This window comes from Streptomyces sp. VNUA24 (assembly GCF_029167005.1).
Classification (GTDB): Bacteria; Actinomycetota; Actinomycetes; order Streptomycetales; family Streptomycetaceae; genus Streptomyces; species Streptomyces scabiei.
The window spans coordinates 1,036,774-1,093,539 of record NZ_CP119143.1 but is presented as its reverse complement, the minus strand read 5'-3'; the positions used below and the strand labels follow the sequence as shown (position 1 = coordinate 1,093,539).

Here is a 56,766-nt window from a genome sequence, read left to right as displayed (position 1 = left end):
CGGGCGGGCGGGTGGTGCCGTCGCCTCAGGACGCGCCGCCGTGCGCGCGGATGGCCTGACCAGTGACCCATCGGCCCGCGTCGGAGGTGAGGAAGGCGACGACGTCGGCGATGTCCTCGGGCTCGGCGATCCGGCCCAGCGGGCTCAGCGCGGCAAGCCGGTCCACCGCCCCGGCGGGCAGGTGTTCGAGCAGCCCGTCGGTCCGGGTGGCGCCGGGAAGGACGCTGTTGGCCGTGATCCGGCGGGGCCCGAGTTCCTGGGCGACAGTGCGGACCATGCGGTCGGTGGCCGCCTTGCCGGCGCCGTAGATTCCGCCGTTCGGTATGTGGTCGACGGAACTTCCGCTGGAGATGACGACGATCCTGCCGCCGTCGCGCAGTTGGTTCGCCGCCTCGCGGAGCGCGACGAAGGCGGCTCGTGCGCTCCGGACGAAGGCGATCTCGAAATCCTCGTCCGTGGCGTCGGCGATCGTGGTGAAACGCGGTGAGCCCGCGTTGTGAACCAGGATGTCCACTCCGCCGAAGTGCTGCTCCGCCGCGGCGAACAGTGCGCGGATCTGTTCGGGAACGGCGACGTCGGCCTGGACGGCCACGGCCCGTCCCCCCGCGGCCTCGATCTCGGCGACGACCTTGTCCGCGGCCTCACGCCGGCTGCGGCAGTTGACGATCACATCGATCCCGTCGGCCGCCAGCCGCACGGCGATCGCTCTGCCGATGCCCCGGGAGCTTCCGGTCACGATGGCGGCCTTCCGTTCGGTCATGCGCTGGCTCCTCGGACGTTGCGGTGTGCTGCGGCGACTGGGCGTGCGGTCCATCGCGGTGACCGGCTGCCCGCCCACCGGGTCCTGCTGATCACCTCATCGCAGTCTCACACCCCGCACGCGCACCTGCGTACGAGCGTCCCGACGAACGGAACGACCCGTTGCGTCATGGGCGTTGAGGCGCATCGGCGGACCGGCACCGGATTTGGCCCCCGAGCCGGGCCCGGTGTTCCGGCGGCCGGAACAAGAACCTCAAGGGGTTCGCAGTTTGCTGGAACATATGAGGGCCATCCGCCAGTGAGCCCGGTTCCGGGACGTGTCCGTTGCGTGTACGCGGCCATCGCGGAACCGACGACGGCGACAAGGGCCACCGCGGACGCGCTCGCTCCTTTCCGTCCACCGTCCCGACCGAGGAGATCGAAGATGACGTACCTCGACCTCGACCACGACCGTTGCGAAGGCCACGGGCTGTGCGAGCAGGTGGCTCCCGAGGTCTACCGGCTCGATGACGAGGGCGCGCTGGAGCTGTTGGTCACCGAGGTGCCGCCGGAGCTGCTCGCCAAGGCCGAGGCGGGCGCACGCACCTGTCCGGTCGCCGCCCTGCGCGTGCACGGCTGACGACCGCGGACACGGCGGCCGAACCGCCCCTTCGCACCTCCGCCTTCCCCTTCTCCTCCGCCCCATTTCCGTGGTTCGCGCGCCTGCCCCTCGACTCACCCCACCTCATGGAGAGCCGCCATGACGACTTCCGCACCCACCGGATCCACCACCCCCTCCGCCCCCTTCGACCCGCTGAACCCCCAGCACCAGCAGGAGGCGGCCGAACGTCTCGCCGAGGCCCGTCGCAGCTGCCCGGTGTCGCATCCCCGGGCCGGAATCAGCGTCGTCGCGGCGGAGAAGGACGTACGCGAAGCGCTCAACTGCCCGGCGTACTTCTCCAACCACGGCAACTTCACCCTGGACGACTCGGTTGCCCCACCCTCCGCGGCGATCACCCGCATGGACCCGCCGGACCACACCGCGCTGCGGGCCCGGCTGCGCAAGTGGTTCGCCCCCGTCAAACTGCGCAAGCAGGAACCGCGGATCCGGGAGATCACGGAACGGATCGCCGACGGCCTGCCCGACAGCGGAACCGTGGACCTGTACGCCCTGTTCTTCAACCGGATCCCGGCACAGGTCGTCTTCGCGCTGCTGGGCCTTCCGGAGGATTCGTGGTACGAGGTCCAGGGCTGGACGGACCGGGTCTCCGCGGAACTGGTGCCGAACGGATTCCGGGGCCCCGACTTCGAGGCCCTCTTCCGGTTCCTGACCAGCGAGGTGGAACGCCGTCGGGCGGCCGGCCCGACCGGGAACGACGTCATCGACGGACTCGTCCACGCCGAACCGGGCGAGCAGGACTTCACCGCGCGCGAGGCGGCCGGCCACATGCTGCAACTCGTCTTCGCGGGCACCGACACCACCCGGAGCCTGGCGACCAACCTCACCTACGAACTGCTGCGTGAGCCCGGCCGCTGGGAGCGCGTGCGCCAGGACCGGGCACTGCTGCCCATGGCGATGGAGGAGTCGCTCCGCCACGATCCCCCGCTCCGGTTCGTCATCCGCACCGCGAAGGACGGCGCGGAACTCTCCGGAAACCCCATCCCGAGCGGCAGCAAGGTCCTGCTCAGCCTTCAGTCGGCCGGAGCCGACGAAAACGTATGGGGACCGGAGGCGCAGGAGTTCAGCCTCGACCGGGAGACCCTCCCCGCGCACCTGTCCCTCGGCTACGGCATCCACACCTGCCTGGGCGCCCCGCTGGCCCGGCTGGAGGTGCGGATCATGCTGGAAACACTGCTCGACCGCTACCCCGGCATGAGGCTGACCGACGACTACGTCTGGGAGAAGACCCCGGGCGACATCCTGCACCGCCCCCTCCGGCTGGACGTCGTCATGCGCTGACCGGAACCGGTGTCGGGTCCGTCGCCCGAAGGAACCGCTCCGGATCTGTGGAGACGCCATCGGATCCGGAGCGGCTCTCGCCGGAACCGGCCGGCGGGACCAGGGCCGGGCCTGTTGGAGGAACGGAACGGATCACCCGCCCGGCGGTGAGCCGGTGGCGCGGTCCATGATCGACGCCAGGATGAGCCGGTGCAGGTGGCGGCTGATGCCCGTCACGACATCCAGCCCCGCGTCGCCGCCCGTGGTCACCAGACCGGTGGTGAACACGATGTTGAGCGTCGCGAGTTCTCTCGCGCACTCGGCTGAGTCGCGGACACCGCAGTTCCCGGCGACTGCCTCGATGAAGTCCAGGACCCGCGTGAAGCCACACTGCACGCTGGCATCGACAATCGTCCGCACCTCTTCGTTCTCGGCCTGGTGCAACTGAAGCGAGGCGAACAGCCGGAACAACGCGAGCCGTTTCGCGATGAGGTCGCCCGCGATCGCGTAGTGCTCGGCGAGGCGCTCGACAGGGGAGCCCTCCAGGTCGTCGAACGTGGGCAACGCGTCGAAGAACGAACCCATGCCGCGCTTGAGCACCGCTCTGAGCACGCCCGCCTTGCTGCCGAAGTGGTGGTAGACCGAGCCGACCGGCAGACCGGACTCCGCGCACACCTGATGGATACTCACATTCGCGTACCCGTGGGTGCCGAACAGGTGCTCCGCGGCGTCCAGGATCTGGTCCCGTGAGCTGTCCATCCCGCCTACTCGATGGCTGTCAGCAGGTCGGTGGAGACCGCCGCCGTCGATCTGGAGATCGCGACGGCAGCCTGGCGCAGCGCGGTGACGAGCACCTGACCGCTGCCCGCGGACGCCGGGAAGGCCACCGAGACCGCGGCGACGGCACGATCACCCCTCATCACGGGTACGGCCATGCATGCCAGACCGTCGGCGGCCTCCTCGCGGTCGGCTGCGTAACCGCGCGCTCTGATCGTCTCCATCTGGCTGCGGATCTGGTCCGAGGAGGCCAGCGACTTCGCGGTCCTGCGCTGCAACGGCCCGGCGAGCGCGGTCGCGGCGACACTGTCGCCGGAGAAGGCCAGAAGTACCTTGCCCACCGCTGTGCAGTGGGCCGGGAGCCGATCACCGACGGTCGCCGGTGTGGGGAGGCTCTTGCGGCTTGGCAGTTTCTCCAGGTACACGACGTCGGAGCCGCGAAGTACCGCCAGGTGCAGGGTCTGGCCCGTATAGCGGTGGAGTTCTTCCAGGTGCATCAGTGCCGTCTCACGCAACGCCGCCTCGGGCGGCAGCGCTCCGAGAGTGAACATGCGCAAACCGATGCGGTATCCGCCCTCGTGGGGCTCGACTGCGCCGATGTCCGAGAGCATGGCGAGCACACGGTGCACGGTCGACTTGGGCAGACCGCTCTGACGTGCGATCTGGGCGAGGGTGAGAACGCGTTCCTTGTGGTTGAACGCGCTCAGAACGTCAAAGGCCTTCCACAGCACGGACGGTGCGATGGCTCCGGAAGGGATCCGGCTGCCCGCTGGGGACTGGTCCATCATGGGGTCTGACCTCCGCGTTGAGGCTAGAACCATCGTTCTAGAGGATGTTATGGCCCCATTTCCGGCTTGCGCAATGAGCAGTGCCGTTCCGATGTCCGGAACCATTCACGGCCCCTGCCCAAGCGTCACCGCAGCCTCGTACGGCGCATGTCGAGACCGTGCGACCAACCGCGTGGAGTCACCGATGATCGGATCCCGGCTGGAGCCTGGTTCGGCGTCAGACCGGTGCTCTTGCTCGCCGACCTCTAGTAACCGGGGAAGACCCGGCGAAGCAGGTCGAGGTCGGCGGCGCCCGTGGCGGTCACGTCGGCCGGGGTGTGCCGGTCGGTCAGCCTGCCCGCTACCAGCCGCAGCCAGGCCTCGGCGGGGAGCCTGAGCGTGCCCTCGGACTGCTCGGGCAGATCGAACTCCACGCTGATGGGCGCCTGCAGCCGCAGTGCGAACACGGAGTCGGGGTCGGAGGTGGTGACGTGGACGACCGCGGTGCGGCCTTCCAGAGCGTCGGCCCTGCCCACCCAGGCGAGCATGTCGGGCTTGGCGTGCAGCAGGGCCGCGGCGGCGTCCGGGGCGAGCGTGGCGTGCTCGTCGAAGGCGACCGTGACATCCCACGAGTGCAGGGCGAACTCACTCAGCCGCAGCCGCGCCGAGGTCGCCACGTCGACCGGTTCGGGCAGGAAGCCCATGTCGATGCGGAGCTTGTCGCGCGTGGCGGTGTCCAGGGATTCGTACAGCGCCACCAGGGCTTCGTCGGCCTTGAGGAAGCCGTCGGCGCGTTCCCGACGGCTCATGGCGTTCCACCTGTCCCAGATGTCCTGGTTGAGATCGGGCCCGGGGTACTCGGTGGCGTCGACGGCGGCGCGCAGACGGGCGCCGAAGATCTCGGCGCCGCTGCCCAGGTGACTGAGCACTTGGGAGACGTCCCACTCGGCCGCGCCCGAGGGACGGGCCAGGTCGTCGTCGCCGAACCGCGACACCGACTCGGCCAGGGAGTTGTGTCCGGTGCGTAGTACGGCGATGACCGCGTCGGCGTTGCTCATGGTTACTCCCGTGGATGCTCGGTCGGTCGGACAGGGCTGACAGGGTCGGGGGGCGGGGCCGGCACTGCCGCGGGCTCCGCCCACCGGATCAGAACATGGTGTTGCTGTTCTGAGAAGTGGCGGGCACGTCCTGGAAGTCGTCCCAGTGTTCGATGATCTTTCCGTCGCGAACCCGGAAGACCTCCGCCACGGCCTGGCCGAGCGCCCCCGGCGTGTCGATGAGGTGCGCGTGCACTGCCACCAGGTCCCCCTCGGCGACGACCCGCTTCAGGTCGAACGTGAGGTTGGGGAACTGCTTGAAGTGTTCGGCGTAGACGGCCTTGGTGGCCTTCGCGCCGTCCGGCAGGTTCGGGTTGTGCTGGATGACACGGGGAGCCAGCAGGTCGTCCAGGACGGACAGGTCCTGGCGTGCCAGCCGGTTGACGTACTCCAGGACGACCCGCTTGCTGTGGGCTGTGAGCCGCTCCGGTCCCGGCTGGTCGGTGCGTGGGGCGCTGAGCGTGGCGAACATGTCGTGGCCGTTGACCGACGGGATCGAGGGCACGTCCTGGATGACGTCCCAGTGTTCGGCGATCCTCCCGTGCTCGAAGCGCACGATGTCGATGACGTTCCGGCCGGGGGTGCCGGGTACGAAGACCTGGTGGGTGTGCATGACCACGAGATCGCCCTCGGCCAGTACCCGGACGATGTCGAACGTTTCCTCGGGGAACTGCTGGTGCACGGCGGCGGCGATGGCCTTGAGGACCTCGGGGCCGTCCGCGGCAAGCGGGTTGTGCTGGATGTAGGTGGGGCTGACGAACCTGTCCACCAGTGAGGTGTCGCCGTCCTGCCACAGTGCTTTCTGCAGACGTACCGAGACTCGCTTCTGGTACTCCAGGTGGGCGCGGTCCCCCTGTCCCCTACGGGAACGCGGGAAGGTGTCGGGCCGCGCGGAGGCGGGCAGGGCGCCGACGCCCGTGAAAGCAGCTGCCGCGAGGGCGGTGGTGACGGCTCTGCGGCGGGTGATCGGGGTTCTGGGCAAGGGTGCGCCTTCCTGAGGTGTCATGGGTGGGAGCCGTGCGCCGTCAGTGGGTGTGCTCGGCGCACAGGCAGCCGACGCCCTTCTCGATCCACTCCTGGCCGATCCACTCGGGATGCCGTTCGAGCATCAGCGCGGTGACCTCCTCGACGATCGTCTCCTCGCTCACCGCCGAGTCCCGGCGCCGCCAGGTCTCGTCGCGCAGCAGCCGGAGGTAGTCCCGGACGTCGGCGAGCAACTGGGGGCCGCCGACGGCGCCGTGCCCGGGTACGACTACCTCGGGCTGTGCGGCGAGGAGCTTCTCCATCACCGTGATCCAGCGGGTGCCGGACACATCGGTGTCGTAAGGGGGGAACCAGGGGAAGATCGAGAACTGGCCGGCCTCGACCAGGTCGCCGGTGAACATGACCCCCGTGTCAGGGACCGTGATCACCTGGTCGCCGAGGGTGTGGGCCCGGCCGGTGGCGCGCAGATGCACCACGCGGCTGCCGAGGTCGAGGACGTGGTTGCCGTCGTAGACGAGGTCGGGGGCGACCAGTTCGACGCCCTCCAACTGCTCGGAGATCGGCCCGCCGAACCCGCGGAACATGTCCAGGTAGCCGGCCCCCTTCGTGGACAGGTCCTTGGCCTGTGCCCGGTTCACCAGATACTCCGCCTCCCCGGCGAAGGCCTGGGCGCCGAAGGCGTGCTCGGGGTGGAAGTGAGTGGTCGTCAGGAAGAGCTTGCGGCCACGGGCGTACTCGGTCGCGAACCGGAGCAGGGCCTCGCCGTTGCGCGGACCCATGCCGGTCTCGACGACCAGCACGGAGTGCGTCCCCCCGATGACGCCCATGTTGGCGGCCAGCTCGCCCGGCAGCTGAGGGATCACCAACAGGTCCCGCGCGAGTTCCCGCGGCCTTATGACGTGCAGAGCGGGCTCGGGCGCCGGGTGTTCGGCCATGAAACGGCTCCTTCGTCGTTCTTGGCTGCTGGGCGGGGACATCGCCGGGCCATGGCCCGGCGAATTGTCCGTGCTCCACCTCACCGCGCCCTGACCGAGCTGTCCAACACCCATTGCGCAACCCCCATGCCTTGCCGGTATCGTTGCTGGTGATGGACCTACGCTCTCTGCGCTACTTCGTCGCCGTCGCTGAGGAACGGCACTTCGGGCGAGCCGCGCTGCGTCTGCACATGACCCAGCCGCCGCTGAGCCGGGCGATCAAGCAGCTGGAGTCGGACCTCGGTGCGGTCCTGCTGCACCGCTCCGCCACGGGGGTCTCCCTCACCGCCGCGGGCAGCGTTCTCTACGACGAGGCGCGGACCCTGCTGGACCAGGCCGAGCACGTACGCGCCCGGGTCACCGCGGCGTCCGGCACCGCCACCCTCACCATCGGCACCCTCGCCGGCAGCGCGGACGAGGCCGGCTCCGGCCTCGTCGAGGCGTTCAGGAAGCTGCACCCCGATGTCGACGTGCGGGTCCGCGAGGCGGACCTCACCGACCCTGCGACGGGGCTGCACGGCGGCCTGGTCGACGTGGCCCTCACCCGGTGGCCGTTCGACGACACCGGAATCAGAGTCCATGTGCTGCGCTCCGACGCCGTCGGCGCGGTACTGCGCACCGACGACCCGCTGGCAGGGCGGGACAGCCTGGGCATCGCCGACCTCGCAGACCGCCGCTGGTTCCGGCTTCCCGACGACAGTGACCCCGTCTGGCGCGCGTACTGGAGCGCGGCCAGCGGAGAACTGCGGGAGGGACCTGTGGTGCGCACGGTCCACGAGTGCGTCCAGGCGGTCCTGTGGAACGGCACGGTCGGGCTGATGCCGCTCGGGCACGCACTGCCCGCCGGACTCGTCTGCGTTCCTGTCACCGACATGCCCGAGAGCCGTCTGGTCGTGGCGTGGAGCAGTGCGAACGGCGATCCGCTGATCCGTTCGTTCACCGACATCGCCGCCAGGTTCTACGGCTCGGCGACGGCCGCCGACTGAGGCCGGACACGGAAGCACCCCCTCACCGTGCGCACACGGGAGGGGGCGGGCCGGAGTCCGGGCGTGTGTCGACCTCTACGGGGTGACGGCCACCGCGTCAGCTGTCTCTGTCTCTGTCTCGGCGCGAGTGTTGGACAGGGGCTTCTCCGGCAGCAGGAAGGCCAGCACCACACCTACGGCGAACAGTGGCACCAGATACCCGAAGACCGGGGTCAGCGCGTGCTGATAGGAGCTGACCACGGCGTCCTGGACCTTGTCGGGCAGCGAGTGCACCAGGGCCGGTGTGAGGGAGTTGGTGTCACCGGTGGCCTTGAGAGCTCCGCCGGGCAGGCGGTCGGCCAGCTGGTCGGCGAGCCGGTGCGTGAAGATGGCGCCGACGGCCGCCGTGCCCAGCGTGGCCCCGATCTCGCGGAAGAAGTTGTTCGCGGAGGTGGCGGTTCCGACGTCCCTGGCCGGGAAGGCGTTCTGCACGGCCAGAACGAGGTTCTGCATCAGCAGACCGCAGCCGGCGCCGAGCAGGAACACGTACACCAGGATCAGGGCTATCGGGGTGTCGATGTCGAGGGTGAGGGACATCAGCAGGGCGGTGACGCCGATCAGGACGGCGCCGATGATCGGGTAGACCTTGTAGCGCCCCGTCTTGCTGATCAGCTGTCCGGACGGGACGGCCGTCGCCATGATGCCCACGACCATGGGAAGCAGCAGCAGTCCGGACTCGGTCGCGCTCACCCCGTACACCATCTGCAGATAGGTCGGCAGGTAACCGATCACCGCGAACATACCGATGCCCACCATGATCATGCTGATCAGCGTGGCGATGTTGAAGATCGGGCTGCGGAACAGCCACAGCGGGATGATCGGCTCCGCCGAGCGGCGCTGCGAGAGGAAGAACAGCGTCCAGACGGCGACCGTACCCGCGCCCAGAGCGAGGATCACCGGGTCCGTCCAGGAGTAGTCCGTGCCTCCCCAGTCCGCGACGAGCACGGTGCCGGTGACGGCGGCGGCCATCAGGGCGATGCCCGCGTAGTCGATGGTGACCTTGCCCGAGCGGCGCGGCAGACGCAGCGTGTAGGCGCACACTCCGAGGGCGACGGCGCCGATCGGGAGGTTGATCCAGAAGCACCAGCGCCAGTCCGCGTGGTCGGTGAAGAAGCCGCCGAGCAGTGGTCCGACCACCGCGGACAGACCGAAGACGGCCCCGATGGGAGCCATGTACTTGGCGCGCTGCCGGGGCGGCACGAGGTCGGCGATGATCGCCTGGGAGGTGATCATCAGACCACCTCCGCCCAGGCCCTGGACCGCCCGTCCGATGATCAGCGTGGTCATGTTGGGCGCGGCACCGGCGATCGCGGAGCCCGCCATGAAGATGCCGATGCCACTGAGGAAGAGGGCCTTCCGGCCGACCAGGTCGCCGAAGCGGCCGTAAACGGGCATGCCGATCGTGGCGGCGAGGATGTACGCGGTCGTCACCCACGCCATGTGGCTGACGCCCTGCAACTCGCCGACGATCGTCGGCAGCGCGGTGGCCACGATCGTCTGGTCGAGGGAGGACAGGAGCATCGCGGTCATCAGGCCGGCGAAAATCAGGGCGAAGTGCGGAGGCAGGGCGGAGGAGTCGTTCTCCTCCGCCTCCTCGGCAGGGATGATGTCGGTCACGGGTCACTCCGAAGACAGGGGGCGGTACGCGGCCTGCCGCGTCCGGGGGTTGGGCGGGTCGGAAGGAGGGGAGGGCAGAGAGTGGTCAGGGGGCGAGAAGGCCGCGGAGTACGGCGAGCACGCGCTCGATGTACGGGATCGGGCTGTCGTGTTCGTCGGTGGGGTCGGCCGATGCCCAGCTCTCCATGCCGGTCTTGACGGCGGTCATGGCCAGGGCGGCCATCAGACGGGGCAACTCGTCCCCCGGGTTCTGCTGTGTGCGGGTCGCCACCATCGCCGCCAGGGTCCGCTCGAACGCCTGGAAGCGGGCGAGCAGCGCCGCGAGGACGGGTGGGTGCTCGGCGGCCGCCCCGAACGTGGCCTGGAACTCGTCGCGCTGCGGCGGGTGTTCGACCATACCCTGCAGGAGGAACCGGGTGAGGTCCGCGAGCACCTCGCGGGGTGCCGCCGTCCCGGCTTCGAGGAAGGCGTCGACGTACTCCTGCGACGGTTGCGGCGGCTCTTGGATGACCGCCGCTTCCTTGCTCGCGAAGTAGTTGAAGAAGGTGCGTGGGGAGACGCCGGCCTCTTCGCTGATCATCTCGGTGGTGACCTTGTCGAAGCCGTGTTCCCTGGCCAGCCGCAGGGTGGCTGCGTGAATCTCTCGTCGTGTCTCACGGCGCCTGCGCTCACGCAGGCTTTCGGTGGGGCGAGCCATGGCCAAGATTCTTGCACATTCTGCAAAGTTTTCTAAATCTGCATTCAGTGCGTCCGGTGCACCTTGGTGGCGTGGGTAAGTGACGGCGGCCCCGGTGACCGTGAGTCGTCCAGCCCGCTGTCGGAAATCCACGTCACCCCTGGGTCGAACATCGACTTTCCGCGTTCCGTCCCTTGTGGCTGGCCTGTTGACGCAGGGGAGACGGAGGCTGTCGCCGGTTGCAGTCAATCTGGCGCACGACGTCATGGAGGGATTCACGTGAACGGCACGACAAGGGCGGGAGCGCCTGGCGAGGGACGGACGGTGACGCTCGTCATGGCCTGCCTCGGCGTGTTCATCGCCTACCTGCCGGTGACCACCGTCTCGGTGAGCCTGCCGGCCATCCAGGGGGCGCTGCACGCGTCCACGTCCCAACTGGCCTGGGTGACGGATGCGTTCGTCCTGTCCATGGCCGCACTGATTCTGACCGCCGGGGTCTTCGGAGACGTCCACGGCCGTAAGAAGGTCTATCTCGCGGGTCTGGCGATGGCCGGGGGAGGGGCCGCCATCGCGCTGAGCGCGCAGTCCGTCGAGGTCCTGTGGGTGGGGCAGGCGGTTGCCGGGCTCGGAGCGGCGGCACTCCTGCCGACCACGCTGGCTCTGATCAGCCACGCCGTCCCCGACCACCGGGAGCGCGGCAAGTTCATCGGCCTGTGGGCGACCGCGCTGATGGCGGCCCTCAACCTGGGCCCGCTCCTGTCCGGAGTGATCCTCGAACACTTCGCCTGGCGCTGGATCTACCTGCTGCCCGTCCCGGTCTCGTTGATCGCCATCGTGGTCGCCGCGCGGCTGGTGCCCGACTCCCGTGCCCCCGGCTCGCGACGCCTGGACTGGCCGGGCCAGCTCACCGGCATGGTGGCCGTCACCGCGCTGGTCTACGGCGTCATCGAGGGCGGCGCCGAATCGTTCACCGACGTCAAGGTCCTGGTTGCGCTGTCGTTGGCGGTGATCGCCGGTGCCGCCTTCGTCCTCGTGGAGCGACGCAGCAGCAGCCCGATGCTGGACCTCACTCTGTTCCGCAGTCCGGCGTTCACCGCGACCACCCTGGTCGCCATGATCACCTTCCTGGGGATGATCGGTTTCTTCTTCGTCCTGAGCCTGTTCTTCGGCATGGTGCAGCAACTCGACACCCTGGAAGCGGGGTACCGGCTCTTCATGATCACCTTCGGGGCGATCCTGGCGGGCATGCCGGCGGGCAAGTTGATGCACCGGTTCACGCCGCGCGCGCTGATCACCGCCGGTCTGCTCCTGGTCTCGGCCTCGCTGCTGGCCTTGATCGGTATCGACGCCGATGTCTCGTTCATCTCCCTCGCCTGGCGGTTGTTCCTGCTGGGAGTGGGCCTCGGCACCGTCATCACGCCCATGACGGCCACCGCGGTCGCCGCCGTGCCCCACCACCAGGCGGGCATGGCTTCAGCGGGCAACAACGCCTTCCGGCAGGTCGGCGGCGCACTCGGACCGGCGGTGCTGGGCACCCTGCTGACCACCAGGGCCACCGACTCCCTGCCCGGCCACCTCACCGAGGCCGGACTCCCCGGTGCGACGGTGCACCAGGTCACCGCGGCCGTGGACGCCGGCGGTCTGGGCGCCGTCGCCCGCATGGACCTGGGCGCCAACGCAGGGCGAGCACTCGGCGCGCTCTCGGACGCCTTCCTCGACGGACTGAGGCTGTGCATCGGTGTGTCCGCCGGTCTGGTGCTGTTCGCCGCCCTGGTCGGCGTCGTACTGCTGCGTCCGAAGCCGGCCACGGCGTCTCCCGGTGGCTCGGACGCTCCGCACCGGCTCGCCGGGGGAGCGGAGACCGGACAGCTGCCCGATCCGGTCCGGTAGGGCAGGGACGGGTCGGCATGCCGGAAGGGTCCGTCAGGAGGGGTCGCCCCCTGGCGGACCGCGGACCACCTCCCGGTGCGCCTCTGGGAGCATGTCTCATGTCACGGGTCGGAACATCGCGGGCGTTCAGGGCGGTGTCTTGCGTGTGGGCTCGGCCCCCTCGTCCGGGGCCGAGCCCACACGCAAGACATCAGGCTGAACAGAGACGACTTGGAGTACGGCGTGCTCGACTCGATCGACCTGAAGGTGCTGCATGCTCTGCAACTGGACGGCAGGGCGCCCTTCAACCGCATCGCGGAGGTACTGGGGGTGTCCGACCACACCGTCGCGCGCCGATTCCGGCGGCTGCGTGACACCGTGCGCCTCCGGGTGCTCGGTATCACGGACGGCAGCCGGCTCGGCCGGGACACATGGATCGTCCGACTGCGCTGCACCCCCGACATCGCACCCCAGCTGGCGGACGCGCTCGCCCGGCGTCCGGACACCGCCTACCTCGGCCTGATCTCCGGCGGTACCGAGGTGATGTGCGGAATGAAGCCGCGCAGCCGGCAGGAGCGCGACGAGCTGCTCTTCGGGCGGCTCCCGCGCTCACCGAGCGTCATCTCGGTGAGCGCCCACTGCGTGCTGCGTCACTTCTACGGCGGTCCGCTCAGCCTGCCGAGCAAGATCGACGCTCTCGGGCCCGAAGAGGTGGCGGCGCTGCGGCTGCCCTCCGTGGACACCGCCGGAACACCCGTCCCCCTTGACCAGGTCGACGAGACACTGCTGGCCGTGCTCCGAGGCGACGGGCGCGCTCCGCTCACCGAGCTCCAGGCGGCCACGGGCCTGTCGGAGGGAGTGGTGAGGCGCCGCCTCGACCGCCTTCGCTCCACCGGTGTCCTTTACTTGGATGTCCAGTTCGATCACGAACCGCTCGGTCGAACGGTGGAGGCGATGCTCTGGCTCACGGTGGCGCCCGCAGCGCTCGCCGCGGTCGGCCGCGCTCTCGCGGCACATCCGGAGGTGCGCTTCGCCGCGGCCACCACCGGTCAGGCCAACGTCGTGGCGGCGACCCTGCACCGCGACACGGCCGAGCTGTACACCTACCTCAGCGACAGGATCGGGGCGCTCGACGGCGTCCAGTCCGTCGAGACCGCGCTCATCCTGCGGCAGGTCAAGGAGTACACGTACGAACCAAAACGCTGACGAGTCATCGATTGATCTGCCGGACAGTGGATGATTTGTGCTAGTACATGCCTCTTTTCGTGTGAAGATGGATCGGCAGTCTGCTGTACAGTCAGTCTTATGAGTGACGGTGTCGCGGATCGCGGTTCGCTGGTGAACGACGAGGGCGTCGTGCTGTTCGGCGACATCCTGCGGCTGGTGAACACCATCGGTGACCGGGCGTCGCGTGTCATGCGCGAGGCCACCGGGCTCACCGGTACGGAGTTCGAGGTCCTGCTGCGGCTGGCCCGCCATCCGGAGAACGGCACCACGAACGCCCGCCTGGCCCAGGAGCTGTCCGTCGACTCCGGTGGGCTGACCCGACTGGTCGCCCGAATGGAGACCGCGGGCCTGCTGACGCGCCATCCGCACCCTGACGACAGACGGGCGATGCTGCTGGAACCGACCGACCACGGCCGGGAACAGTTGACACGCGCGCTTGAGGCCCACGTGCCGCAGGTCACCGCGGATCTGCTGGAGCCGCTCACCAGGATCGAGCGGCTCATCCTGCGCGAGCTGGTCAGCAAGGTGCTGGCGAGCGATGCCCTGGGCCCGCGGCAGACGGCGCCGGGGTCATGCACGGCCCAGGCGGCGCACCCGGACTCACCCCATGTGAAAGAGACGAACGGAGACACCCTGTGAAGATCCTTCTGATCGGCGCCACCGGCATGGTCGGCTCGCGCATCGCCGCGGAAGCGCTGGCCCGTGGACACGAGGTGACCGCGGCGACCCGATCGGGTCGTTCCGGCGACCTGCCGGAGAACCCCGCGCTGACCACGGCGACCCTCGACGCCTCGGACTCCGCCGAGGTGGCCAAGGGTGCCGTCGGCCACGACGCGGTGGTCTCGGCGATCTCCCCGGCCCGTGACGGCTCCGTCGACCCGGCGGTGTCGCTCCTGGCGACCTACCGCTCCCTGATCGAGGGACTGCGCACGGCGGACGTACGGCGCTTCCTGGTCGTCGGCGGGGCGGGCAGCCTCCAGACTCCCTCGGGTGTGGACCGGGTGGACACCCCGGACTTCCTCGACATCTACAAGCCCGAGTCGCGTGCCCTTCGCGAGGTCCTGCGGTTGTTCCGGGGCGAGGTGACCGACCTCGACTGGACGTACCTGTCCCCGGCGGACGAGATCGGCCCCGGCGAGCGTACGGGTGTGTTCCGGCTCGGCGGTGACCAGATGCTCTACGCGCCCGACGGCAGCAGCGCCATCAGCGCCGAGGACTTCGCGGTCGCGCTGGTCGACGAGTTGGAGAAGGGCGACGCGATCCGTCGCCGTATCACCGTGGCTTACTGACGGCTGCTCAAGGCGCGGACGGGAGAACGGGGCGCCGCCGCACGGGCTTCAGGCGTGCGACGTGGGGCTCCGCCCAGGCTCTCGTCGTAGTGTGCCACCATCAGGGCACGGCCTTCCCGGTGCGGCCCTGCGCGCGACCGCCCGGGCCCGGGGTGCCCCGCACATCGGCGCAACCGACAGGTCCCCCGGGGTCCGGAGTGGCACAGCACTCCGGACCCCGGGGGACCTGCGTATGCGGCCGACGGTCCTCCTGGGATGCGGACCGCTCTCGTCGTACGTGAGTGGGCCTTCGGTGAGCTGATCGTGCCGATCTCGGGGTCGCCCATCTGACACCCGGCACCGGCGAACTGGACCGTCCCGGGTACCGGGCCAACGGCCGGGACCGCTGCTGCTTCTGCGAGTCCGAGGTCCTGGACACCATCGACGCTGTCGCCCGCGAGCGCGGATTCGAGCAGGTGGCCGGCACCAACGCCGACGATGCCCGGGACCTTCGTAGCCCGGGCATCAACGCCGGGGTGAACGCGGGATCCACACGCCCCTCCTCACGTCGGGCTGACCAAGCAGGAGGTGCGCCTGCTCAGCCGCGAGTGGGCCCTGTCGACCTGGGACAAGCCGGCGGCGCCCTGTCTCGCGAGTCGTATCCGCCATGGTGTCGAGGTCACTCCATGCCGGTCGGCCCGCGTCGACCGTGCCGAGACGGCCGTAGGGGCGGTCCTGGACCGTGCCGGACTCGTCATGGCGGATCTGCGGGGCCGTGACTTCGAAGGGTCAGTGCGCCTGGAGGTGGCTCCCGGCCTCGTCGCCCGGGTCGCCGCACGCCCGGCGATCGCCGAAGTGCCGACGGACGCCGGCTTCACCGAACCGCCCCGTAGCGTCGAGCCGTTCCGCTCCGGGCGGCTCAACGCCGGGATCTGAGACGGCGTACAGAGAGAAGCGGGTGTGTTTCACTGGTCTCATGGCTACCGGAGCGACGCGGATCCGGCCGGTCGGGGGCGGCGGCCGCACACGAGAACAGGACGTGCTGTCAGCCGTCCATGTCCCGTGGCGGCTGGAGCCCCGGGAGTCCGGCGATTCCCGGCCGGGTGGTGGCGAGATCGGGTGGATGCGCGCCCACGAACTGACGCGGTCCCGGATAGTGGAGTCCTCGGCGGCTCCCGTGGGCGGGCGGCGCGGGCCGGAGGAGATCGCGCGTACCGAGGACGAATGGGTCGTCGCCCTGATCCAGCTCCGGGGACGCATGGTCATCGGTGGTGGCGAAGAGCCGCTGGAACTCAGGCCGGGTGGCGTCGTGGTGTGGGACAGCACGGCACCGGTCTGGTTCGACATCAGGAAGAAGGACCACAAGCGCAGTGTCTTCTTCCCGCGTGAGTTCCTCTCCACGCTGTGCCCGACACTCGACGCCCGCCCCGTGCTCGAGCTGCCGTCCGCGGACCCGGCTGTCGGCCTGTTCCGGGCGGTGACGGCCGATGTGGCCCGCTACGCGCCGGATCTGGACGACACGGGTCGGCACGCCTCGTCCCGGGCCCTCGCCGAACTGCTGGTGGCATGTCTGCGGCCGCGGGTGCTGCACGGGCGAGCGGCGCTTCAGGCCGCGCTGTTCAAGCGTGCCTGCGCCCATGTCGAGGGACGGATGGAGGACCCGGATCTGAGCCCCAGGGGCCTGGCCGTCGAACTGAAGGTGCCGCTGCGCACTCTCCAGGACGTGTTCGCCCAGCGAGGCCACACGGTGCGGGGATACGTCAAGGCCCTCCGCCTCGGCCGCGCCCATGTGGAGCTGAGCCGAGCCGACGGCCGCAGTGTCACCGAGATCGCCTTCGCCGTCGGGTTCGCCAACGCCGGACACTTCAGTCGCTCGTTCCACGAACGCTACGGTGCGAGTCCGCGCGAGGTGCGCGCGACGGCCCTCAGCCGGCAGCGCCGAGGTGCTCCGTGAAGAAGGCGACGGCCGCCTCCGCCGCCCGGTCGAAGGCAGGGGCGTCACGGTAGACGTCGAAGTGGCCGCCGCGGATGCTGACGTACTTCTTGGGCTCGTGGGCGCGGGAGTACGCGGCGAACTGGAGCTCCGGCGGGCAGACGAGGTCGTCGTCCGCGACGATCATCAACATGGGGGTGGGGCTGACGCGCTCGATGAGCAGGCCCGGTTCGTAGCCGGTCAGCAGCTCCATACTGCGGAGAGTCACTTCGTTGCGATAGGTGGGGAGGTCGTTGTGCGTCTGGACGAACTCCCAGGAGTCCGGGGTCGGTAGGGCGGCCGGGGCGGTGGGGTCGGGGGAGGCCACGGGGATCATCGCGGGAGTCTCGCCCACCATGCGCGCCCTGCGGTCGGCCCGCTGGAAGGCTGCCGCGGCGGCGAGCGCCGGCGCGGGCACCAGCCGCTGGCCGCATTCGCGGCCGCTGACCATGGGCACCTGGGCGACGATGGCGCGCACGCGGCGATCCTGGCCGGCGAGGACGATCACATGTCCGCCGGAGAGGCTGGAGCCCCAGGCCCCGATGCGCTCCGGGTCGGTCTGCGGCAAGGTCTCCGCGAAGGTCACGGCGTCGCTGTAGTCGCGCATCTGCAGGAGCGGGTCGATCTCCTGGCGCGGGGTGCCCTGGCTGGTGCCGAGGTTGCGGTGGTCGTAGACGACGGCGGCCAGACCGGCCGCCGCGAACCGTTCGGCCAGGTCGGGCAGGCGTCCGCCCTCCTTGACTCCGGAGAGGCCGGTGGCCATGACCACGGTGGGGAAAGGACCGGGGCCCTCGGGTACGTAGTGCCAGCCGCGCAGCAGAGTCCCGTCGGTGGTCCGGAATTCGATGTCGTTTCGCATGGTTCCCAGCATGGACGGGGGCGGGCGGCGGTGCTGCTCCGGACGCGCAACCGCATGTGCGCTCGCGCGCAACACCTGCCACCGCGGGAGTGCGGTGTTCCTGGCCGGGCATCGCGGCGAGCTGTTCCCGACTGAGATGTTCACGGACATGTACCCGTCGGTGAACGGGCGGCCGAGCATGCCGCCGCGTCTCCTGGCCGCCGCGACCACCTCGCCTGCCCTTGACAGGCTGTCGGACTTCGCAACGGTCCAGGGACTGCGATGCGACCTGCGCTGGAAGGCCGCATGCGGGCCGGGCTTTCACGACATGGCCTTCGACCTGTGGCTGCCGGCCTGCTTCCGCCGCCGACGGGCCCGCTTCACCCGCCCCACCGCGTCTTCGAGGCCGTGTGCGAGGTCGTGTGCGAGGTCGTGAAGGCGACCGGCGTGCTCAAGGGAAAAGTACCGCCGGGCACGGGACTCCACCGTGCTGGACGAGGCGGTCGCCACCCAGGACACCGTCACCCGGATCACCGCAGCCGTCCGCGCGGTGATCCGCGAGGTCCCCGGCGCCGCCGCGGTAGCCGCTGCCCAGTGCACCGCTCACGACGACACCGACCCGGGTCGCCCGGCGAGGCAGGCCGAAGATCGCCTGGAACGACGAACAGGCCCCCAGCCGGATGGTCTCCACCGTCGATCCTCAGTCCCGCCACGGCCACAAGACCCGCAGCAATCAGCAGGACGGCTTCAAGGCCCAGCCGGCGATGGAACCCGAGACCGGCCTTTACACGCCTTTGCACCGCCGTCGCCCTGCGGCCCCGGAACCTCCACCGCGGGCCGCGGCCCTACCGCGGCGGCGGTGCTGTCGAGCCGCGCGGGGTGAGCGAGGGGGTGGCGACCTGGTGGGACCCGGGTTCCTCGTCGGCGATGACCGCGAACAGGGTCCGGGCCACGTCGGCGCCGAATCCGTGCACGTCGTGGCTCATCGCGGACAACGGAGGGTGGGTCAGCCGGCACAGCTGGGAGTCGTCCCAGGCGAGCAGGGAGAGGTCACGCGGCACCGAGACACCCAGTTCCGCGGCGACGGCGGCTCCCGCCACGGCCATGATGTCGTTGTCGTAGAGGATGGCCGTCGGACGGTCGGTCATGAGCAGCAGCGAACGGGTGGCGCGCGCTCCTTCCTCGCCCTCGTAGCCCGTGGCGATCTGGAGGTCGTCGGCGAGGCCCAGGTCCCGCGCGGCCTCGGCGAACGCCTTCGCACGGATGGCGCTGTGGCCGAGCCCGGTGGGTCCCCCGACGCGGGCGATGCGGCGATGACCGAGCGCCGCCAGATACCGTACGGCCTCGGTGGCGGCGGTGGCGTCGTCCGTCCACACCGAGGTGAATCCGCCTGTCAGCGAAGGGTGGCCGACCGCCACCGCGGGCAGCCCGGCGGCGCGCAGTGCCGGGACGCGAGGGTCGTTCTCGCGGAAGTCGACCAGGATTGATCCGCCGATCTGCCTGCCCCGCCACCATCTCTGCTGCAGCGCGATCTCCTCGTCCACATCACGCACCAGGTGCAGCAGGAGTGAGCAGGACCGCTCGACCAGCACGCTTTCGACCCCGGAGATGAACTCCATGTAGAAGGGTTCGAGGCCGAGCAGGCGGGCCGGTCGGCAGATCGCCAGCCCGATGGTGTCCACCTCGGCGCCGGAGGACAGGCTGCGGGCTCGTACGTCGGGTGTCCATCCCAGTTCCCGGGCCGCATCGAAGATGCGGTCCCGGGTGGTGACGGACAGCCCGGGCCTGCCGTTGAACGCGAGCGACACCGCGCCCTTCGACACGCCGGCCAGGGCCGCGACGTCCTTGATGGTGACGCGTTGCGGGGGCGCGCTCACGACGGTTCCACACAGAAGATCGCCGCACGGGCCTGTCCGGCGTCGGGCTCGGCCCAGCCGCCGACGCGGATTCTGCTCTCCTCGCCGGGCAGCAGGGTGACGAGGCCGGTGTCGGACACGGCGTCGGGGGCGAGCCGGTCGGGTTGCAGAAGGAGATCCCTGACGAGGGTGCATGCGCTGACCACGACGTCGACTGTATCGGCAGCACCGGGGACTGGTTCCACCCGTACGTCGAAGGCCGGGCGCACATAGGGGAACTCACGGTCCGGTACGGGGAAGTGCACCGCGCGCAGCCCGTCCACGTCCGCGACCAGGAACTCACCGTCGAGCCCGACCAGATCCGCGGGCAGCGGCGTCCGTACCGCGTCACGAGCGCCCACCTCCACGGTGAGCGGCACCCGGGCGGTCACCGTCCCGTCGGCGGCCGTCCTGCGTACGGTGACCTCGGCCCGCCAGGGGAGAGCCGCCTGGTTGACCAGGCAGAGCGCGACGCCGTCCGCGGTGGGCTGGAGGGTGAGTAGCCGGTCGGCGTACAGACGGCGCAGCTCGTGGTGGAGTGGCTTGAGCCGTCCGTCGCCGTCGACGGCCGACCAGGAGCTCACCGGCCAGCAGTCGTTCAGCTGCCATACGACGGTTCCCGCGCAGCGCGGCCAGTGGGAGCGCCAGTGCTCGATGCCTGCGGCGACGGCCCGGGCCTGCACCAGCTGGGTCAGGTAGTGCCAGCGGTCGAAACCGGCCCCGGTGCCCTTCGGGAGAGCGAAGTGGCGGGCGACCCCGCGGTCGAGTTTGCCGTTGCCGTCCTCGGCCTTCTGGTGGTGGAGCATGCCGGGCGAGTCGGGGGCGAGGTCCTCGCCGGGCAGGGCACGCCGCAGGGTGGCCAGGGCGGGCGGCGCCTGCCAGCCGAACTCGGCGACGAAGCGCGGCACGCTGTCGCGGTACTCCGCGTAGTCCCTCCGGTTCCACACCTCCCACGAGTGGTGGGTGCCGTGCGCCGGGTCGTTGGGGTGGTGGTCCCAGGAACCGGACCAGGGGCTGCCGGCCGTGTACGGCCGGGTCGGGTCCAACTCGGCGACGACACGCGGCAGCAGCTCCAGGTAGTACCCCCCGCCCCAGGAGTCACCGGCCAGTTCGGCCTCCCAGCCCCAGTCCCGGAAGCCCCACAGGTTCTCGTTGTTGCCGTTCCACAGCACCAGCGAGGGGTGCGGCATCAGCCGTACGACGTTCTCCCGGGCCTCGGCCTCCACCTCGCCGCGCAGGGGCTGCTCCTCGGGGTAGGTGGAGCAGGCGAACAGGAAGTCCTGCCAGACCATGAGCCCGAGTTCGTCGCACACGTCGTAGAAGGCGTCGTCCTCGTAGATGCCGCCGCCCCAGACGCGCACGAGGTCGACGTTGGCGTCCGCGGCCTGGGTGAGACGGTGCCGGTAGCGCTCCGGGGTGACGCGGGAGGGCAGGATGTCGTCGGGGATCCAGTTCACGCCGCGCGCGAAGAGGCGTACCCCGTTGACGACCAGGGTGAAGCCGGTGCCGTACTCGTCGGGGGTGCGGTCCAGTTCGATGGTGCGGAAGCCGATCCGCCGTTGCCAGGTGTCCAGTGCGTCGTCGCCGTCGGCGAGGGTGACCGTCAGGTCGTACAGCGGCTGCTCACCGTACCCTCGCGGCCACCACAGCTCCGGCTCGGGAACGTCCAGCACGAGCACGGCGTGCCCGTCCGCGAAGGTGACCTCGGTGTCCGTCCCGGCCACCGACGCCCGCGCGGTCAGGAGGCGGCCGGTGCCACCGACGGTGCGTTCCACCGTGAGGTGGATCTCGACACGGCCGTGTGTCCCGGTGACCGTGACCATGGGCCGGGCCCGGGCGATCCGGGCGGTCGACCAGTGCTCCAGACGCGCGGGCCGCCAGATTCCGGCGGTGACGACGGTGGGGCCCCAGTCCCAGCCGAAGCTGCATGCCATCTTACGGATGTACTGGGAGGGCTCGGGATAGACGTTCGGCCGGTCGCCGACCGTCTTGCGTACGGCCTCGGCCTCCTCGCGGGCCGGAGCGAAGCGCACCTGGAGTTCTCCGGCGCGGCCGGTGACGTCGAAGCGGTGGGTCCGGTGCATGTTGCGGGTCCGGCCGAGCACCTTGCCGTCGAGGGTGATCTCGGCCGCGGTGTCCAGGCCGTCGAAGACCAGGTCCGTGCGCTCGTGCGCGGTGTCGGCCGTGAGGTGGGTGGTGTAGGCCCAGGCCTGGTCGCCGACCCAGGCGATGTCGTGCTCGTTGGTGCCGAGGAAAGGGTCGGAGATGATCCCCGCGGCCAGCAGGTCGGTGTGCACGCAGCCCGGCACCCGGGCGGGCAGCACCGTGTCCCCGTGGCGCAGTCCCCACCCGTCGCTGAGCAGGGTGACGTCCTTCATGTGCGGCTCCCCTCACGTGAGGCAAGGTCGGTTCCGGTGACGGCCCAGTCAACCTAGCTGTCCGTTGCAGGGATGTCCATAAACCGGTTTAGGTATCGGCGATCTGGTGCTGTTTGGTTGATGTGTTCCCTTTTTCCCGATAGGTCGGCCACGCTGTGAAGTGATCAGGTAACGATTGCGTATCGCGACCGAACCGACAGCTTTACCGGTTCAATCCAGCGGTGCCATAGTGCCGACAGCCCAAAGGCGGGTCTGAGCCGCAAATCTGGAAGGAGCTGCACATATGGGGAGGAAGACGCTCGCCGTCGCCACGCTGATCGCCGTCACGGCGCTCACCGCGACGGCATGCACGGGGGCGGCGGCGACGAAGGAGGGGTCCGCCAACGCGGCGAAGGACCCGGCCGACGTGTCCGGCACCATCACGGTCCTGACGCACCGCACGGACCTCGTGCAGAACGGCACGATGAAGAAGTACGCGACCGCGTTCAACAAGACCTATCCCAAGGTGACGGTGAAGTTCGAGGGCATCACCGACTACGAGGGCGAGGTCAAGATCCGCATGAACACCGAGAACTACGGTGACGTGCTGATGATCCCGAACGCGATCGCCAAGAAGGACTACCCCTCGTTCTTCGCCTCGCTGGGCAGCACCGCCGAACTGAGCCAGAAGTACCGTTTCACGGGCAACACGACCGTCGGCGGCAAGGTGTACGGCCTCGCCACGGTGGGCAACGCCAACGGGTTCGTCTACAACAAGGCGGTCTGGAAGAAGGCCGGCGTCACTGACTGGCCCACCACCCCGCAGGAGTTCCTGACCGACCTCAAGACCGTCAAGGCCAGGACGAGCGCGGTGCCGTACTACACGAACTTCAAGGACATGTGGCCGCTGACGGCCGGTACCGCGAGCATCGGCTCGGTCAGCTGCGACGCGCGGGCCAACGACAAGCTGGCGACCTCCACCGCCCCCTGGGCCGAGGGCAGCGACCTCAACGTCATCGACACCCTGCTCTACGACGTCGTCCACGACAAGCTCGTCGAGAAGGACCCCACCACCACCAACTGGGAGAACTCCAAGGGCATGATCGCCCGCGGGGAGATCGCCACCATGCAGCTCGGCTCGTGGGCCATCAGCCAGATGCAGAAGGCTGCCGAGACCGCCGGGACGAACCCCGACGACATCGGGTTCATGCCGTTCCCGGCGCAGAAGAACGGCAAGTTCTGCGCGATCACCTCCTCCGACTACCAGCAGGCGGTGAGCGTCCACTCGACGCACAAGGCCGCCGCGCGGGCATGGGTCGACTGGTTCACCGAGAAGTCCGGCTTCGCCCAGAACGAGGGCTCGATCCCGACGCTCAAGTCGGGCGCCCTGCCGGACACCCTGAAGCCCTTCGAGGACAACGGTGTCACCCTCCTCGAACAGTCCCAGGCCAAGAGCGCCCAGGTGAACGCCATCGACAACGCCGCCGAGATCGGCCTGGCCAAGCCCGACTACCGGCAGAAGCTGGTCGACATGGCCCGAGGCGTCCAGAGCGGAAGCCTGAAGGACTACTTCGCCGAACTCGACAAGAAGTGGAACGAGGCGGAGAAGACCGCGGGCTCCTGACGGCGCGCGGCGCGCGGGCCCGGCCAGAGCCTCCCCGCTTCCGGGTCCAGCCCGCCGACCGCATCCAGCGGACGACCGAAAGGCCGACATGACCCCCACCACACAGACGCCCACTACTACACGTGTGGCCAAGGAGAGCGCCGCCCCGCGCACGACACCCCGGAAGGCCACGAAGAGCCCCCGTCCCGGCCGCGGAGTCCTGCGCAGGGCCACCCCCTGGCTGTTCCTGCTGGTCCCGCTGGCCCTGCTGATCACGTTCACCTACGTGCCCGTGGCGAACATGATCTATTACAGCTTCACCGACTGGGACGGTGTCAGCCCCGAGATCCACGTCGTCGGCACCGACAACTACACCGAACTGTTCACCCGGCCCGAGCTGTTCCGGGTGTTCCTGGTCAGCTTCTACTACCTGGCCGCGTCAGTCGTACAGATCGTCGTCGCCCTGTACTTCGCGACCGTTCTCAGCTTCAACCTGCGGCTGCGCAACCTCTTCAAGGGCATCCTGTTCTTCCCCTATCTCATCAACGGCGTCGCCATCGGCTTCGTGTTCCTGTACTTCTTCCAGGACGGCGGCACCCTCGACTCGGTGCTGTCCTGGTTCGGCGCGGGCACCGACCACGCCTGGCTCGGCGACCCCACGTCCGCGAACGTCTCCCTGGCAGGCGTCTCCGTCTGGCGCTTCACCGGCCTGAACTTCGTGCTGTTCCTGGGGGCGATCCAGTCGATCCCCGGCGAGCTGTACGAGGCGGCCGAACTCGACGGCGCCACGCGGTGGCACCAGTTCCGGTATCTGATCGTGCCGAGCATCCGGCCGGTGATCAGCCTGAGCGTGATCCTCGCCGTGTCCGGGTCGCTGTCGGTGTTCGAGATCCCCTACATCATGACCGGCGGCGCCACCGGCACCACGACCTTCGTCATCCAGACGGTGAAGCTCGCGTTCCAGTTCAACAAGACGGGCCTGGCCTCGGCCGCGGCCGTCGTCCTGCTCCTGATCATCCTGCTGATCACCTGGATCCAGCGCCGCCTGGTGCCCGACGAGAAGGTGGATCTCGTATGACCACCAACACCGTGGACAGCCGTCGCCCCCGCGGCCTCGGCACGGTCCTGATCTATCTGTCGCTGGTCGCCGCCTCGTCGGTGGTGCTGGTCCCCCTGGTCGTCGTGTTCCTCACCTCGCTGAAGACGACGAGGGAGGTGACGGAGGGGGGAGGAGCGTTCCGGCTCCCCGACGACTGGCTCAACTGGTCCAACTACACCACCGCGTTCCGCGACGGCCACATGCTGACCGCGTTCGGGAACACCGCCTTCATCCTGCTGTTCTCGATCACCGGCACCGTGCTGATCGGCTCGATGACCGCGTACGCCATCGACCGGTTCGGCTTCCGCGGCAAGAAGCTCGTCATGGGGCTGTTCCTCGTCGCCACCCTGGTGCCCGGCGTGACCACGCAGGTCGCCACCTTCCAAGTGGTCAACAGCTTCGGTCTGTTCGACACCCGGTGGGCGCCGATCCTGCTGTACATGGGCACCGACATCGTGTCCATCTACATCTTCCTGCAGTTCATCCGCTCCATCCCCGTCTCCCTCGACGAGGCCGCGCGGCTCGACGGCGCGAACGCCCTCAGCATCTACTGGCGGATCATCTTCCCGCTGCTCAAACCGGCGATCGCCACCGTCGTCATCATCAAGGGCATCACCGTCTACAACGACTTCTACATCCCCTTCCTCTACATGCCCTCCGAGGACCTGGGCACCATCTCCACCGCCCTGTTCCGTTTCAAGGGCCCCTTCGGCGCCCACTGGGAGGCCATCTCGGCCGGCGCGATCCTCGTCATCGTGCCCACCCTCGTCGTCTTCCTCTTCCTCCAGCGCTACATCTACAACGGGTTTGCACGCGGCGCCACGAAGTGAACGGGCGCAGCCCCACGACCGGACACGTGGCCGTGCCCGCCCGACCGGTTCACGGTGCCACTTCCACGACGCCGCGCCCCGCAGCCCACGGCCGACCCGTTGCCCGGTCCACGGGGGCCGGGGCAGTGAGGGCCGGCACAGTGAGGGCCGTTCCCCCACCCCCACTCCACCGCAGTGAGTCATTTCCATGAGCAGGGCTACCCACGTCAAAGGAGACGTCCATGCCCAACCCACCCCTGAACCGCCGCGCGTTCGTCCTCCTCGGCGCCTCGGTCGCCGTTGCAGCGGGCTCCCAGCTGTCGACGGCCGTCGCCTCACCGTCGTCCCGGACATCCGCCGGTGTGCCGACGCCGGTCCGACTCGTCGACGACAGGGCGAACCCCGCCACCCGTTCCCTGTTCGCCTTCCTCAAGCGCCAACAGGGCAAGGGCATCCTCTTCGGCCACCAGCACGACCTCACCTACGGTTTCACCTTCGGCACTCCGAACGGCAGAGCGTCCGACACCGAGCGGGCGGTGGGCGACCATCCCGCGGTCTTCGGCTGGGACACCCTCATCCTCGACGGCGGTGAGCGGCCCGGCGTCGAGGGCGGAACCCACGCCGAGAACATCGCCGCGCTCAGCCGAGTCATCAGGCAGGGCGACGCCCGTGGCGGCATCAACACCCTCAGCGCACACATGCCGAACTTCGTCACCGGCGGGAACTTCAACGACACGGCGGGCCGAGTGGTCGGCCGGATCCTTCCCGGAGGTGCGCAGCACGCGCGGTTCACCTCCTTCCTCGACCGCATAGCCAGGGCGGTCAAGGGCGCGCGTCGCCCCGACGGCACCGAGATCCCGGTGATCTTCCGTCCCTTCCACGAGAACAACGGCGGCTGGTTCTGGTGGGGCGCGGGCCACACCACCTCGGCGGAGTACATCGAGCTGTACCGCTACACCGTCGAGTACCTGCGCGACACCAAAGGCGTCCACAACCTGCTCTACGCCTACTCGCCCAACCAGAGTTTCGGAGGCGACCCGACCGGCTATCTCAGGACCTACCCCGGCGACCGGTTCGTCGACATCCTCGGCTACGACGCCTACGACGATTCGGCCGGCTCGGCCGGCTGGCTGAACGGCCTGGTGAAGGACCTGGCCATGGTGGTTCGGCTGGCGAACGAGCGGGGCAAGGCACCGGCCCTCAGCGAGTTTGGGGAGAGCGGCACCGAGGGACGCGACGTGAAGTGGTTCACCCGGCTACTGGCCGCCGTCAAGGCGGACCCGCTGGCCCGTCAGGCGACGTACATGCTGACCTGGGCCAACTTCGGAGGCACCAACCGCGCCTATGTGCCCTACCCGGGCCATCCGCTGTGGGCGGACTTCGTGTCGTACTACGAAGACCCGTACACCGTCTTCGCCGACGATCTGCGGGGGGTGTTCTCCGCACGCACCACCGCCGTCAGGAACGAGCCGTTCCTGCACCTGGTGACGCCCACGGACCGGCAGCGCGTGACGACATCCAGGACCACCGTGCGGCTGCGGGTCACACCGGCGCGGGCGAGCGGAGTCACCTGGGCCGTGAACGGCGGACGCCCCAGACCGCTGCGCCTCGACGCCGACGGCTTCTACTCGGGTGTCTGGTCGGTCGACCCGGCCTGGCTGGACAACCGCAAGGCCGACGTCACGGTGAGCGCACGGGTGGACGGCAGGACGCTCACCGACTCGGCCGTGGTGCTCCTCGGCGAGGTCGTGCCCCTGCCCAACGGGTGGGTGGACGACTTCGAGGGCTACGCCGGGGACGACGTCAGCCTCAGCGAGGCCTACAGCCACGTCAACTCCAACGTCACCACCCTGTCCAGCGAGCACAAGGCCGCGGGTTCCTACGGGCTGGCCTACGCCTACGACTTCAGCAGCGCCGAGTACACCGGCATCGGCAGGTCCGTCGACGCCGACTGGTCCGCCTTCACCACCATGGCGCTGTGGCTCCAGGGCGACGGATCGGGAAACGGCGCGACGCTCCAGATTGTCGCGGACGGAGCCTATTTCGAGTACGGGGTTCCGCTGTCCGACACCACCGGGCAGCGGATCCAGGCACTCTTCACCGACTTCAGACCCGCCCCCTGGGACACCGCACACGCCGATGCTCTGCTCGACGCGGCTCATCTCGCCAAGGTGACGGCGTTCAACCTGTACCTCGGGCACGGCACCAGCGGGGCTCTCAAGGGGGTCGTGTACGTGGACGACATCAGGGCCCTGTGACCCTGAGGGGCCCGACGAACCCGCACAAGCGGGGCCGGTTGCCCCTGGCCCGGCGACCTCGGTCCGTGTGGGGACCGACGTCCCCCTCTCCGTATGGCAGGGGCGACTGCACGGAGAGGGGCCGGACTTGAGGGAAGGCGTCCGTCGGCGCGACCTGTGCGGGCGCTTTCGGGAGAGGTCCGGCACGTCGGGCCGGGAGAACCTAGGCAGGGGTGCGGGTGGCCGTCCCGGCTTCGCTGCCGGCCGGCACGTCCGCCGGCAGATCGGTCGTGACGCTCTCGAGGGCCGTCCCGTTCGTGTTGCGGGTCATCGCGAGCGGGATCAGCAACACGAGAAGGAAACCACCGAAGGCGAACCACGCTCCCGAGAACCCGACGGCGGTGAACGCCGCCACGGCGATGTAGGGGCCCGCCACTCCGCCCAGGTCGCCGAGCGCGGAGGACACGGAGGCGCCCCGGTTGCGGATCCTGGTGGGGAAGTGCTCGGCGGTGATCAGGTTCAGGATGGGAGTACTGAAGCCGATCACCATTCCCATGGCCACCCAGGCCACGACGATCAACGCGGTGGTCGGGAAGATCCCCATGAGGATGATCAGCACCGCGCTGGCGGCCGTCATGGCCGCCAGCGAGTGCTTGCGGGGGAACATGTCGGTGACGGCGAACGCCAGCAGCGCACCGATGACGACACCCACGCTCAGGCCGATCGAGAGCGCGATGCTCTGTGCGATGTCGAAGCCGCGTCTGGTCAGCAACTCGACGCCGAGTCCGAGTACGGACTTCACCGGAACCTGGAAGCCGAACCAGATCAGGGCGAAGAGGACGGTCCAGCGCAGGTTGGGGGGCTGGAACAGTTTCCAGGTCTGACCGGTCTCCTTTGCGTCCAGGACGGTGCCGGGCCGCGCGGTCTGTCGAGTGTCGACCGGCGGCAGTTCGCCGGATATCCGGCTGCGTACGTGGTCCTCCGCCTTGCGGAGGACCTTCTCCGCCTCGTCCGCACGGCCGTGGGTGACGAGCCAGCGTGGCGACTCCGGCATCATGCGGTACCCGGCCAGGTAGATCACCGCTGCCAGGGCCGGGATCGCCAGCATGACCCGCCAGCCGGCGTCGAACGCGGGCACCACCGCGAGGCCGATGAACGGCACGCTGGCCAGTCCGGCCATTCCGGGGATGACGGCCGTGGCCACGTGGCGGCCACGTCGGGCGGCGGGGGAGAGCTCGCTGAGGTAGGAGCCGATGGTGATCGAGGCCGCCGCGGCGCCCATGTTGGCCAGGAAACGCGCGCCGGTGAACACCGTCAGGGACGGGGCGAACGCGCTGACCAGTGAGCCCGCTCCGCAGAGCAGGACGCCGGAGAACAGGGCGGCGCGACGGCCCTTGCGGTCGGACAGGTAGCCACTGCTGAGCGTACCGAGCAGGGTGCCCCAGAGGCCCAGGCTGACCACCCTGGCGCCGTCGCCGAGCGAGGCATTGAACTGGTCCAGGGCGCCCGGGAGCGCGATCCCGATGTTCACGCCCTCGAAGTAGGCGAAGAAGAACCCGGCGCCCAGCATGAACAGCAGGGACTTCGGGTGAGGCCAGATGGGCAGGCGGTCAAGTCTCGCCCCGACCTCGGACTCTGTGATGGCCATTGTTCGATCTCCTATGTCCTCGCCGTTTCCCAGATTTTTCGCTTGGCGAAACTTCTTCGGAGATTAGTGACGGTGATATCCCCCGTCAAGATGTGTGAAAGCGGAAAACGAGTCCTCGGCTTCCGGTCGCGAGCAGCTTCCGTCGCCCGGCGATGTCGCGTCCCGGCCTGAGTGGTCCGGGGCGAGCGGCCCGGCCGTACGGTCTCAGTGGCCCCGGTTCTCGTAGTCCTCGCGGGTGACCGGCTCTCCCGGCAGTGCGACGAACGTGCCGTCGACACGCAGGCCGGACATGACCATGGCCAGCAGTCGGCGGTGAGCGCCCTCCGGGAGGGTCGACGGGCGGACGCCCGCGAGCATGGCGACCGCCATGGCCACATCGCCCACCCCGACGTCCGCACGCAGAGTGCCCTCGGTCCGGGCCTCGCACACGATCTCCCCGAAGAGGTCCAGCAGGCGCCGGCGTCCGGCCAGGACTTCGGGCGTCCGCAACTCGGCGCGGGATCCGGCGCCGTGCAGCGTCGCGTCGATCGCGAGCTGCAGCGCGGCGGCCTCGGCCATCACCCGCTCCAGCGCACTCCACGCATCCGCTTCCGTGGCCCGCGCCTCGCGTATCCGGTCCATCGCCAGCTCCAGGCTGTCGAGCACGACCGCGCTCACCAGCGCCTCCCGGCTCGGGAACCTTCGATACAGCGTCCCGACGCCCACCCGGGCCGCGCGGGCCACATCCTGCATGGCCACGTCGAACCCGTACCGGCTGAACTGCTGGCGGGCGGCCTGGAGGATCTGGTCGCGGTTCTGCCGCGCGTCGCCACGCAGCCTCGTCGGCGTGGCTCCTGGCGGGTGCGTCCCCACGGGCTCCTCCTGGGTGGCCGGCCGTCCCTCGACATTCGGGTCCAGCCTAGCTACCGTCAAGTGGACAGAATTCGTCCACTTAGAGATGGGGTCGCCCATGCAACGGACTTCTGACAGGACCTGCCCCGTAGTCCATCTGCCGGTACGCCGGGAGGACGGGCTGGCACCTCCGGCGGACTACGCCGGGATGCTGGCACTCGAACCTGCGTTCCCTGCCACGCTGCACGACGGGCGCGAGGTCTGGGCCGTCGCACGGCACTCGGTCGTCCGTGAGGTGCTGAACGACGTCCGGTTCAGCACCGATCGCAGGCGGGAGGGCTACCCGCTGCTCAGCGCCAGCCAGCCCACCCGGCGGCGGGACGTGCCGCGCAACATCATCACGATGGACCCTCCCGAACACCCCCTGGCCAGGCGTGCGGTGACCCAGGAGTTCACCTCACGCCGGATCAACCGGCTGCGACCGAGGATCCAGGAGGTGGTCGACCAGCGGATCGACCGACTCCTGCACGCAACACAGCCGGTCGACCTGTTCGAGGTCCTGGCCCTGCCGGTCCCCTCGCTGGTCATCTGTGAACTCATCGGCGTGCCCTACGGCGATCACGCGTTCTTCGAAGAGCGGTCGAGCCGCTTCCTCTCCGCGGCGGCGAGTCGGGAAGAACGCGCGGCGGCGCTTGAGGAGTTGCGTGACTACATGCACTCCCTGGTCGCTGACAAGGAACGGCGCCCCACCGACGACCTGCTCGGTCGTCAGGCGCGGGACGGCGCCGACCACGACTACCTCGTGGAGCTGGGTGTGCTGCTGCTGGTCGCGGGACACGAGACCACGGCGAGCATGATCGGGCTCGGCACCCTCGCACTCCTGCAGCGCCCTCCGCTCTGGAAGGTCGTACGCACCGAGCCCCACCGTGTCCCCGATGTCGTGGAGGAATTGTTGCGCTGGTTCACGATCGCCGAGAGGGTCACCGTCCGGGTGGCCGTCGAGGACGTCGAACTGCACGGCCGACAGATCCGGGCCGGGGACGGCGTCCTGCTGCTGACGAACGCGGCCAATCACGACCCCGAGGCGGTCGCGCATCCTGGCGTGATCGACCCGGACCAGGCGAGCCGGCAGCACCTCGCGTTCGGGTTCGGTCCCCATCTGTGCCTCGGTGCGAACCTGGCGCGCGCGGAGCTGGAGATCGCCCTGGGAACCCTTGCCAGGCGAGTCCCTGATCTGCGACTGGCCGTGCCGGTCTCCGAACTGCGGTTCCGGCACGAGTCCAGCATCTTCGGACCCCTGGAGATACCCGTGCACACCGGAGCCGCTCACTGAGCCCGCCCCGCCGGCCACCTGGCCCCGTCCTGCCCCACGGCGACTTCGCAGCGGGGCAGGACGGGGCCAGGACGCGGGCGACACCGAAGTCAGGCGTTGGTTGCGGGTCCTCAGCCGTGCGTTTGAGGGCCCTCACACGTACGAGGCGGGGCACGCGACTCTGTTTGAGCCGGGCGCCCCGCCTCGTGCAGACACCGGACGGCGGCGGGAACCGAGCCGTGCCGGAGGAGATCTCGCCGCACATCGGCCGACGCGGAAGTCGAGCACGGCGATCAGCCGAAGGCGCATCCCCGCTGTCCGACCACTGGTGAAGGCCTCGACGTTCAGGCCTTCGCCGCTTCCCGGAAGGCGTAGTGCATGGCGCTCGCGCCCTGGGCGATCCAGGCTTCGAAGCCCTTCTGGTCCATGGTGCTGTAGTCGGGCGCGTCGAGGACCTGCTGGGAGCCGAAGGCCTTGCCCACCTTCACCAGGGCCGCGCCCGCCGCAGGCCGCTCGACGTCGTAGGCGGCGAGTGCCTCCTCGACGGTGTCGGAGTCACCGACGAGGCGGGCCAGCGCCAACGCGTCCGTGATCCCCTTCACGCCTCCACTGGCCGTGTGGGGGCGGGCGATGCTGCCGGCGTCGCCCGCCAGACAGGCCGTGCCGTTGACGTAGTGGGCCAGCTCCAGGTCCCAGATCCCCTGCATGGCGGGATCAGGGGTGTTTACCACGATGTCGCGGTGCCACGGTGGGAGGTACCTGGCCGCTGCGGTGTGCAGGTACTCCAGCATGGCGTCCGGCATCTTCTCGCCCGCACTGACGGCCTGCAGCTGTGCGACCTTGCCCTGGTCGTCGTACTCGGCCCCGAGCACGTCCAGCGGGGCGTTGCCGTCGTACCACGCCCAGTTGAGCCGGCGCCGTCCCTTCCCGTGCTCGCCCTTGTGCCCGGGGACCAGGTAGATCGCCGTGCCGCCGTTCTTGGTGCCGATGCTCTGGAAGCTGTCCTCCACGGGAGTGATGTCGGCGATCCGGTCCTCGTCCACGACCCCGCGCCAGACCGGGTACCCGCTGTACTCCGGCCGTGCGTCCGGGAACAGATCGGTCCGGACGCGGGAGCGGTACCCGTCCGCGCCGACGACGAGATCGAACTCCTCGACGGCTCCCGAGGGGAGATGGACCGCGGAACTCCGCTCGCCCGGGACCACCTTCGACACCGTCGTGCCCCGACGGATGTCCACGTCCTGGGCCCGAGAGGAGATCTGCTGGTAGACCAGGCCCCAGTGCTGCATCTCGACGATCATGGGCTGGGTCCCGACGACCCTGCCCAGCGGCAGATCCCCGGAGTTGACGGAGAACACCCGACGTGTCGAGCTGCGCAGACCGCGTGCCTCCGGGTCGAACAGTCCGAGTTCCGTGAGCTGGTCGAGGAAGGTGTGCGGAAGGCCGAGGCCCGCACCCCGCTCGTCCAACGTTCCCTTGGAGCGTTCGAACACGGTCACGGCGTGCCCTTGGCGCCGGAGTAGGACCGCTGCGGTCATGCCGACGAGAGAGCCGCCTACTATTCCCACACGAAGCTGGTTCTTCACGAGAAACTTCCTTGTCCCTGAGTGAATGCCGGCGCGGTCCTGCGTGCCGGGTCCCACGAGAGGTCCCGGCGGTACCGCGCCGCCGGCGTCGGCGCGGTCCGTTCCTGGTGCTCCGGCCGTGAGCGACGGCCGGACGTCAGTCGATCGGAGGCCGGGCGTACTCCTCCGAGAACTCGGTGAAGTAACGCCTCGCCACTTCCTGGACCGGACCCAGCTGGGTGGGGTCCTTACGCATGATCTCGGCCATCTCCCGGAACAGGCCGACGTACAGGCTCGGCGAGAAGGTGCAGAACATCACGGCCTCCTCGTCGAAGGGGTTGTGGAAGCCGTGCGGTGCCCCGGGCGGGACCATGATGAAGGTGCCCGGGCCGACGACCCGCGTCTCCTTCTCGACGCTGAACTCCACCCGGCCGGACAGGACGTAGAAGCCCTCGTCGTGCTGCTGGTGCCGGTGCTGAAGACCCGAGTTGCGGCCCTTCTGCACGGTCGCGATCCCCACGGCCAGCCTTCCGGCGGTGGTGTCACCCGCCTCCAGCAGCTTCATCTGCAGCGTGCCGTCCAGAGTGATCTCGCCGTCTCCGGCCTCGACGAGCGAGACCCGCTTCTGGATTTCCTCCGGGTCCCACACCAGTGGCCGTACTGTGGTCGGCTCTTCCTCGGAGGACTGGGGTGTGGTGGTCATGTGTGATTACCTCCATGGTGTGCGTATGAGACGGGCTCGGCGCGGACACGATCCACCCCGGGTCCGATCGGCTCCGTCCCGCAGCGCGGACGCACCGTGGCCCGTCTCCCTGCATCAGGTGGCCGGACCGGCCTGGTCATCTGCCGGGTCGGCGCCGGTCCGGCCGGCGCCGACCGCGTGCTCGCGGTGGCCAGGGGTGTGGGGGGAAACGATCTCGACCTCAGGTCTGCTTCAGCTGCCGGACGGGTGCGGCACGCGGGCCCCTGTTGCCCGGGAGAGCAGGCCCCGACGACGAGTCGTCCGGAAGCCGGTAGGTCGTAGGACCAGCCAACCCTGCGAGGGCCGCCCTGTCCAAGTCCCATTCGGTGGGGGCCGATACCGTCCCGGTATGAGCCGGTCGCCCGGTCCGCGGCACGTTCCGGTGAGGCACAGCGCGCCCGGACCGGTCGGTCAGTCCAGGACCGTCAGGGCCTTGGCCGGGCACCTGCGGGCACCCTTGCGGGCAGCCGCCTCCAGCTCCGGTGGGGGCTCGGGCAGGATCACCTCGACCACCTGGTCCGGGAGGTCGTAGACATCGGGGGAGACGGCCACGCAGTTGCCGTAGGCCATACAGGCGGACTGGTCGGCTTCGATCTTCATGAGGTCACCTCTGCCTCTTGCTCTTGACGTCCTGGTGGACCCGCGTCAGGTCGGAGCGGGTCGGGGCGGCCCGGCGCAGCGCCAGGATCTCCTTGGGCACATCTATGCCGACGTACGCGACGGTCTCGTCGCGCCGGTGGTAGCGGTAGAGGCGGGGTTCGCCGCTCCCGCCCCCCGCGGCCGTGCCGTCGGACAGCGGAACGTCGACCACCTCGTCCGCCCCGGCCGGGTCGCCGAGGACCTCGATCCGCAGCCCGAACTGGTCCGACCACACGTAGGGCAGTGCCGTGTAGGGCTCGGCGTTCTCGCTGCCCGCCAGCAGGTTGGCGGCTGCGAGCTCGCCCTGCTGGGACGCGTCGGTCCAGTGCTCCACGCGGCGCCCGACCGAGCCGTCGACGTCCACCAGGCGCACGACGTCCCCGGCGGCGACGACATCATCACCGGCGAACAGGGTGGGCTCGCACAGCAGTCCGCGGTCGACCCGGAGCGAGGAGCCTTCCAGCCACTCGACGCGGGGCATGGAACCAATGCTGACCAGGACCTCGTCGAAGGCGAGGACGTTCCCGTCGGCGGTGTGCACCTCGACCCGCGTGCCGGAGTCGTCGCGCGGCACCAGCCGGGTCACCTCGACCCCGGTCCGCAGGTCGATCCCGTAGGCGGCCTGCAGCTTCGCCAGGCCCTCGGCCACGTCCGGGCCGAGCACCTCGGCCATCGGACCTGCCCCCCGTTCGAGCACCGTGACCTCCAGGCCCAGGCCGCTTGCTCCGTAGGCGACCTCGGAGCCGATGAAGCCTCCGCCGATCACGCCCAGGCTCCGGGACCCGCGCAGCGCCGTCCGCAGCCGGAGGGCGTCGTCGCGAGAGCGCAGCGTGTGCACGCCAGGGGCCGATACGGGCGTTCCCGGAAGTGTCCGCGCGCTGGCCCCGGTGGCGATGACCAGCCCGTCGTAGGCGACGACCTCGCCGTGGGCGAGACGCACCTCGTGGGCGGACACGTCCAGTCCCACGGCTCTGCTCCCGAGCCGGATGTCGACCTCGAGCTCGTCCCACTCGTCCTGATCGAGCAGGGCGATGTGCTCGACGGGCCAGTTCTTGGTGAGTATCCGCTTCGACAACGGCGGCCGGTCGTAGGGGAGATGCGGCTCCTCACCCAACAGTACGATCCGGCCGGTGTGACCCTCTTCGCGCAGGGCCTGTACGGCGCGGACGCCGGCCAGCGAGGCGCCGACCACCACCACCTGTTCGGGCACCTTCACCACACCCATGGCAGCAGGCCGATCGGGACGACGGCCCCGGTGACCGCGGGCAGACCGATGACACCTTCGACCGCCGCTGCCACCGTGTCCGGGTCCAGCACCACGCCGCCCAGGTTGCGCGAGGCCCGAGCGCTGTCCGTGCCGGTCCCGGTGGCTCTCGCCTCGACCAGCATCCCCGTCTCGGTGGCGCCGGGCACCACCACGTTGACCCGGATGCCGCGCGGCGCCAGCTCAGTGGCGAGGGTGCGTGACCAGCTCACGAGCGCGGCCTTGGTCGCTCCGTAGGCGCCGAGGCTCGGCTTTCCGAACGCCGCTCCGGAGGCGACATTGACGATGGAGGCGTGGTCGTCGCGCAACCGCGGCGCGGCGGCTTTCACCAACGACGCCGACCCCACGACGTTCACCTCGAAGGTGCGCCGCCAGTCGTCGTCGGAGACCTGGGTGGCCGGACCGGTCGGACGGATGGCCGCCGCGTTGACGATCACGTCCACCGGGCCGCTCAGCCGGTCGAGGGCCGCCCGCGCGGTGTCCGGATCGGCGATGTCACCCGTCACGCGGTGCTGGGCCTTTCCGGAGGTGGCTTCCGGGAAGGACCTGTCGAGTGCGACCACCTCGTAGCCGGAGGCGGTCAGGCGGGTCGCCACGGCGGCTCCGATGCCGGAGCCGGCACCCGTGACGATCGCGGTGCGTCGGATCTCAGCCATGGTTCACCTCGGTCTGGTGGCGCGTGCCGGCCGACTTCATCAGGGATTCCCAGCTCTCGCCCTGGACCAGACGGGCCCAACGGGCGTAGAAGTTGCGCGCGTTCTCCTCGGTCGACCAGTGGGTCGACTCCAGTGCCCCCTCGACAGAGGCAGGCCGGGTCATGCCCAGGCCCTGGGCGTAGTTGTAGGGCAGCTCGCTCGCGCGGGTGCCGCGGCTGGCCTGTGTGGCGTAGTCCCAGTTCTCCAGGTCGTCCTGCTCGGTGAGGCCGCCCGGGCCGGAGTAGCGCAGGTAGTAGTGGCGCAGCCAGTCGCGGGCGTCCTCGCGGGCGTCCTTGTCGGCGACGTACCACCGCCAGATCTCGGTCTCGTGGGCCGAGACGGGATGGGCGACCATGATGGTCTTGGGGAAGCCCAGCGCGTGCAGGGACATGTTCGGGAACATGGTGGCGGGACCGTTCGCACCGACCGGGTGACCGGCGGCGAGCCTGGTCTCGCGGCGAGCGCGGGAGAGCTCGGCGAAGTACTCGGTCAGTTCGGGGTGGTCGGCGAACGTCGGCGAGGGCCGGTCCTCGTCGGGCGAGTCGCAGGCGCCGTGGCCGAGGTCGGGCCAGGAGACCGAGCGCTGGAACGTGGCCCGCCGGGCCGCCAGGGCGCCGGGCCCCGTCCCGTGCCGGGTGCCGCCCGCCCCCGCGGGACCGATGCCGACGGCCTCGACGCTCGCGTGGGTGGTGTCGGCGTGGTAGGAGTCGCCGAGGAAGTTCTCCGCCACGAACTTCCAGTTGGCGGGCACCCGCCACTTCTGCACACCGGCGATCGTCTCGGCGCCGGCCTCGATTCCGCCGAGGCTGTCGGCGAGGTTGTTGAGCCAGAAGCGGAAGCTGCCGACGTAGTCCTCGAAGGAGGGGGCGTCGCGATCCCAGGTGGCGAAGATCAGTCCGCGGTAGTTCTCGGTCCGTCCCGGCCGCACCAGCCCCCAGTCCTCGCGGCGGAGCTTGCCGCCGTAGGCGTTGCGCAGGTGCGGCACTCCGAACAGGTCCCCGGGGGTGTCCACCAGTTCGCCGTCGACCGAGTAGGACCAGCCGTGGTAGGGGCAGGTGAAGTCCAGGGTGTTGCCGGAGTCGTAGCGGCACACCTTCATGCCCCGGTGCCGGCAGGAGTTGAGGAGGACGTGCACCTCGCCCTCCGTGTCCCGGGTCAGCAGCACCGAGTCGGTGCCCATCCGGGAGGAGAAGAAGTCCCCGGGCTCCGGGATCTGCGACTCGTGGCCGACGAACAGCCAGGCGCGTCGGAACAGGTGGGCGAGTTCGGCCTTGAAGATGTCCTCGTCGACGAAGATCCTTCGGCTGATGATCCCCTGCTCGGCGTCGACCAGCGTCGAGAGGTCGAGAGGGTCGTTGCGTTCACCGGGTGTCATCGTTGTTGCTCTCATTTCTGCTCAGCCGCTGCCCGTCCCGTCGGGTGCGCCTCGGCATGATTCACAGGAAGATCGTCAGGTTCTTGGCCAGGAGAACGCTCTGGTCGACGAGCACCACCCGCTTGCGGACCAGCCACGAGCCCGCGGCGGGTACGAGCGTGTCGTGGCGCCGCCCGACGAACAGGTCGCTCTCGGTGTCGACGCGGTTGCGCTGGACCACGAAACGGCTGGTGACCTCGACCCGGTCGTCCGCCACGAGGACGGGGCGGATGTTGGTGACCAGGTGCGAGACCCGGGAGACCGGTTCCTCGGCCCAGTGCTCGCCGGTGTTCAGCTGGGTCACCCGCATCGTCAGGGTGCGCTTGTCGTCGTCGAACCACATCGTGTCCCGGCCGCCCCTCGTGTTCTCGCGGGCGAGGTCGCCGGAGTGGACGTTGCGGCGGATCGGCACCTGGTACTCGACGTCCGCGTGGAGCAGGGTGAGCCACTCGTCGAAGCGGCGCTCGTCGAGCAGGTCGGCCTCGCGGTACAGGAACTGCGCGATGCTCCACTGCAGGGCCATGGCGCGCGGGTCGACCTGGTCGAGGGTGTGCTCGACGGTGTCCTCGCCGAGCTCGTTGACGACGGAATTCATGGGGGGCACCTTTCCTGCCTCAGCTGCTCACGGGCCGGCGGCCCGATCCGAAGGCCACGCCCATCCCGGTGATCCACTTCTCGACCAGTTCGTACGAGGTGTGGGTGGCCGGTGTGGAGCCGCCTGCCGCCCAGGCCGCGGCCCAGGTGCGGATCTCGTTGGCGCCGCCGCCCCGCGGGTCGATCTCGGGCTGCTCGACGCGGGCGAAGAGGTCCGCCTGCCCCCCCGCCATGCCGGCCAGCAGTGCCTGGTCCCACTCCGGATCGAGATAGTCCAGGGCCGTCGCCAGCGAGGCCGCGCGCTGCTCGGGGTCGAACCGCCGGGCGCCGGGCTGCGGCTCGGGGAACGGCGGGTGGTGGCTCAGGCCACCGGTGCCGATGTAGAGGACGCGTTCCTCGCGTGCCGCGAGGGCCTGTCCGAAGGCCTCTCCGAGACGCACCGCCCGGGAGACCGGGAAGAGCGGGAAGCCGATGGCGTTCACCACGACGGGCAGCAGCGGCACCGCGCCCGGCTCGTCGAAGAGCTGCAGCAGTGTCAGTCCCGTGCCGTGGTCGACACTGACCCCTTCGCCGACCGCGAGGTCGACGCCGTTCTGCACGACCGAGGCGTACACCTCGGCGGCGAGCGGGTGGACGGTGAGCGGAATCCTGGGAATGTCGAACTCGGGCAGGGTCGAGCCGGACAGGACGCCGGTGAAGGGGGGCCGGACCTCCATGAGCATGTTCATGTGGTCGGGCGCGAACATCACCACCAGGTCGGGTGCGAAGTCGGCGATGAACTTCTTCACGTCCTCGACGGCGGCGCGGTACTCGGGCCCCGCGTCCTGGTTGCCGGGAAGGGTCATGAAGGGGCTGTGCGACAGGCACACCCAGGCGCGATCCGTCTCGACCCCGCGCTGGACGGTGGTCTGACTCACCTCGGGCTCCTTTTTTCGTATTCCGAAAGTTTTTTCAGCCTAATCACGGATGACTTGTGACGTCAAGACACTGTTCGGGCTTCCGGCGGCGGTGACGCGACGCGGCGGAGCGCCGGCGACGCGCCCCGCCGGTCGCAGCAACCGGAGGGATGCGTCAGGACCCCGGCTGATCCGTGGTGCCGCGCTGCCGCTCCACCAGCTCCGCCCAGGTGATGAAGCCCTCCGAGGTCCGGTAGTTCAGCCCCAGGGCGTCCAGCAGCCGGGAGTTCTCCACCAGCAGCATCCGCACCGGATGCTCGTCGCTGCCGTTGTAGTGGCGGTGCCACTCCATCGGCGGGACACAGACGAAGTCACCCGCCTCCCACTCCCAGCGCTGGTCACCGATCTCGCTGTACCCGCTGCCGGAGAGGATGCAGTGCACCGCCTCGTGATGGTGCTGCTGCATGTCCGAGGCCATACCCGGGGGCAGCTCCTGCATGAACAGCTCGAAGGAGCGGATGGGGGTGCCCAGCACCGGCGCGAGATGCGAGGGGTTGTGGCCGGGCGGGGTGTACCACTTCAGATCGGCCCCCCGGATGACCATCCGCGCCTGCTTGTTGCCGCGGGGCAGGGGTTCGCGCTGCTCGGCGATCCCCCGACGGAACTCCGCGAGCTCGTCGTCTGTCGTCACGTCATCGTCTCCTGTCTCTCGGTTCAGGAACCGCTCGGTTTGATCCAGCGGATCGCATGGTCTTCCACGTACTCCTGCAGCCCCAGGGCCGTACGCTCACGGCCGATGCCGCTCTGCTTGACGCCTCCGAAGGGCATCGCGAACGAAAGCGACCACAGGTTGTGGCTGTTGACGAAGGTGCATCCCGCCTCCAGCCGCAGCGCCACCTCGGCGGCGCGTTCGACGTCCGTCGCCCACACCGAGGACGCGAGCCCGAACTCACTGTCGTTGGCCAGCGCCACCGCCTCGTCCACGGTGTCGTACGGGAGTACGGGGAGCACCGGTCCGAACTGCTCGGTGGCGACCAGTTCGGCGTCCTGGCCGATGCCGGTCACCAGGGTCGGCAGGAGGTAGGCGCCGCCGCTCGTGGCCGCCTCGTCGGTGAGCGACCCCAGCTCGGTCACGCTCGCCCCGCTCGCGCGGGTACGGTCCACCAGTTCCCGCAGCCGGACGGCCTGGGCCTGGTTGATGACGGGGCCGAAGGACACCTCGTCGGTGAGGCCGTGACCGACGGTGAAGCCGGCCAGGTGCGCGCGCAGCGCCTCGACGAGCTCGTCGTACCGTGAGCGGGCGACGTAGACCCGTTTCACCCCGAAGCAGATCTGCCCGGCGCGGGTGAACGCGCCCGCGGCCAGTGGTCCGACCACGGACTCGACGTCGATGTCGTCGAGCAGTACCGCCGGGTCGTTGCCGCCCAGTTCCAGACTGATCCGCTTCAGGGTGCCCGCCGCGCCGGCCATGACCTGCCGGCCGACCTGGGTGCTGCCCGTGAAGGAGATCTTGCGGACATCCGGGTGGGCGGTCAGTGCGGGGCCGGCGTCGCCGGTGCTGTTGACCACGTTGACGACGCCGTCCGGCAGGGAGCGGGCCAGCAGCGCCAGCGCCCGGGTCAGCGCCACCGGGGCCTCCGGGGACGGCTTGACCACCACGGTGCTGCCGGTGACCAGGGCCGGAGCGACCTTGCTCGCGGCGAGCACCATGGGGGAGTTCCAGGGCACCACGATGCCCACCACGCCGACCGGCTTCTTGTGGATGGTCACCCGGTCGGCCGGGCTGTCGAGCACGACGGGTTCGAGGTGGGCCGGGGCGAGGTCGAGCAGGCTGCGGAACAGGGCGATGCTGCGGTCGAGGTCCAGCCGGGCCTCGCGCCGCAGGGCGCCGTTCTCGCGGGCCAGGGTCTCCGCCAGGTCGTCGCCGGCGGCGGTCACCGTCTCCAGCCCGGCCTCGATCCGGGCGATCCGCTCGGCGACGGCGGTGCCGGCCCAGCCGGGGCCTGCGGCACGGGCCGCGGCGACGGCTCGGTCCACCTCCGCCGCACCGCCGTCGGCGACCACGGCGACCACGTCGTCGGGGCGGCCGGGGTCGCGCACCTCGAAGCTGCCGCGCCCCTCCTCGTGCGACCCGCCGACGAGGTGGAGCAGTGTCCCCACGGTCTCGTGCGCCGTGGCCGTCATCGCGCGGCGGTGGGGACGGCGGCGTACCTGCGGTGCAGCTCGGCCAGTCGCCGGCCGGACTCGCGGGCCCCCTCGGCGTACGGCTCGGGGCACTCCACGTACGGCGGCCGGCTCGGGCCCGCGCGCAGGTAGCCGGCCTCGTCGATACGGATCTTCTCCAGCTGCACGTTGTACTTGGAGAACAGCTCGAAGCTGCCCTGGGGGAAGAAGGTCTGCGCGGCATGGCGATAGCCACGGGCGATGGCCTCGGCGTCCTCGGCGCGTCCCTCGCGGATGGCGTCCCGCAGGGCGACCGCGGGGGCCGGACCGCAGGAGGCGCTGCCGCTCCAGCACGCCGTCATCGCGTCCGGCGCCCAGCGCCAGGTGTAGTACCAGTCCCGCTCGACGGGGAGCAGCCGCATCCGGCCCGCCACGGCGTCGAGATCGGCGAGGAAGGACGGGCCGAGGACGGGGTACTTCGCGGCGATCACCTGCGGGATGGCGGCGAGCTGGGCGTAGGCCTTCGGGGAGATCTTGCCGCCGAAGGAGACCGGGTTGTCGTACACGACGATGCCGAGGTCGGGGACGGCGGCCGCCACGTCACGGTAGAACCCGACCACCGCGGAGTCGTCGCAGGGCGACCACATGGGACGTCCCAGCAACAGCCCCGAGACGCCGATGTCGGCGAAGACCCGGGCCCGCGCGATGGTGTCGCGGGTGTTGAGCGTGGTCGCGCCGGCGAACACCGGCACCCGGCCGGCCGCCTGCTCGACCACCGTGGTCACGAAGGCCCGGTGCTCGTCCCAGGTGAGCGTGGCGCACTCGCCGAAGGTGCCGGTGATCATCACGGCGTCGACCCCGTCGGCGATCAGGGCGTCGACGGCCCGGCGGGACTCCTCGTGGTCGACGGTGTCGAGCACGGAGGGATCCGACGCGTCCGGGGTCGCCGGGGTCGGCATGATCGCCAGTACCCCGGTGATGTCGTCGAGTTGGATGCGCATGCTGTGGATCCTTCCTGGGTCAGCCGGCCTGGGCGGCGGAGGACGCCCTGCTCAGAGCTTCGAGCTCGGCGTCGTGGTCGTACAACCAGAGTCGCAGGTCGACGGTGTTGGTGATCTGGCTGTCCCGCTCCTCGAGGTCGTCGAAGTGGGAGTCGTAGCGTCGGCCGTTGAGCCGCGCCTCGTGCTGCACCCGGCTGGTGCGCGGGCGGCGCTGGGCCTCGTAGGCCTGCAGGGCGGAGGCGATGTCGGCGGCGGTCGCGAGGTGGGCGGCCAGGGCGAAGCCGTCCTCGATCGCCTGGTTGGCGCCCTGGCCGAGGTGCGGGAGCATCGGATGCGCCGCGTCGCCGAGCAGGGTGAGGCGGCCGGCGGTCCAGCGGTCCAGGGGCGTCCGGTCGTAGAGCCCCCACCAGTAGGTGGTCTCGACCGCGTTGAGCAGGGTGGTGACGGGCTCGTCCCAGCCCGCGAACGCGGCACGCAGCTCGTCGGCGTCCCCCGGCGCCGACCAGGACTCCGCGGCCTGCCGCTGCGAGGGCACGAAGGCGATGTAGGTGATCAGCTCGCCGCGGCGCAGCGGATAGGTCAGGAAGTGTTTCTGTTCGCCCATCCACAGTTGTGAGACGCCCGGCCGCCAGGACGGGACCGCCTCGGCGGGCACGAGACCGCGGTAGGCGACGGATCCGGAGTCGATGACCTCCACGGGGGGCACGACGTGCAGGCGCAGTGTGGAGTTGATGCCGTCGGCGGCGATGACGACGTCGGCACGGACCTCCTCGCCGTTCGCGAAGACCACCGTGCAGCCGTCGGCGTCCTGTCGGAAGTCGACACACTGGTGACCGGTGTGTATCCGCTCTGTGGGGAGCGCGTCGGCCAGCACCCCGAGCAGATCGGCGCGGTGCATGCCGTACATGCCGTTCCAGCCGTTCGAGTCGGCGGTGAGGATCCGGGAGACCGGTTGACCGTCGTGCCGGTAGTAGGTGGACCCCTCTCCGACGGCTCCGCCCACTCGGGCAAGCTCTTCGGTCAGGCCGACGCGCTCCAGCAGCCGGAGGCTGTTGGGGGTGACCAGGACACCCGCGCCCACCTCGCCGAGTTCGGGCGCCTGCTCGTACACGTGCACGTCGACGCCACGGTGCAGCAGGGCCCCGGCCGCGGCCAGTCCTCCGATCCCTCCTCCGACCACCGCCACGCGGATCTGATCGACCACAACACACCTCGTTTCGCTATACGAAATATATTCGCTAAGCTATCTTCGGTGTCATGGCCTGTCAAACAGTTCGAGCATCCTTGTCCCTGAACCGGCGGGACCCGCGGTCGTGGTCCCTCTCGTGCGGTACCTCGGGCGAAGCGTCGCCGCTGGCGCTGCGGGGGCGACCGTGCACCCCGCCCGGGCGGCACCGGGCTGCCCGGCCCATCGGAAACCGGTGCGCGCGCACTGCGGCACGCCGGCCCCTGCGGACCTCGGCGGTGGAGTCATGAGCGGCCCGCGGAACGGGCCCTCGACGGCGCGCCCCGCGCAGGCCGACCGTCCCGGCGTCAGCGCCGCGACGACCTCCGCCGGTCCGGACGCGCCCTATGTCATCGTCGGTGGCGGCCCGGTCGGGATGAGTCTGGCTCTCGACCTCGGCTGGCGCGGTATCCCCGTGATCCTGCTCGAACAGAGCACCCACACCACAGTCAACCCGCGCTGCAACACCACAAACGCCCGCTCGATGGAGTACTTCCGCCGCTGGGGGCTGGCCGACCGGATCCGGCGTGCCGGGCTGCCCGGTGACCAGGCCACCGACGCCGTCTACACCACGAGCATCACCGGGTACGAACTGACCCGCTTCCGGCTCTCCTCCTCCGACGAGGTCTTCGCGGGCACCGCGCCCGAGGCGGCCGAGTGGCCGACGCCCGAACTCCAGCACCGGATCTCGCAGATCTACCTGGAGCCGATTCTCGAAGAAGAACTGCGACGCTACGCGAGCGTCACCGTGCGCCGGGGCGTCCGGGTCGAGGGGCTCACGCAGGACGAGGACTCGGTCACGGTGCACGGGACCGAGGTGGCCACCGGGCGGTCCGTGAGCTACCGGGCCGGGTACGTGATCGGCTGCGACGGCGGGGCCAGCGAGGTGCGCCGGGCCGTGGGCGCCAGGTTCGTGGGTGACCCGAGGGTGGGCGACCGCAGGATGTCGATCCACTTCCGCAGCGAGAAGCTGGAGATCCCCGGACCCCGCCCCGGTTGGTGGTACTGGTGGCACGGTGAGCACCACCACGGAGCCTTCATGCAGCTCGACGGGCATTCCCAGTATCTGTGCCATGCCCGTGTGCGGGAGGGGCAGGACCTCGAGAGCGCCGATCCGCACCTCGCCCTGCGCGAGGCCGTCGGCCGCGACTTCCCCTACGAGATCATCGACGTGGTCCGCTGGACCCCGCGCCGGATGGTCGCCGACACGTTCCGCCAGGGCCGGGTGCTGCTCGCCGGCGACGCCGCCCACATCTGGGTCAACCTCGGCGGCTTCGGGATGAACGCCGGGATCGCCGACGCCGTGGCCCTCGGCTGGCGGCTCGCCGCGCTCCACGCCGGGTGGGGAACCCCGGACCTCCTCGACGACTACGCCCTGGAGCGACGGTCGGTCGGCGAGTCGACCTCACGCGCCGCGGCCTCGATCGGCGGCTACATCGAGGACGCCCTGGCCGATCCGCGGCTCCACGAGGACACCGAGGAGGGTGCGGAGCTGCGTACGGAGGTCGGCGCGCGGCTGCACCAGGTCGACCGGGCCCAGTGGCACAGCCTCGGCATCCAGCTCGGCACGCGCTATGCCGACTCGCCGGGCCTGGCCGTCGACGCGGACGCGGAGCCGCCGGAGGGGGAGGGCGGTATGGGCAGCTACGTGCCCAGCGTGCTGCCGGGCGTCCGGTTGCCGCACCTCTGGCTCGCCGAGGGCGACGCGGTGTTCGACCGGCTGGGCCAGGGCCTGACCCTGCTGAGGGTCGGCTCCGACGCACCGGAAGCGGCAGGGCTGGTCGAGGCCGCACGGGACGCTGGGATCCCTCTCACGGTGCTGGACCTGCCCGACGAGGCCGGGGGCGTGTATGAACGGCGACTGGTACTGGTGCGTCCGGACATGCACGTCGGGTGGTCGGGCGACGAGCAGCCTGAGGACGGCCCGCGCCTGCTGCGCCTGCTGTGCGGCTTCGACCGCACGCCCTCAGCGACGGCGGGGCAGGGGACTTCCTAGGAGCGTCGAGGTCCCGCCGCACGCGGCGCGGACCTCCGTTGCCTGCGACGCCGTGGCATCCGTCCCTGCGGGGCTGTATGCCACGGCGTCGCCGCTTGTCGGCGAAGCCCGGCGGGAAGCGGTCGCGAATCCGGGGCTTCCGTCGGTACGGTGTCCGCCGGGGGCATCAGGCCTCGCGGCGAGCGACGGCCCGTGGGAGAAAGTCCGCAGCGCCGTCCGGGTCCGTCAGAGCATGCGCCCGAGGTGCTTGGCCTCCCGGTCGAGCACAGGCCAGTAGTCCTCGCGCATCTGTGCGAGGCTCACTTGGGAGGCAAAGGCGCTCACGCTCATGGCCCCGTGCAGGACGCCGGTGACGTCCCGCACCGCGACCGCCATCGTGCGCACGCCGAGGTCGAGTTCCTCGTCGGTGAAGGCGACGCCCTCGCGGCGTGCCTCCTCGACACGGTCGAGCAGCTCACCCGGGTCAACCACAGTGTGGGGGGTCTTGCGCTCGACGGGGGTCGTCGCGATGAGTTCCTCGACCCGCTCCTTGGGCCATCCGCTCAGCAGGATCCGTCCGGTTGCCGAGCCGAGCAGGGGAAGGGTGGCACCGAGTCTCACGCCCGCCGAGGCGATGCGTGCGGCCTCGGCACGTGCGACGAACAATGACTGGCCCCCTTCGAGGACGGCCAGCGAGGCCGACTCGCCGAGCTCGTTGCGCACGGCGACCAGGCGTGGTTGGGCGAGGGAGGGCAGCACGGCCGTGGCGGTCCACGCGGAGGTCAGCCGCATCACCCGGGGTGTGGGGGTGTAGTACTTGCCGTCGTGACTGACGTACCCCAGTTCCATCAGGGTCAGCAGGCAGCGCCGGGCGGCCGCGGGGGTCGTTCCCGAGGCCTGCGACGCCTCCGTGACCGTGAGCCGGGGGCGCAGGGGCGAGAAGGCCTCAAGGATGGCCAGCCCCTTGGCGAGGCCGCCCATGACCTCCTGGCGCGCAGGGCTGCCGGACGTCGCCGGAGGGCTCTTCTGCTCACCACTGTTCAGCACAATTATTCGTTATACGAAGATTCGGGGGCTGTGTCAAACCGGCCTCCGTCGCAACCTGCGGATAAACGGGTTAATTCGGTCGGCTCATAGCGAGGTCGCTGCCGCCGCCCCCGGCAAGCCGAGGGCGGCGGGACGTCCGACGGCGCGCGCGGTGCCGCTCGGGTGCGGGACGACGTTTCCGCGGGCCGGGGCCCGTGACGTGGCTCAGATGAGAGCGTTCACCGCCGGGGCGGCGGTGTTCTTGATCCCCCCGTAGAGGGAGTCGATGAAGTCGGTGTCGTCGATGTCCCGCAGGTAGCCGGTGTCCCAGATCTCCAGGGGCCCGATGTGGTTGGACCGCTCGTCCTTGAGGGTGTCCAGCTGGTAGACGTTCCAGATCGCCAGGGGGTGCGGGTAGGGCTTGGGGCTGAGTGCCTGCGACCAGAAGCGCTGGAGGTGGGCGATGTCCTCGGGATCCTCGATCCCGATCTGTGGGGCGAGGTGCTCCTGCAGGATGTCGCAGACGTCCTTCGGGCGGGTCTTGAAGAAGTGCACGGTCTCGATCATCGAGCGCAGGAACGAGCGGGTGAGTTCCTCGTTCTGCTTCACCCACTCGCGGTTGGCGCAGATGGTGGTGTTGTGGATCACCGGCATCTGCGGAAGGTCGAGCACCTGCAGGCCGCGCTGGGTGCCGTAGCGGTCGAACGGGATGTCCACGTCGGCGGCGTCGGCCTCACCGTCGAGGACGGCCTGGACCGCGCGCAGCGCCACTCCGGTGCCCTGTTCCTTCCAGACGTCGAACTCCACCGCGTCCACGTCGACGCCGGCGTGGGTCAGCGCCCGCCTGAAGTTGCCGTAGACGCAGGGAGCAGAAGTGCTGACGATGACCCGCTTGCCCTCGAGCCCCTTCAGGCCGTCGACCGCGGGCGAGGCGACCAGGACGTCGTCCCAGTCGTTCTGAGCCTGTGCGAGGTAGACGAAGCGCTTGTCGCCGCGCGCACGATGGGCGTAGGTGTCGTGGTGCAGGCCGCTCATGAAGTCGTACTCGCCGGCCAGGACCTTCGGCCCGCGCTCACCCATCTCCACCCGGGGCTGGCCGGGAACGTCGGCGTTCGCGATGTGGGTGACCAGGTCGAAGCCGTGCTTCTGGGTCACGCCGCTCTCACGCCAGACATGGCCGATCGCCATGTGCGAGATGTCGCTGCAGAGCATCCGGACGGTGGTGTTGGCCACGGGGGCCCTCCTTGGTCTTTCGCTGTACGAAGGTTTCACATTGCGTTGCCCGCCCCGCGTGCCTTCCTACAAGCGACGCGGGGCGGGCGGGGGTCACGATCGCGCGAGGGCGCGCAGGTCGGTGCCGGGATCGGCGAGCTGGTCGACCGGGTACGAGGCCGACCGTGCGATCAGCCGTCTCGCGGCCACCACGTCACGGACGGTGTCGAGACCGGCGGCGGCGACGACCCCGCCGTCCCGCAGCCAGAACGCCATGAACCTGCTGGGTGTGGCGTCCTTGCGCAGCACCTGCGTGTCGCCGGGACGCGGCCGGCCCACCATCTGCAGTTGCAGGCCGTACTGCTCGGACCAGAAGTACGGGACGGTGTCGTGGTCGTGGAGCTCGCCCAGCATGGCCCGCGCGGCGACGACGCCCTGCTGCTGGGCGTTGTCCCAGTGCTCGATCCGCCCGGCGGCGGCTAGATGCGGGTGCGGCTGGACGGTGACGTCACCGGCGGCGAAGACCCACGGATCGGAGGTGCGCCCGTGCAGGTCGACGACGATGCCGCCGTCGCAGCGCACACCCGCCGCGGCGGCGAGCCGGTCGTTGGGTACGACTCCCACCCCGACCACCACCGTGGTCGCGGGGATCCGCTCACCGGAGGCGAGGACCACGGCCTCGACCGCGCCGTTCCCGTCCAGCGCCGTGACCTCGGCATCCGTCAGCACGCGGACGCCTCGTTCGCGGTGGAAGGCGGTGACGAGGTCGGCGAGCTCGCGGCCGAGCGCGGCCAGCATCGGCGCCGCCGCGGCCTCCAGCACCGTCACCTCACAGCCCGCGGTCCGGGCCACCGCCGCGACCTCCATGCCGATGAAGCCACCGCCGAGGACGACGACCGGGCCGCCCTCCCGTATCGCCTTGCCGAGCCGCAGGGCGTCGTCGGGGTCCCGCAGGCTCAGCACGCCGTCCAGGCCGATACCCGGCAGCTCCGGGCGGCGGGCCGCGACCCCTGTGGCGAGCAGCACCTTGTCGGCGCGCAGCGACGTGCCGTCGGCCAGACGCACCGTGCGGGTGGCCGGGTCGATTCGTTCGACCCGGGTACCGAGGCGCAGGTCGATGCGCCGCTCGGCGTAGGACTCGGGGTCGGCGATCGGGCGGAGCGCGTCCGGGGTGTCTCCGAGTACCTTCGACAGCTGCGGCCGGCGGTACGGGGCCTCCGTCCCGGCCTCAAGGAGGACCACGGAGCCCTCGAACCCGTGCTGGCGCAGGGCGAACGCCGCCGAGACGCCCGCGGCGCAGCCTCCGACGACGACGTACTGCTCGGTGCCACTCATGCTTCCTCCGGAAGGCGACGTACGGGCCTGGACCGCTGAACGGGGAATGTGCTCACGCGCCCTCGGGCTCCCAGTACGCGAGGCCCAGGCCGGTGACCGCGTGGTGCAGCGGGATGTAGTCCACGACCGTGCCCGCACGGCCCGCGAACGCCCCCGCGACGGTGATCCAGGCGCGGATCTCGCCGCTGCCGCCGCGCAGCGTGTCGGAGTCGAAGGCGAACAGCTGCGCCAGTTCCTCGCCGCGGCCCTCCGAGATCCGGCTGAGCACCCACCGGTCCAGCCGCTCGTCGATCCAGCCGGCCCGCGGACCCATCGGGTCGTGGGTCAGCCCGCCCGACGCGACGAGCACGACCCGCTTGTCGCTGGCCTCGGCGATCTCGCGGAGCGCCGCGCCGAGCTCCCAGCAGCGCTGCCCGCTGGGCAGCGGGTCGTGGTAGCCGTTGAGGAAGACCGGGACCAGCGGGATGTCGGCCTCGGCGATCCCGAGCCGGTGGGCGGGGCGGGTGAACGCGTGCCCCAGGCCCTCGGGGCGGCTGAGAGGGCGCAGTTCGCTCATCACCGCCGGGTCGAAGCCGCGGTCGATCAGCCCCGTGGCGAGTTCGAGTCCGAAGTCGGCGTCACAGGTGAGCGTGAGGTCGTGGTTGATGCCGGGCTTGTCCTGGAAGCGGCGCAGGGTGACCCCGCTGACCTTGGGCCCGGCGTACACGGCCAGGGTGGGGTTGAACGCCTTGCCGAAGACCTCGCTCTGGTCGTCCCCGACGATCACGACCACGTCCGGCTCGGCCTTGGCGATCTTGGCGCTCAGGGCGTCCAGGCCCGCGTCGATCCGCTCCTTGGAGACGACGTTGGCCTCCGGCGTCTCGTCGGCGAGCGCCTTCGGCTGGGGTACGTCGCCGACCAGCGACTTGTGAAGGTCGGGCCACTCCTCGACCGGGACGAACATCGTCGGTGAGTGGGAGAGGGCGATTCCCAGGGCAAGCATGGTGTACCTCCAAGGGGGGTCGTGGCCGGGCGGAACGGTGTCGCACCCGGCTCCACGACCGTAGGAATGCGGCACCGGTCACCGCCAGCGTTCCGGGTCGGCCAATGGAACGATGCGCCTCTGACCTCGGCCGTCATACAGCCGTCATCGAAACGTCCCGCGGCCTTGACATGCGCGGAAGGCGCGCCCACGATCCGGATATGAGGATCACCGACGACAGGGTCGGCACCACGGTGCTCGGCCGGGCCTTCACGCTCCTGGACGTGCTGCGTGAGGAGGCTCCGGGCCTCGGTCTGGCCGAGCTGGCCAGGCGTGCCCGGCTGCCCAAGGCGACCGCGTTCCGGCTGGCCACCCAGCTCGTCGAGCTGAAGATCCTGGAGCGCAACGGACTGGAGTACCGGCTCGGCCAGAAGCTCTTCGAACTCGGCGCCGGCACCCGGAGCCAGGCTCTGCGCGCGGTGGCCACGCCCTACCTGGAGGACCTCTACGAGGCCGTGCACGAGACCGTCCACCTCGCGGTCCTCAACGGCACGGAGGTGCTGTACCTGGACAAGATCTCCGGACGGCGCCGGCCCTCCTCCACCACCGAGGTCGGCGACCGAAAACCCCTGCACTGCACGGCCCTGGGCAAGGCCATGCTCGCGTTCTCGGGCACGGAACTGCTCGCCACGGTGGTCGAGCAGGGGCTGGAGCGCCGCACCCGCCACACCATCGCGGTCCCGGGTCTGCTGCACCAACAGCTTGCCCGGGTACGCGAGAGCGGGGTCGCCTACGACCGCGAGGAGTACGCCCTCGGCGTCACCTGTGTCGCAAGCCCTCTGCTGGACCGCAGCGGCCGAGGACGCGGCGCCATCTCGGTCACCGGCCCGACCAGCCGCTTCCATCCCGAACGGGTCGCCGCAGCGGTGCGTACGACGGCCCTGGGCATCAACCGCCAGTGGGTCGGGTCGACGGGACACCAGGAGAGCGGGAGCCGGTGAGGGGTACCACGCCGAAAGGTGTGGGACGGGCCCCCTCCAGGCCCGTCCCACACCCCTTGCGGGCCCGTTCTACGCCGAGAAGTCGATGACGTAGTCGGGCTTCATCAGCTCACGGTCGAGCGGCCCCTTCATCAGCACGCTCTCCAGCACGAAGCCACCCAGGTCCGGCGCGGTGTCGAGATAGGCGAACTCGACGCCTCCCCCGTAGAGCACCGCGCCCATCGCCAGCGGGACACCGGCGTCGACCAGCCACTGCTGGTCCTCGTGCCAGGCCTTCTCGTCGTCTGTCATGTGCAGCATCAGGTGGTGCACCCCGGAGCCGAAGCGGTCGCCGAACTCCCGGTTGTAGTGGCTCGGACCGAGCGTCGGCTGGATGATCTCGAACCCGAAGTCGGCGATCTGGGCGCGCGCCGTGAAGTACTCGTGGTCGACCGACTCGCCCCGGTAGTGGGGCTGCTCCAGCCGGTCCTTCTCGGTGCGCCAGTCGCGCATCTTCCAGGCGGGAACACCGAGGAGCCGGTCGTAGTGGGGCAGGGTGCCCATCACGTCCTGGACCACGATCCCGAGATGGTTGACTCCGCTGAGCCCCAGCGGCTCCCTGCCCTCGGGCCGGGTGTAGCCGCCCGAGTGGTCCCAGTGTTCGGTGACCTCCAGAGCACCGTCCCCGGCCAGCGGCACCCGGATCTCCACGAGGTATCCGCCGAGCGTGGAACGGGTGTCGACGAAGTGCCGTTCGAGGCGGTCGTCGAGGGTGAGCGAGCCCGCCAGCGACAGCCCCTCCGCCTCCAGCCGGGCACGCAGCCGGCCGAACTCCTCCCGGTCCCGCACGGCCAGCGTCAGGTGGCTCACGCCCTGTCCGCGGACGAAACGGAACTCCTGGAACGGGCTCTCTCCCGTGAGCGGCTGCACCAGCTCGAAGGTCACCGGGATGACCGGGTTGCCCATCAGCGAGGTGCCCTCGCCCGGCGGCACGGAGGTCCCGGTCGCCGTGCGGAACGTCGGCGTGACCTGTCGGCCGTGCGCCGTCGCCGAGGTCACGCGCTCCGGCCCGAAGTCACGTACCTCCCACTCGTCGATGCCGAACAGTTCGGCGTAGCGCCTCGTGGCCGCCTCTAGGTCACGGACGACCACGCCGATCGAGTAGAGGCGGTCGACCGGTATCAGTCCGGACATGGATCCTCCTTCAACGTACGGACGGGATCACCGTGTGTACGGGATCCCGTCAGGGTGTCGTGGTGCGGGAGCCCGGTCCGGGCTCCCGTCCCCGCGTGATGCGCCGTCCCCGGTACCGGGCCGGCGGTGTCAGTCGGGCCAGGCGACCGTGTCGGACCAGGCCTCGGGAGCGGCGGGCAGCCAGCGGTCGTAGAGGTGGACGAACTGCTGGTGGCGGTAGAACTCCACCCCGTTGTCCCCCTGCCCGCGCTCGTGCTGGACGGGCCGCGCTCCGCCGCCTCCGCCTCCGGCACCGCCGGCCTCCCGTACCCGCGTCCGCAGCCGCCAGTGCGCGTCGTACCGGGACTGGTCCTCCCAGAGCTCCAGGAGCAGGCCGTCCTGTTCGAACTCGACACCGGCGAACACCTCGAACTGCAGGCAGCCCGGTTCGCGGCGCGTCTCCAGCAGAGCCTCGACCCCGCCGGGCCACGGCTCCTCCTGGGTCGGACGGGTGCTGGTCTGGACGACCACACGCACCTGGCCCCGGGCCGGCCACGCCACCCGCCAGGCCTCGTCGGCCCGGCCGGCCGGAAGCCAGTTGCCGGAGGCGCGGTCCGTGTAGCCGTGCCGGTAGAACTCCGACACCCAGCCGTCCCCGGCCGCGCCCTCGGGCGGACCGGAGGCCAGACCCGGCGGTGGCGAGCCCGCGGTGAGCAGCTCGCCCCAGGCCCGGCCGAACGCGCCGTCGTCCTCCCAGAGTTCGACCAGCGCCAACCGCTCCGGATCGTCGAGCGAGCGGTAGACCCCCGCCTCCAGGCACCCCTTGGTGTCCCGCAGCACGGCCGCGTGCGCCGGCCACGCCGCCTGCGCGCCGGGCTCGACCACGCGCTGGTGGACCACGCGCAGACTCATGCGCGCCCCACCGTCGGCCGCGACATCAGGAGTTCTCCTTGATGAGGATGGCGTCGGCCGGGCAGAGCCGCGCTGCGTCCTTGACCGAGGGCCGCAACGACTCACCGGGGGACTCCTGGAGCACCACGGCGATGCCGTCGTCGTTGACCTCGAACACCTCGGGGGAAGCGGCCTCGCACAGCCCGTGTCCCGCACACAGCCATTCGTCGACGGAGACCTTCATGTCCGTCACTCTCCCTTCAGAAGAAGATCGCCAGGTTGGACGACTCCAGCACCGGGGAGGGGTAGAAGATCTTCCGCTCCTCCAGTTTCCAGGGGTCCTCGCTGATGTTGATGGTGTCCTCGCGCCGGAACACCCAGCGGTCGGACTCGTTGGCGAACCGGCTGCGCTCGACGCTCGCGACCGACCGGACGGTGGCCCGGCCGTCGACGACCGACACGATCTGGATGTTGCTGACGGAGTGCACCGTCCGCCCGGCGGGGTTGTCGGTCCACGACATCCGGTGGCGGGTCTTGGCCACGCGCATGGCCATGGCCTCGTAGTCCTCGTCGAGGAACGAGACGCCGCGCTCAAGTGTGGCGAACTCGAGGTCCCGCTCGGTCGCCTTGCGGACGAACCGGGTCGGCATCCAGTAGCGGATGTCCGGCGACATCCACTCCAGCCACTCCTCGAACCGGGCGTCGTCCAGCAGCCACGCCTCGTGGTACAGACAGGCGGTCACCCGCCGGTACAGCGCGGGGTCGTCCACCACGCCGTCCGGCGTCCCGACCGAGCCGGGGTCGAGGACCAGGTCACTCTTGCTCGTCGCCATGTCAGGGAGTCCTCATCATGTCGTGCCAGCGCTCCAGCAGCGCGCGCTGCCCGTAGTCGTTGAAGCCGCCGTCCATCCGGTCCGGGACGCCCGGCTCCGAGATCACCTTCTCCCGCCCGAAGCCCATCTGGTAGTTGAAGGGCAGCCGCGAGGCGACCACACCCCGGGTGGCGGCGGTGGCCTGCTCCCAGTTCTCGCCGTCGTCCTCCTCGAAGAAGCCGCCGGGACCGAAGTGCGAGTCGGTGTGTCGGCGCACCCAGTCCTTGACGTCCTGCGGGGCGGCCTTGTCGACCAGGGGGATGAGCCACACCTCGGACCGGCCCGGCCCACGCGGGTGGAAGATGTGGATGGTCTGGGCACTGGAGTGGAAGCCGGCGTTGGGGAAGATGTTGGCGTTGAAGCGCCGGATCGTCCTGCTCCGGAAGTCGCCGAGGTGCTGCCGGGTGAGCTCCCGGTTCTCCCGCAGGTACCGTGCCAGGGGGGTCTCGTCCGGCGGGACGTGGGCACCGCCCTCGGGTTCGGGCCGGCGGTCGCTCCAGTTCACCCCGTGTCCGAACGAGCTGGTCATGGTGCCGCCCGGGTCGAGCTCCTCGTCGGTGGCGTGCTTGGGGTCGTTCTTGCCGGTCGCGATCGCCCGGTGGCCGATGTCGACGGCCGATCGGTGCGTCGTACCACCGTGGTACAGGTCGCCGCCGGAGTTCTCGGCGCCGAACTTCCAGTTCGTCCTGATGTTCCAGCGCAGGAAGCCGCCGGCGACCTCGACACCACCGGGCCGCGGGTCGAGGCTCATGTCGAGGAGCCAGGTGAAGTCACCGAGGAACTCCTCCAGCGGCGGCAGGCTGGTGTCGAACGTGGCGAAGATCAGGCCCTTGTAGAGCGCCACCCTGGCCCGGTGCAGCCCCCACTTCGACTTGTCGAGGTCGTCCTGGTAGACCTTCTCGAACTGCGGGGCGCCGACGAAGTTCCCGTCGATGTCGTACGTCCAGCCGTGGTACTGGCACATGAAGGCGCGGGTGGTGCCCAGCTCGGCCCGGCAGACCTTGTTGCCCCGGTGGCGGCAGGTGTTGAGCATGACACGGATGTCACCCTCCCGGTTGCGGGTGACGATCACCGACTCCTCACCCATGTAGGACTCGATGAAGTCCCCGGGGCGGGGAATCTGGGTGTCGTGCCCGACCACCAGCCACGACCGGGCGAAGACGAGCTCCTGCTCCATCCGGTAGATCTCGGGATCGCTGTAGATCCGGCGGTCGACCATGCCCTCGGCCAGCAGTTTGGCGGAGTGACCCACCAACTCCTTCGGCCCCGATGTCAGTGCGGTCATGGGTTTCAGTGCTCCTCGCGTCGAAGCCCGGATACCGGGCGGGTCGGGAAGGGGGCGGCTCGGAAGGGAGGACGGACCGGGAAACGGCGTCCGCCAGGTCCTCGACTCCTCGATGGTGCGACCGGAGAACCCCCGACCCAAGCGAAACGGATCGGTGAATGGAAAGGCCGCTCCCGAAGGAGGCCGGACGCGCCGGGCCAGAGGGCGGCCGGTGACCGCTTCAGCGCGACAGGAAGTCGACCAGGATGCGGTTGAACGTCTCCGGGTCCTCCCACTGCGGCCAGTGCCCGCAGTCGTCCATCACCTGGAACTCGCAGTCCGGCAGGTAGGCGGCGGCCCGCTCGGCGGTGGCCGCGGTGTTGGAGGGGTTGTGGGAGCTCCACAGCATCAGGGTGCGGTGCGTGACCTGCTTCAGCACGTCCGGGGTGAAGTCCAGACCGTCCTTGCGCTCGGGGTTCTTCCCGAGCATCTTCCCCGACTCCTTCATCGACGCGACCGCGTCGGTGCGCTGGTACATGCGCCACCGGATGTCGACCAGTTCCTCGCTGAGGTCCCGGTCCGGCTTGTGGAAGAGCCACTCCATGCGCCGGCGCGTGTTCTCCCGCGTGGGGTCCTTCACGAACTGGTCGGTCAGCCGGCGCAGTTCGTCCCGGCCGGCGTCGGTCCACTTCCGGGACTCCGGGTCCGTCTCGACCATCAGCCGTGCCCCACAGATGGACACCAGGTTGTCGACCCGCTCGGGCCGGCGCAGCGCCAGCCACATCGCGATCCAGCCGCCCAGGGACTCCCCGCCGAAGTGCGCCTTCTCCACGCCGGCGGCGTCCATGAAGGCGGTCATGTGGGAGAGATACGCGTCCAGGTCGGCCGGTCCCTCCGGCTTGTCGGTGAGCCCGGAACCGAGCAGGTCCACCGCCAGCACCCGGAAGTGCTCGGAGAGCGGTACGACGTTGCGCGCGAAGGCCTCCGCGTGGCCCCCGACCCCGTGGAGGAGGATCAGCGGCGGCCCGTCACCGGCCTCGACGCACCGGGTCCGGATGCCTCCCGCGTCGTACCACCGGACCTCCGAGCCGAGAAGGTCGGCCCACACCGTGCTCCTGGGGGTCGCTGGGGTTGTTGCGCTCACTGGCTGCTCCTCGTCGTCCGTGACGTTCCCCAGAACGATGCGGCCAGGATCAGCATGACGCCCAGCGATCCGGTTCGCTGAACGGATCGCCGGGCGGTGGCGGAGGTCAGGAAGTGAACTCCTTCATGATCTCTTCGGCGCTGCCGACCTCACCGAACCAGTCGGCGATCGCACGC

52 protein-coding genes and 1 pseudogene (1 of these 53 only partly in view) are annotated in these 56,766 nt (G+C 70.0%); 17 read left to right on the top strand and 36 right to left on the bottom strand.

Annotated features, from left to right (window positions below; translation table 11 throughout):
- Window positions 1–25: 25 nt before the first annotated feature.
- Window positions 26–760 (bottom strand): SDR family oxidoreductase, encoded by a 735-nt coding sequence (locus PYR72_RS04320; protein WP_275453968.1) that lies wholly within the window; start codon window positions 758–760, stop codon window positions 26–28.
- Window positions 761–1,183: 423 nt separating this feature from the next.
- Here PYR72_RS04320 and PYR72_RS04315 point away from each other — a divergent pair, with 423 nt between their 5' ends.
- Both PYR72_RS04315 and PYR72_RS04310 read left to right on the top strand, forming a co-directional pair.
- Window positions 1,184–1,378, top strand: coding sequence for a ferredoxin (locus PYR72_RS04315; protein WP_275453967.1), 195 nt, complete (start codon window positions 1,184–1,186; stop codon window positions 1,376–1,378).
- A gap of 120 nt (window positions 1,379–1,498) precedes the next feature.
- The gene (locus PYR72_RS04310; RefSeq protein ID WP_275453966.1) at window positions 1,499–2,698 is read left to right on the top strand and encodes a cytochrome P450; all 1,200 of its coding nucleotides are present in this window, start codon (window positions 1,499–1,501) and stop codon (window positions 2,696–2,698) included.
- 132 nt (window positions 2,699–2,830) lie between these two features.
- Here the strand turns inward: PYR72_RS04310 and PYR72_RS04305 are convergent, their stop codons facing one another.
- From PYR72_RS04305 to PYR72_RS04285, 5 genes are all read right to left on the bottom strand, one after another.
- A complete protein-coding gene (locus PYR72_RS04305) occupies window positions 2,831–3,436 on the bottom strand; it encodes a TetR/AcrR family transcriptional regulator (RefSeq protein ID WP_275453965.1) in 606 nt (201 codons plus the stop codon).
- A 5-nt stretch (window positions 3,437–3,441) separates the two neighbouring features.
- Window positions 3,442–4,242 carry an IclR family transcriptional regulator gene (locus PYR72_RS04300; protein ID WP_275453964.1) on the bottom strand — a complete coding sequence of 267 codons (801 nt, stop codon included), beginning with the start codon at window positions 4,240–4,242 and terminating at the stop codon, window positions 3,442–3,444.
- Between the two features lie 245 nt (window positions 4,243–4,487).
- Window positions 4,488–5,279, bottom strand: a complete 792-nt coding sequence (locus PYR72_RS04295; RefSeq protein WP_275453963.1) for a maleylpyruvate isomerase family mycothiol-dependent enzyme — start codon at window positions 5,277–5,279, stop codon at window positions 4,488–4,490.
- Between the two features lie 88 nt (window positions 5,280–5,367).
- A complete protein-coding gene (locus PYR72_RS04290; protein ID WP_275453962.1) occupies window positions 5,368–6,300 on the bottom strand; it encodes a nuclear transport factor 2 family protein in 933 nt (310 codons plus the stop codon).
- Window positions 6,301–6,343: 43 nt separating this feature from the next.
- Complete coding sequence (locus PYR72_RS04285) at window positions 6,344–7,237, bottom strand: MBL fold metallo-hydrolase (RefSeq protein ID WP_275453961.1); 894 nt, start codon at window positions 7,235–7,237, stop codon at window positions 6,344–6,346.
- 152 nt (window positions 7,238–7,389) lie between these two features.
- On the opposite strand from PYR72_RS04285, the gene PYR72_RS04280 reads away from it, so the two are divergent.
- Complete coding sequence (locus PYR72_RS04280) at window positions 7,390–8,262, top strand: LysR substrate-binding domain-containing protein (protein WP_275453960.1); 873 nt, start codon at window positions 7,390–7,392, stop codon at window positions 8,260–8,262.
- A 75-nt stretch (window positions 8,263–8,337) separates the two neighbouring features.
- On the opposite strand, the gene PYR72_RS04275 is transcribed toward PYR72_RS04280, so the two are convergent.
- Together PYR72_RS04275 and PYR72_RS04270 are read right to left on the bottom strand one after the other, a co-directional pair.
- Window positions 8,338–9,918 (bottom strand): MDR family MFS transporter, encoded by a 1,581-nt coding sequence (locus PYR72_RS04275; protein WP_275453959.1) that lies wholly within the window; start codon window positions 9,916–9,918, stop codon window positions 8,338–8,340.
- Between the two features lie 85 nt (window positions 9,919–10,003).
- Complete coding sequence (locus tag PYR72_RS04270; protein ID WP_275453958.1) at window positions 10,004–10,615, bottom strand: TetR family transcriptional regulator; 612 nt, start codon at window positions 10,613–10,615, stop codon at window positions 10,004–10,006.
- Between the two features lie 315 nt (window positions 10,616–10,930).
- Between PYR72_RS04270 and PYR72_RS04265 the strand changes: the two genes are divergently transcribed.
- The 6 genes from PYR72_RS04265 (at window position 10,931) to PYR72_RS04240 (ending at window position 16,912) form a co-directional block, all read left to right on the top strand.
- A complete protein-coding gene (locus PYR72_RS04265; RefSeq protein WP_275460326.1) occupies window positions 10,931–12,484 on the top strand; it encodes an MFS transporter in 1,554 nt (517 codons plus the stop codon).
- A gap of 222 nt (window positions 12,485–12,706) precedes the next feature.
- On the top strand, window positions 12,707–13,669 hold the full coding sequence (locus PYR72_RS04260) for an Lrp/AsnC family transcriptional regulator (RefSeq protein ID WP_275453957.1): 963 nt from the start codon (window positions 12,707–12,709) through the stop codon (window positions 13,667–13,669).
- A gap of 99 nt (window positions 13,670–13,768) precedes the next feature.
- Complete coding sequence (locus PYR72_RS04255) at window positions 13,769–14,329, top strand: MarR family transcriptional regulator (RefSeq protein ID WP_275453956.1); 561 nt, start codon at window positions 13,769–13,771, stop codon at window positions 14,327–14,329.
- Entirely contained in the window at window positions 14,326–14,979 is a 654-nt protein-coding gene (locus PYR72_RS04250; RefSeq protein WP_275453955.1) for an NAD(P)H-binding protein, read from the top strand. Before PYR72_RS04255 ends, PYR72_RS04250 begins: the two co-directional genes overlap by 4 nt.
- A gap of 567 nt (window positions 14,980–15,546) precedes the next feature.
- Window positions 15,547–15,894: a hypothetical protein gene (locus PYR72_RS04245; protein WP_275453954.1), complete on the top strand. Its 348-nt coding sequence runs from the start codon at window positions 15,547–15,549 to the stop codon at window positions 15,892–15,894.
- A gap of 40 nt (window positions 15,895–15,934) precedes the next feature.
- Window positions 15,935–16,912, top strand: a complete 978-nt coding sequence (locus tag PYR72_RS04240; RefSeq protein WP_275453953.1) for a helix-turn-helix domain-containing protein — start codon at window positions 15,935–15,937, stop codon at window positions 16,910–16,912.
- On the opposite strand, the gene PYR72_RS04235 is transcribed toward PYR72_RS04240, so the two are convergent.
- Entirely contained in the window at window positions 16,884–17,789 is a 906-nt protein-coding gene (locus PYR72_RS04235; RefSeq protein ID WP_275453952.1) for an alpha/beta hydrolase, read from the bottom strand. The genes PYR72_RS04240 and PYR72_RS04235 overlap by 29 nt on opposite strands.
- Before the next feature lie 97 nt (window positions 17,790–17,886).
- On the opposite strand from PYR72_RS04235, the pseudogene PYR72_RS04230 reads away from it, so the two are divergent.
- Window positions 17,887–18,559, top strand: a pseudogene (locus tag PYR72_RS04230) (transposase); the annotation flags it as partial.
- Window positions 18,560–18,613: 54 nt separating this feature from the next.
- On the opposite strand, the gene PYR72_RS04225 reads toward PYR72_RS04230, so the two are convergent.
- Window positions 18,614–19,645, bottom strand: coding sequence for a LacI family DNA-binding transcriptional regulator (locus PYR72_RS04225; protein WP_275453951.1), 1,032 nt, complete (start codon window positions 19,643–19,645; stop codon window positions 18,614–18,616).
- On the bottom strand, window positions 19,642–22,041 hold the full coding sequence (locus tag PYR72_RS04220; RefSeq protein ID WP_275453950.1) for a glycoside hydrolase family 2 protein: 2,400 nt from the start codon (window positions 22,039–22,041) through the stop codon (window positions 19,642–19,644). Before PYR72_RS04220 ends, PYR72_RS04225 begins: the two co-directional genes overlap by 4 nt.
- 283 nt (window positions 22,042–22,324) lie before the next feature.
- Between PYR72_RS04220 and PYR72_RS04215 the strand changes: the two genes are divergently transcribed.
- The 4 genes from PYR72_RS04215 to PYR72_RS04200 all read left to right on the top strand — a co-directional run bounded on the left by PYR72_RS04215 (window position 22,325) and on the right by PYR72_RS04200 (window position 27,789).
- On the top strand, window positions 22,325–23,644 hold the full coding sequence (locus tag PYR72_RS04215; RefSeq protein WP_275453949.1) for an ABC transporter substrate-binding protein: 1,320 nt from the start codon (window positions 22,325–22,327) through the stop codon (window positions 23,642–23,644).
- Window positions 23,645–23,732: 88 nt separating this feature from the next.
- On the top strand, window positions 23,733–24,701 hold the full coding sequence (locus tag PYR72_RS04210) for a sugar ABC transporter permease (RefSeq protein ID WP_275453948.1): 969 nt from the start codon (window positions 23,733–23,735) through the stop codon (window positions 24,699–24,701).
- A complete protein-coding gene (locus PYR72_RS04205) occupies window positions 24,698–25,552 on the top strand; it encodes a carbohydrate ABC transporter permease (protein WP_275453947.1) in 855 nt (284 codons plus the stop codon). The genes PYR72_RS04210 and PYR72_RS04205 overlap by 4 nt, the downstream gene beginning before the upstream one ends.
- A 221-nt stretch (window positions 25,553–25,773) precedes the next feature.
- On the top strand, window positions 25,774–27,789 hold the full coding sequence (locus PYR72_RS04200; RefSeq protein ID WP_275453946.1) for a glycosyl hydrolase: 2,016 nt from the start codon (window positions 25,774–25,776) through the stop codon (window positions 27,787–27,789).
- 202 nt (window positions 27,790–27,991) lie between these two features.
- Here PYR72_RS04200 and PYR72_RS04195 read toward each other — a convergent pair whose 3' ends face one another.
- Window positions 27,992–29,416, bottom strand: a complete 1,425-nt coding sequence (locus PYR72_RS04195) for an MFS transporter (protein WP_275453945.1) — start codon at window positions 29,414–29,416, stop codon at window positions 27,992–27,994.
- Between the two features lie 204 nt (window positions 29,417–29,620).
- Window positions 29,621–30,268, bottom strand: coding sequence for a TetR/AcrR family transcriptional regulator (locus PYR72_RS04190; protein WP_275453944.1), 648 nt, complete (start codon window positions 30,266–30,268; stop codon window positions 29,621–29,623).
- 97 nt (window positions 30,269–30,365) lie between these two features.
- Between PYR72_RS04190 and PYR72_RS04185 the strand changes: the two genes are divergently transcribed.
- The gene (locus tag PYR72_RS04185; protein WP_275453943.1) at window positions 30,366–31,580 is read left to right on the top strand and encodes a cytochrome P450; all 1,215 of its coding nucleotides are present in this window, start codon (window positions 30,366–30,368) and stop codon (window positions 31,578–31,580) included.
- A gap of 323 nt (window positions 31,581–31,903) precedes the next feature.
- Here the strand turns inward: PYR72_RS04185 and PYR72_RS04180 are convergent, their stop codons facing one another.
- From PYR72_RS04180 to PYR72_RS04125, 12 genes are all read right to left on the bottom strand, one after another.
- Window positions 31,904–33,127 carry an FAD-dependent monooxygenase gene (locus tag PYR72_RS04180; protein WP_275453942.1) on the bottom strand — a complete coding sequence of 408 codons (1,224 nt, stop codon included), beginning with the start codon at window positions 33,125–33,127 and terminating at the stop codon, window positions 31,904–31,906.
- A gap of 154 nt (window positions 33,128–33,281) precedes the next feature.
- The gene (locus PYR72_RS04175; protein ID WP_275453941.1) at window positions 33,282–33,827 is read right to left on the bottom strand and encodes a cupin domain-containing protein; all 546 of its coding nucleotides are present in this window, start codon (window positions 33,825–33,827) and stop codon (window positions 33,282–33,284) included.
- A gap of 450 nt (window positions 33,828–34,277) precedes the next feature.
- Entirely contained in the window at window positions 34,278–34,466 is a 189-nt protein-coding gene (locus PYR72_RS04170) for a ferredoxin (RefSeq protein ID WP_275453940.1), read from the bottom strand.
- A gap of 4 nt (window positions 34,467–34,470) precedes the next feature.
- A complete protein-coding gene (locus PYR72_RS04165) occupies window positions 34,471–35,730 on the bottom strand; it encodes an FAD-dependent oxidoreductase (protein ID WP_275453939.1) in 1,260 nt (419 codons plus the stop codon).
- Window positions 35,718–36,425, bottom strand: a complete 708-nt coding sequence (locus PYR72_RS04160; RefSeq protein ID WP_275453938.1) for an SDR family oxidoreductase — start codon at window positions 36,423–36,425, stop codon at window positions 35,718–35,720. Before PYR72_RS04160 ends, PYR72_RS04165 begins: the two co-directional genes overlap by 13 nt.
- Window positions 36,418–37,839 (bottom strand): SRPBCC family protein, encoded by a 1,422-nt coding sequence (locus tag PYR72_RS04155; protein WP_275453937.1) that lies wholly within the window; start codon window positions 37,837–37,839, stop codon window positions 36,418–36,420. Before PYR72_RS04155 ends, PYR72_RS04160 begins: the two co-directional genes overlap by 8 nt.
- A gap of 61 nt (window positions 37,840–37,900) precedes the next feature.
- Window positions 37,901–38,473 (bottom strand): 3-phenylpropionate/cinnamic acid dioxygenase subunit beta, encoded by a 573-nt coding sequence (locus PYR72_RS04150; protein ID WP_275453936.1) that lies wholly within the window; start codon window positions 38,471–38,473, stop codon window positions 37,901–37,903.
- A gap of 19 nt (window positions 38,474–38,492) precedes the next feature.
- Complete coding sequence (locus PYR72_RS04145; RefSeq protein ID WP_275453935.1) at window positions 38,493–39,389, bottom strand: hypothetical protein; 897 nt, start codon at window positions 39,387–39,389, stop codon at window positions 38,493–38,495.
- A 154-nt stretch (window positions 39,390–39,543) separates the two neighbouring features.
- A complete protein-coding gene (locus PYR72_RS04140; RefSeq protein ID WP_275453934.1) occupies window positions 39,544–40,059 on the bottom strand; it encodes a cupin domain-containing protein in 516 nt (171 codons plus the stop codon).
- 23 nt (window positions 40,060–40,082) lie between these two features.
- Entirely contained in the window at window positions 40,083–41,552 is a 1,470-nt protein-coding gene (locus PYR72_RS04135) for an aldehyde dehydrogenase family protein (RefSeq protein ID WP_275453933.1), read from the bottom strand.
- Window positions 41,549–42,532, bottom strand: a complete 984-nt coding sequence (locus tag PYR72_RS04130) for a dihydrodipicolinate synthase family protein (RefSeq protein ID WP_275453932.1) — start codon at window positions 42,530–42,532, stop codon at window positions 41,549–41,551. The genes PYR72_RS04135 and PYR72_RS04130 overlap by 4 nt, the downstream gene beginning before the upstream one ends.
- Window positions 42,533–42,551: 19 nt before the next feature.
- Window positions 42,552–43,736: an FAD-dependent monooxygenase gene (locus PYR72_RS04125; protein ID WP_275453931.1), complete on the bottom strand. Its 1,185-nt coding sequence runs from the start codon at window positions 43,734–43,736 to the stop codon at window positions 42,552–42,554.
- A 268-nt stretch (window positions 43,737–44,004) separates the two neighbouring features.
- Here PYR72_RS04125 and PYR72_RS04120 point away from each other — a divergent pair, with 268 nt between their 5' ends.
- Complete coding sequence (locus PYR72_RS04120; RefSeq protein WP_275453930.1) at window positions 44,005–45,753, top strand: FAD-dependent monooxygenase; 1,749 nt, start codon at window positions 44,005–44,007, stop codon at window positions 45,751–45,753.
- 225 nt (window positions 45,754–45,978) lie between these two features.
- Here PYR72_RS04120 and PYR72_RS04115 read toward each other — a convergent pair whose 3' ends face one another.
- The 4 genes from PYR72_RS04115 to PYR72_RS04100 all read right to left on the bottom strand — a co-directional run bounded on the left by PYR72_RS04115 (window position 45,979) and on the right by PYR72_RS04100 (window position 50,287).
- Window positions 45,979–46,779: an IclR family transcriptional regulator C-terminal domain-containing protein gene (locus PYR72_RS04115; protein WP_275453929.1), complete on the bottom strand. Its 801-nt coding sequence runs from the start codon at window positions 46,777–46,779 to the stop codon at window positions 45,979–45,981.
- A 204-nt stretch (window positions 46,780–46,983) separates the two neighbouring features.
- A complete protein-coding gene (locus PYR72_RS04110) occupies window positions 46,984–47,991 on the bottom strand; it encodes an ABC transporter substrate-binding protein (protein WP_275453928.1) in 1,008 nt (335 codons plus the stop codon).
- Window positions 47,992–48,084: 93 nt separating this feature from the next.
- Window positions 48,085–49,305: an FAD-dependent oxidoreductase gene (locus PYR72_RS04105; RefSeq protein WP_275453927.1), complete on the bottom strand. Its 1,221-nt coding sequence runs from the start codon at window positions 49,303–49,305 to the stop codon at window positions 48,085–48,087.
- A gap of 52 nt (window positions 49,306–49,357) precedes the next feature.
- Window positions 49,358–50,287 carry a hypothetical protein gene (locus PYR72_RS04100; protein ID WP_275453926.1) on the bottom strand — a complete coding sequence of 310 codons (930 nt, stop codon included), beginning with the start codon at window positions 50,285–50,287 and terminating at the stop codon, window positions 49,358–49,360.
- Between the two features lie 200 nt (window positions 50,288–50,487).
- Here PYR72_RS04100 and PYR72_RS04095 point away from each other — a divergent pair, with 200 nt between their 5' ends.
- Window positions 50,488–51,267 (top strand): IclR family transcriptional regulator, encoded by a 780-nt coding sequence (locus PYR72_RS04095; RefSeq protein WP_275453925.1) that lies wholly within the window; start codon window positions 50,488–50,490, stop codon window positions 51,265–51,267.
- 69 nt (window positions 51,268–51,336) lie between these two features.
- Here PYR72_RS04095 and PYR72_RS04090 read toward each other — a convergent pair whose 3' ends face one another.
- From PYR72_RS04090 to PYR72_RS04060, 7 genes are all read right to left on the bottom strand, one after another.
- Window positions 51,337–52,440, bottom strand: a complete 1,104-nt coding sequence (locus PYR72_RS04090) for a VOC family protein (RefSeq protein WP_275453924.1) — start codon at window positions 52,438–52,440, stop codon at window positions 51,337–51,339.
- Between the two features lie 129 nt (window positions 52,441–52,569).
- Window positions 52,570–53,331, bottom strand: coding sequence for an antibiotic biosynthesis monooxygenase (locus PYR72_RS04085; protein ID WP_275453923.1), 762 nt, complete (start codon window positions 53,329–53,331; stop codon window positions 52,570–52,572).
- A gap of 25 nt (window positions 53,332–53,356) precedes the next feature.
- Window positions 53,357–53,554 (bottom strand): ferredoxin, encoded by a 198-nt coding sequence (locus tag PYR72_RS04080; protein WP_275453922.1) that lies wholly within the window; start codon window positions 53,552–53,554, stop codon window positions 53,357–53,359.
- A 16-nt stretch (window positions 53,555–53,570) separates the two neighbouring features.
- Window positions 53,571–54,143 carry an aromatic-ring-hydroxylating dioxygenase subunit beta gene (locus tag PYR72_RS04075; RefSeq protein ID WP_275453921.1) on the bottom strand — a complete coding sequence of 191 codons (573 nt, stop codon included), beginning with the start codon at window positions 54,141–54,143 and terminating at the stop codon, window positions 53,571–53,573.
- Between the two features lies 1 nt (window position 54,144).
- Window positions 54,145–55,467 (bottom strand): aromatic ring-hydroxylating dioxygenase subunit alpha, encoded by a 1,323-nt coding sequence (locus PYR72_RS04070; protein WP_275453920.1) that lies wholly within the window; start codon window positions 55,465–55,467, stop codon window positions 54,145–54,147.
- Between the two features lie 220 nt (window positions 55,468–55,687).
- Entirely contained in the window at window positions 55,688–56,590 is a 903-nt protein-coding gene (locus PYR72_RS04065) for an alpha/beta hydrolase (protein ID WP_275453919.1), read from the bottom strand.
- Between the two features lie 106 nt (window positions 56,591–56,696).
- Window positions 56,697–56,766: the final stretch of a cysteine hydrolase gene (locus PYR72_RS04060; RefSeq protein WP_275453918.1), read on the bottom strand. Its footprint extends 494 nt past the window's final position; 70 of the gene's 564 nt are visible here — the last part of the coding sequence; the start codon falls outside the window, past its right edge — the gene reads right to left on this strand; its stop codon occupies window positions 56,697–56,699.

Bases quoted from the DNA above. Each gene is read 5' to 3' on its own strand.
- PYR72_RS04320 (WP_275453968.1), bottom strand. From the start codon at position 760: ATGACCGAACGGAAGGCCGCCATCGTGACCGGAAGCTCCCGGGGCATC.
- PYR72_RS04315 (WP_275453967.1), top strand. From the start codon at position 1,184: ATGACGTACCTCGACCTCGACCACGACCGTTGCGAAGGCCACGGGCTG.
- PYR72_RS04310 (WP_275453966.1), top strand. From the start codon at position 1,499: ATGACGACTTCCGCACCCACCGGATCCACCACCCCCTCCGCCCCCTTC.
- PYR72_RS04305 (WP_275453965.1), bottom strand. From the start codon at position 3,436: ATGGACAGCTCACGGGACCAGATCCTGGACGCCGCGGAGCACCTGTTC.
- PYR72_RS04300 (WP_275453964.1), bottom strand. From the start codon at position 4,242: ATGATGGACCAGTCCCCAGCGGGCAGCCGGATCCCTTCCGGAGCCATC.
- PYR72_RS04295 (WP_275453963.1), bottom strand. From the start codon at position 5,279: ATGAGCAACGCCGACGCGGTCATCGCCGTACTACGCACCGGACACAAC.
- PYR72_RS04285 (WP_275453961.1), bottom strand. From the start codon at position 7,237: ATGGCCGAACACCCGGCGCCCGAGCCCGCTCTGCACGTCATAAGGCCG.
- PYR72_RS04280 (WP_275453960.1), top strand. From the start codon at position 7,390: ATGGACCTACGCTCTCTGCGCTACTTCGTCGCCGTCGCTGAGGAACGG.
- PYR72_RS04270 (WP_275453958.1), bottom strand. From the start codon at position 10,615: ATGGCTCGCCCCACCGAAAGCCTGCGTGAGCGCAGGCGCCGTGAGACA.
- PYR72_RS04265 (WP_275460326.1), top strand. From the start codon at position 10,931: ATGGCCTGCCTCGGCGTGTTCATCGCCTACCTGCCGGTGACCACCGTC.
- PYR72_RS04255 (WP_275453956.1), top strand. From the start codon at position 13,769: ATGAGTGACGGTGTCGCGGATCGCGGTTCGCTGGTGAACGACGAGGGC.
- PYR72_RS04240 (WP_275453953.1), top strand. From the start codon at position 15,935: ATGGCTACCGGAGCGACGCGGATCCGGCCGGTCGGGGGCGGCGGCCGC.
- PYR72_RS04235 (WP_275453952.1), bottom strand. From the start codon at position 17,789: ATGCGAAACGACATCGAATTCCGGACCACCGACGGGACTCTGCTGCGC.
- PYR72_RS04220 (WP_275453950.1), bottom strand. From the start codon at position 22,041: ATGAAGGACGTCACCCTGCTCAGCGACGGGTGGGGACTGCGCCACGGG.
- PYR72_RS04215 (WP_275453949.1), top strand. From the start codon at position 22,325: ATGGGGAGGAAGACGCTCGCCGTCGCCACGCTGATCGCCGTCACGGCG.
- PYR72_RS04210 (WP_275453948.1), top strand. From the start codon at position 23,733: ATGACCCCCACCACACAGACGCCCACTACTACACGTGTGGCCAAGGAG.
- PYR72_RS04205 (WP_275453947.1), top strand. From the start codon at position 24,698: ATGACCACCAACACCGTGGACAGCCGTCGCCCCCGCGGCCTCGGCACG.
- PYR72_RS04200 (WP_275453946.1), top strand. From the start codon at position 25,774: ATGCCCAACCCACCCCTGAACCGCCGCGCGTTCGTCCTCCTCGGCGCC.
- PYR72_RS04195 (WP_275453945.1), bottom strand. From the start codon at position 29,416: ATGGCCATCACAGAGTCCGAGGTCGGGGCGAGACTTGACCGCCTGCCC.
- PYR72_RS04185 (WP_275453943.1), top strand. From the start codon at position 30,366: ATGCAACGGACTTCTGACAGGACCTGCCCCGTAGTCCATCTGCCGGTA.
- PYR72_RS04175 (WP_275453941.1), bottom strand. From the start codon at position 33,827: ATGACCACCACACCCCAGTCCTCCGAGGAAGAGCCGACCACAGTACGG.
- PYR72_RS04170 (WP_275453940.1), bottom strand. From the start codon at position 34,466: ATGAAGATCGAAGCCGACCAGTCCGCCTGTATGGCCTACGGCAACTGC.
- PYR72_RS04165 (WP_275453939.1), bottom strand. From the start codon at position 35,730: ATGGGTGTGGTGAAGGTGCCCGAACAGGTGGTGGTGGTCGGCGCCTCG.
- PYR72_RS04160 (WP_275453938.1), bottom strand. From the start codon at position 36,425: ATGGCTGAGATCCGACGCACCGCGATCGTCACGGGTGCCGGCTCCGGC.
- PYR72_RS04155 (WP_275453937.1), bottom strand. From the start codon at position 37,839: ATGACACCCGGTGAACGCAACGACCCTCTCGACCTCTCGACGCTGGTC.
- PYR72_RS04150 (WP_275453936.1), bottom strand. From the start codon at position 38,473: ATGAATTCCGTCGTCAACGAGCTCGGCGAGGACACCGTCGAGCACACC.
- PYR72_RS04135 (WP_275453933.1), bottom strand. From the start codon at position 41,552: ATGACGGCCACGGCGCACGAGACCGTGGGGACACTGCTCCACCTCGTC.
- PYR72_RS04130 (WP_275453932.1), bottom strand. From the start codon at position 42,532: ATGCGCATCCAACTCGACGACATCACCGGGGTACTGGCGATCATGCCG.
- PYR72_RS04120 (WP_275453930.1), top strand. From the start codon at position 44,005: ATGAGCGGCCCGCGGAACGGGCCCTCGACGGCGCGCCCCGCGCAGGCC.
- PYR72_RS04105 (WP_275453927.1), bottom strand. From the start codon at position 49,305: ATGAGTGGCACCGAGCAGTACGTCGTCGTCGGAGGCTGCGCCGCGGGC.
- PYR72_RS04100 (WP_275453926.1), bottom strand. From the start codon at position 50,287: ATGCTTGCCCTGGGAATCGCCCTCTCCCACTCACCGACGATGTTCGTC.
- PYR72_RS04095 (WP_275453925.1), top strand. From the start codon at position 50,488: ATGAGGATCACCGACGACAGGGTCGGCACCACGGTGCTCGGCCGGGCC.
- PYR72_RS04090 (WP_275453924.1), bottom strand. From the start codon at position 52,440: ATGTCCGGACTGATACCGGTCGACCGCCTCTACTCGATCGGCGTGGTC.
- PYR72_RS04085 (WP_275453923.1), bottom strand. From the start codon at position 53,331: ATGAGTCTGCGCGTGGTCCACCAGCGCGTGGTCGAGCCCGGCGCGCAG.
- PYR72_RS04080 (WP_275453922.1), bottom strand. From the start codon at position 53,554: ATGAAGGTCTCCGTCGACGAATGGCTGTGTGCGGGACACGGGCTGTGC.
- PYR72_RS04075 (WP_275453921.1), bottom strand. From the start codon at position 54,143: ATGGCGACGAGCAAGAGTGACCTGGTCCTCGACCCCGGCTCGGTCGGG.
- PYR72_RS04070 (WP_275453920.1), bottom strand. From the start codon at position 55,467: ATGACCGCACTGACATCGGGGCCGAAGGAGTTGGTGGGTCACTCCGCC.